The sequence below is a fragment of the Vreelandella sp. L-25 genome (assembly GCF_056857535.1).
Genome location: NZ_JBSXNH010000079.1, coordinates 57,672 through 113,578, shown reverse-complemented (window position 1 = coordinate 113,578; position 55,907 = coordinate 57,672). Strand labels below are relative to the sequence as shown.

The 55,907-nt window shown below is 57.3% G+C and carries 51 protein-coding genes and 2 tRNA genes (1 of these 53 only partly in view); 31 read left to right on the top strand and 22 right to left on the bottom strand.

Features of this window, described 5'->3' with window-relative positions:
• Window positions 1–49: 49 nt before the first annotated feature.
• Window positions 50–1,192, top strand: coding sequence for a TonB-dependent siderophore receptor (locus AC13CN_RS13555; RefSeq protein ID WP_483053211.1), 1,143 nt, complete (start codon window positions 50–52; stop codon window positions 1,190–1,192).
• A 76-nt stretch (window positions 1,193–1,268) separates the two neighbouring features.
• Here the strand turns inward: AC13CN_RS13555 and AC13CN_RS13550 are convergent, their stop codons facing one another.
• The 3 genes from AC13CN_RS13550 to AC13CN_RS13540 all read right to left on the bottom strand — a co-directional run bounded on the left by AC13CN_RS13550 (window position 1,269) and on the right by AC13CN_RS13540 (window position 3,133).
• Window positions 1,269–1,499 carry a DUF2798 domain-containing protein gene (locus AC13CN_RS13550; RefSeq protein ID WP_044627909.1) on the bottom strand — a complete coding sequence of 77 codons (231 nt, stop codon included), beginning with the start codon at window positions 1,497–1,499 and terminating at the stop codon, window positions 1,269–1,271.
• Window positions 1,500–1,522: 23 nt separating this feature from the next.
• Entirely contained in the window at window positions 1,523–2,383 is an 861-nt protein-coding gene (yghU, locus tag AC13CN_RS13545) for a glutathione-dependent disulfide-bond oxidoreductase (RefSeq protein ID WP_062359354.1), read from the bottom strand.
• A 300-nt stretch (window positions 2,384–2,683) separates the two neighbouring features.
• The gene (locus AC13CN_RS13540; protein WP_044627908.1) at window positions 2,684–3,133 is read right to left on the bottom strand and encodes a MarR family winged helix-turn-helix transcriptional regulator; all 450 of its coding nucleotides are present in this window, start codon (window positions 3,131–3,133) and stop codon (window positions 2,684–2,686) included.
• A 246-nt stretch (window positions 3,134–3,379) separates the two neighbouring features.
• Here AC13CN_RS13540 and AC13CN_RS13535 point away from each other — a divergent pair, with 246 nt between their 5' ends.
• From AC13CN_RS13535 to AC13CN_RS13510, 6 genes are all read left to right on the top strand, one after another.
• Window positions 3,380–4,453, top strand: coding sequence for a TRAP transporter substrate-binding protein (locus tag AC13CN_RS13535; RefSeq protein ID WP_044627907.1), 1,074 nt, complete (start codon window positions 3,380–3,382; stop codon window positions 4,451–4,453).
• Between the two features lie 71 nt (window positions 4,454–4,524).
• Window positions 4,525–5,151, top strand: coding sequence for a TRAP transporter small permease (locus AC13CN_RS13530; protein ID WP_483053210.1), 627 nt, complete (start codon window positions 4,525–4,527; stop codon window positions 5,149–5,151).
• Window positions 5,152–5,156: 5 nt separating this feature from the next.
• Entirely contained in the window at window positions 5,157–6,437 is a 1,281-nt protein-coding gene (locus tag AC13CN_RS13525; RefSeq protein ID WP_044627905.1) for a TRAP transporter large permease, read from the top strand.
• A 57-nt stretch (window positions 6,438–6,494) separates the two neighbouring features.
• A complete protein-coding gene (locus tag AC13CN_RS13520; RefSeq protein WP_062359353.1) occupies window positions 6,495–6,995 on the top strand; it encodes a gluconokinase in 501 nt (166 codons plus the stop codon).
• Between the two features lie 79 nt (window positions 6,996–7,074).
• Entirely contained in the window at window positions 7,075–8,070 is a 996-nt protein-coding gene (gene gntR / locus AC13CN_RS13515) for a gluconate operon transcriptional repressor GntR (RefSeq protein WP_062359352.1), read from the top strand.
• A gap of 87 nt (window positions 8,071–8,157) precedes the next feature.
• Window positions 8,158–8,994: an MOSC domain-containing protein gene (locus tag AC13CN_RS13510; RefSeq protein ID WP_062359328.1), complete on the top strand. Its 837-nt coding sequence runs from the start codon at window positions 8,158–8,160 to the stop codon at window positions 8,992–8,994.
• On the opposite strand, the gene AC13CN_RS13505 is transcribed toward AC13CN_RS13510, so the two are convergent.
• Window positions 8,954–9,166, bottom strand: a complete 213-nt coding sequence (locus AC13CN_RS13505) for an EamA family transporter (RefSeq protein ID WP_228168536.1) — start codon at window positions 9,164–9,166, stop codon at window positions 8,954–8,956. The two genes, AC13CN_RS13510 and AC13CN_RS13505, sit on opposite strands and share 41 nt — an antisense overlap.
• A gap of 183 nt (window positions 9,167–9,349) precedes the next feature.
• Here AC13CN_RS13505 and AC13CN_RS13500 point away from each other — a divergent pair, with 183 nt between their 5' ends.
• Together AC13CN_RS13500 and AC13CN_RS13495 are read left to right on the top strand one after the other, a co-directional pair.
• The gene (locus AC13CN_RS13500; protein WP_044627904.1) at window positions 9,350–9,772 is read left to right on the top strand and encodes an OsmC family protein; all 423 of its coding nucleotides are present in this window, start codon (window positions 9,350–9,352) and stop codon (window positions 9,770–9,772) included.
• Window positions 9,773–10,125: 353 nt separating this feature from the next.
• Entirely contained in the window at window positions 10,126–11,091 is a 966-nt protein-coding gene (locus AC13CN_RS13495) for a L,D-transpeptidase family protein (RefSeq protein ID WP_089675367.1), read from the top strand.
• Window positions 11,092–11,098: 7 nt separating this feature from the next.
• Here AC13CN_RS13495 and AC13CN_RS13490 read toward each other — a convergent pair whose 3' ends face one another.
• The 4 genes from AC13CN_RS13490 to AC13CN_RS13475 are packed head-to-tail and all read right to left on the bottom strand — an operon-like array spanning window position 11,099 to window position 14,633.
• Window positions 11,099–11,764, bottom strand: coding sequence for a response regulator transcription factor (locus AC13CN_RS13490; protein WP_058576940.1), 666 nt, complete (start codon window positions 11,762–11,764; stop codon window positions 11,099–11,101).
• Complete coding sequence (locus AC13CN_RS13485) at window positions 11,764–13,293, bottom strand: PAS domain-containing sensor histidine kinase (protein ID WP_058576939.1); 1,530 nt, start codon at window positions 13,291–13,293, stop codon at window positions 11,764–11,766. Before AC13CN_RS13485 ends, AC13CN_RS13490 begins: the two co-directional genes overlap by 1 nt.
• Before the next feature lie 3 nt (window positions 13,294–13,296).
• Window positions 13,297–13,965 (bottom strand): 2OG-Fe(II) oxygenase, encoded by a 669-nt coding sequence (locus tag AC13CN_RS13480; RefSeq protein WP_044627900.1) that lies wholly within the window; start codon window positions 13,963–13,965, stop codon window positions 13,297–13,299.
• Complete coding sequence (locus AC13CN_RS13475) at window positions 13,962–14,633, bottom strand: CoA pyrophosphatase (protein WP_058576938.1); 672 nt, start codon at window positions 14,631–14,633, stop codon at window positions 13,962–13,964. Before AC13CN_RS13475 ends, AC13CN_RS13480 begins: the two co-directional genes overlap by 4 nt.
• A 93-nt stretch (window positions 14,634–14,726) precedes the next feature.
• On the opposite strand from AC13CN_RS13475, the gene AC13CN_RS13470 reads away from it, so the two are divergent.
• Window positions 14,727–15,284: an NUDIX hydrolase gene (locus AC13CN_RS13470; protein WP_058576937.1), complete on the top strand. Its 558-nt coding sequence runs from the start codon at window positions 14,727–14,729 to the stop codon at window positions 15,282–15,284.
• Window positions 15,285–15,290: 6 nt separating this feature from the next.
• Here the strand turns inward: AC13CN_RS13470 and AC13CN_RS13465 are convergent, their stop codons facing one another.
• Window positions 15,291–15,602 (bottom strand): YqfO family protein, encoded by a 312-nt coding sequence (locus tag AC13CN_RS13465; RefSeq protein ID WP_044627897.1) that lies wholly within the window; start codon window positions 15,600–15,602, stop codon window positions 15,291–15,293.
• 124 nt (window positions 15,603–15,726) lie between these two features.
• Between AC13CN_RS13465 and AC13CN_RS13460 the strand changes: the two genes are divergently transcribed.
• Window positions 15,727–16,071, top strand: a complete 345-nt coding sequence (locus AC13CN_RS13460; RefSeq protein ID WP_058576936.1) for a sigma factor-like helix-turn-helix DNA-binding protein — start codon at window positions 15,727–15,729, stop codon at window positions 16,069–16,071.
• A gap of 206 nt (window positions 16,072–16,277) precedes the next feature.
• On the opposite strand, the gene cynS is transcribed toward AC13CN_RS13460, so the two are convergent.
• The 4 genes from cynS to AC13CN_RS13440 are packed head-to-tail and all read right to left on the bottom strand — an operon-like array spanning window position 16,278 to window position 19,962.
• Window positions 16,278–16,718 (bottom strand): cyanase, encoded by a 441-nt coding sequence (cynS, locus tag AC13CN_RS13455; RefSeq protein ID WP_044627896.1) that lies wholly within the window; start codon window positions 16,716–16,718, stop codon window positions 16,278–16,280.
• Window positions 16,711–17,667: an ABC transporter ATP-binding protein gene (locus AC13CN_RS13450; RefSeq protein ID WP_058576934.1), complete on the bottom strand. Its 957-nt coding sequence runs from the start codon at window positions 17,665–17,667 to the stop codon at window positions 16,711–16,713. The genes cynS and AC13CN_RS13450 overlap by 8 nt, the downstream gene beginning before the upstream one ends.
• Before the next feature lie 10 nt (window positions 17,668–17,677).
• Window positions 17,678–18,535, bottom strand: a complete 858-nt coding sequence (gene ntrB, locus AC13CN_RS13445) for a nitrate ABC transporter permease (protein ID WP_044627894.1) — start codon at window positions 18,533–18,535, stop codon at window positions 17,678–17,680.
• Window positions 18,536–18,537: 2 nt separating this feature from the next.
• Entirely contained in the window at window positions 18,538–19,962 is a 1,425-nt protein-coding gene (locus tag AC13CN_RS13440) for a CmpA/NrtA family ABC transporter substrate-binding protein (protein ID WP_044627893.1), read from the bottom strand.
• A 292-nt stretch (window positions 19,963–20,254) separates the two neighbouring features.
• Between AC13CN_RS13440 and AC13CN_RS13435 the strand changes: the two genes are divergently transcribed.
• From AC13CN_RS13435 to AC13CN_RS13415, 5 genes are all read left to right on the top strand, one after another.
• A complete protein-coding gene (locus AC13CN_RS13435) occupies window positions 20,255–22,210 on the top strand; it encodes a sigma-54 interaction domain-containing protein (RefSeq protein ID WP_483053209.1) in 1,956 nt (651 codons plus the stop codon).
• Between the two features lie 149 nt (window positions 22,211–22,359).
• Window positions 22,360–23,820, top strand: a complete 1,461-nt coding sequence (locus tag AC13CN_RS13430) for a TolC family outer membrane protein (RefSeq protein ID WP_483053208.1) — start codon at window positions 22,360–22,362, stop codon at window positions 23,818–23,820.
• A gap of 65 nt (window positions 23,821–23,885) precedes the next feature.
• On the top strand, window positions 23,886–25,163 hold the full coding sequence (locus tag AC13CN_RS13425) for an efflux RND transporter periplasmic adaptor subunit (RefSeq protein WP_483053207.1): 1,278 nt from the start codon (window positions 23,886–23,888) through the stop codon (window positions 25,161–25,163).
• A complete protein-coding gene (locus AC13CN_RS13420) occupies window positions 25,163–28,351 on the top strand; it encodes an efflux RND transporter permease subunit (RefSeq protein WP_483053206.1) in 3,189 nt (1,062 codons plus the stop codon). Before AC13CN_RS13425 ends, AC13CN_RS13420 begins: the two co-directional genes overlap by 1 nt.
• Before the next feature lie 215 nt (window positions 28,352–28,566).
• On the top strand, window positions 28,567–29,241 hold the full coding sequence (locus AC13CN_RS13415; protein ID WP_044627889.1) for a hypothetical protein: 675 nt from the start codon (window positions 28,567–28,569) through the stop codon (window positions 29,239–29,241).
• A gap of 9 nt (window positions 29,242–29,250) precedes the next feature.
• Here AC13CN_RS13415 and AC13CN_RS13410 read toward each other — a convergent pair whose 3' ends face one another.
• A complete protein-coding gene (locus tag AC13CN_RS13410; protein WP_483053205.1) occupies window positions 29,251–30,174 on the bottom strand; it encodes an alpha/beta fold hydrolase in 924 nt (307 codons plus the stop codon).
• Between the two features lie 71 nt (window positions 30,175–30,245).
• Window positions 30,246–30,857 (bottom strand): TetR family transcriptional regulator, encoded by a 612-nt coding sequence (locus tag AC13CN_RS13405; RefSeq protein ID WP_054640938.1) that lies wholly within the window; start codon window positions 30,855–30,857, stop codon window positions 30,246–30,248.
• 243 nt (window positions 30,858–31,100) lie between these two features.
• Between AC13CN_RS13405 and AC13CN_RS13400 the strand changes: the two genes are divergently transcribed.
• Window positions 31,101–32,132, top strand: coding sequence for a succinylglutamate desuccinylase/aspartoacylase family protein (locus AC13CN_RS13400; RefSeq protein ID WP_044627886.1), 1,032 nt, complete (start codon window positions 31,101–31,103; stop codon window positions 32,130–32,132).
• Between the two features lie 181 nt (window positions 32,133–32,313).
• The gene (locus AC13CN_RS13395) at window positions 32,314–33,768 is read left to right on the top strand and encodes a catalase (RefSeq protein WP_054640939.1); all 1,455 of its coding nucleotides are present in this window, start codon (window positions 32,314–32,316) and stop codon (window positions 33,766–33,768) included.
• Window positions 33,769–33,835: 67 nt separating this feature from the next.
• On the opposite strand, the gene dusA is transcribed toward AC13CN_RS13395, so the two are convergent.
• Window positions 33,836–34,879, bottom strand: a complete 1,044-nt coding sequence (dusA, locus tag AC13CN_RS13390) for a tRNA dihydrouridine(20/20a) synthase DusA (protein WP_062373670.1) — start codon at window positions 34,877–34,879, stop codon at window positions 33,836–33,838.
• Window positions 34,880–35,411: 532 nt separating this feature from the next.
• Here dusA and AC13CN_RS13385 point away from each other — a divergent pair.
• Window positions 35,412–35,990, top strand: coding sequence for a hypothetical protein (locus AC13CN_RS13385; protein WP_062359307.1), 579 nt, complete (start codon window positions 35,412–35,414; stop codon window positions 35,988–35,990).
• Between the two features lie 19 nt (window positions 35,991–36,009).
• Here the strand turns inward: AC13CN_RS13385 and AC13CN_RS13380 are convergent, their stop codons facing one another.
• Complete coding sequence (locus AC13CN_RS13380) at window positions 36,010–36,534, bottom strand: helix-turn-helix domain-containing protein (protein ID WP_044627838.1); 525 nt, start codon at window positions 36,532–36,534, stop codon at window positions 36,010–36,012.
• Between the two features lie 287 nt (window positions 36,535–36,821).
• Here AC13CN_RS13380 and gltX point away from each other — a divergent pair, with 287 nt between their 5' ends.
• From gltX to AC13CN_RS13365, 3 genes are all read left to right on the top strand, one after another.
• The gene (gltX, locus tag AC13CN_RS13375) at window positions 36,822–38,300 is read left to right on the top strand and encodes a glutamate--tRNA ligase (protein ID WP_062359306.1); all 1,479 of its coding nucleotides are present in this window, start codon (window positions 36,822–36,824) and stop codon (window positions 38,298–38,300) included.
• Between the two features lie 131 nt (window positions 38,301–38,431).
• Window positions 38,432–38,507 (top strand) — tRNA-Ala (locus AC13CN_RS13370).
• 50 nt (window positions 38,508–38,557) lie between these two features.
• Window positions 38,558–38,633: transfer RNA gene (locus AC13CN_RS13365), tRNA-Glu, on the top strand.
• Window positions 38,634–39,009: 376 nt separating this feature from the next.
• Here AC13CN_RS13365 and AC13CN_RS13360 read toward each other — a convergent pair.
• Window positions 39,010–39,891 (bottom strand): NAD(P)-dependent oxidoreductase, encoded by an 882-nt coding sequence (locus tag AC13CN_RS13360; RefSeq protein ID WP_054640940.1) that lies wholly within the window; start codon window positions 39,889–39,891, stop codon window positions 39,010–39,012.
• 92 nt (window positions 39,892–39,983) lie between these two features.
• Window positions 39,984–41,270, bottom strand: coding sequence for a citrate synthase (gene gltA / locus AC13CN_RS13355; RefSeq protein ID WP_213262281.1), 1,287 nt, complete (start codon window positions 41,268–41,270; stop codon window positions 39,984–39,986).
• 487 nt (window positions 41,271–41,757) lie between these two features.
• On the opposite strand from gltA, the gene sdhC reads away from it, so the two are divergent.
• The 9 genes from sdhC to sucD all read left to right on the top strand — a co-directional run bounded on the left by sdhC (window position 41,758) and on the right by sucD (window position 53,496).
• Window positions 41,758–42,135: a succinate dehydrogenase, cytochrome b556 subunit gene (gene sdhC, locus AC13CN_RS13350; RefSeq protein WP_196781579.1), complete on the top strand. Its 378-nt coding sequence runs from the start codon at window positions 41,758–41,760 to the stop codon at window positions 42,133–42,135.
• On the top strand, window positions 42,129–42,476 hold the full coding sequence (gene sdhD, locus AC13CN_RS13345) for a succinate dehydrogenase, hydrophobic membrane anchor protein (protein WP_044627833.1): 348 nt from the start codon (window positions 42,129–42,131) through the stop codon (window positions 42,474–42,476). The genes sdhC and sdhD overlap by 7 nt, the downstream gene beginning before the upstream one ends.
• A gap of 3 nt (window positions 42,477–42,479) precedes the next feature.
• Entirely contained in the window at window positions 42,480–44,255 is a 1,776-nt protein-coding gene (gene sdhA, locus AC13CN_RS13340; RefSeq protein ID WP_044627832.1) for a succinate dehydrogenase flavoprotein subunit, read from the top strand.
• Between the two features lie 27 nt (window positions 44,256–44,282).
• On the top strand, window positions 44,283–44,993 hold the full coding sequence (locus tag AC13CN_RS13335; protein ID WP_044627831.1) for a succinate dehydrogenase iron-sulfur subunit: 711 nt from the start codon (window positions 44,283–44,285) through the stop codon (window positions 44,991–44,993).
• 331 nt (window positions 44,994–45,324) lie between these two features.
• A complete protein-coding gene (locus AC13CN_RS13330; protein ID WP_483053204.1) occupies window positions 45,325–48,159 on the top strand; it encodes a 2-oxoglutarate dehydrogenase E1 component in 2,835 nt (944 codons plus the stop codon).
• Between the two features lie 38 nt (window positions 48,160–48,197).
• Window positions 48,198–49,742 carry a 2-oxoglutarate dehydrogenase complex dihydrolipoyllysine-residue succinyltransferase gene (gene odhB / locus AC13CN_RS13325; protein WP_044627830.1) on the top strand — a complete coding sequence of 515 codons (1,545 nt, stop codon included), beginning with the start codon at window positions 48,198–48,200 and terminating at the stop codon, window positions 49,740–49,742.
• Window positions 49,743–49,854: 112 nt separating this feature from the next.
• Window positions 49,855–51,294 carry a dihydrolipoyl dehydrogenase gene (gene lpdA, locus AC13CN_RS13320; protein WP_044627829.1) on the top strand — a complete coding sequence of 480 codons (1,440 nt, stop codon included), beginning with the start codon at window positions 49,855–49,857 and terminating at the stop codon, window positions 51,292–51,294.
• 163 nt (window positions 51,295–51,457) lie between these two features.
• Window positions 51,458–52,624 carry an ADP-forming succinate--CoA ligase subunit beta gene (sucC, locus tag AC13CN_RS13315; protein WP_016914526.1) on the top strand — a complete coding sequence of 389 codons (1,167 nt, stop codon included), beginning with the start codon at window positions 51,458–51,460 and terminating at the stop codon, window positions 52,622–52,624.
• On the top strand, window positions 52,624–53,496 hold the full coding sequence (gene sucD, locus AC13CN_RS13310; protein WP_044627828.1) for a succinate--CoA ligase subunit alpha: 873 nt from the start codon (window positions 52,624–52,626) through the stop codon (window positions 53,494–53,496). The genes sucC and sucD overlap by 1 nt, the downstream gene beginning before the upstream one ends.
• 85 nt (window positions 53,497–53,581) lie before the next feature.
• Here the strand turns inward: sucD and gpgF are convergent, their stop codons facing one another.
• From gpgF to AC13CN_RS13295, 3 genes are all read right to left on the bottom strand, one after another.
• A complete protein-coding gene (gene gpgF / locus AC13CN_RS13305) occupies window positions 53,582–54,598 on the bottom strand; it encodes a glucosaminyl phosphatidylglycerol flippase (RefSeq protein WP_483053203.1) in 1,017 nt (338 codons plus the stop codon).
• On the bottom strand, window positions 54,576–55,694 hold the full coding sequence (gene gpgS / locus AC13CN_RS13300; RefSeq protein WP_044627826.1) for an N-acetylglucosaminyl phosphatidylglycerol synthase: 1,119 nt from the start codon (window positions 55,692–55,694) through the stop codon (window positions 54,576–54,578). Before gpgS ends, gpgF begins: the two co-directional genes overlap by 23 nt.
• 134 nt (window positions 55,695–55,828) lie before the next feature.
• On the bottom strand, window positions 55,829–55,907 hold the end of the coding sequence (locus tag AC13CN_RS13295) for an exoribonuclease II (protein WP_137093241.1). It continues 1,862 nt past the right edge of the window; the window shows 79 of its 1,941 coding nt (coding positions 1,863–1,941); the start codon falls outside the window, past its right edge; it ends in the stop codon at window positions 55,829–55,831.

Genomic DNA, 55,907 nt, shown 5'->3' with positions numbered 1-55,907 from the left:
TGACACTCCCGTTACCGCGAGCGAGAATCGTGCACCGAGCGTCCTTCGTGTGAACCTGACGGTTGAGGAGCCGAGTGCGTCAATCGCGCACGCTCGGATCTGTGGGGGGCCGGAACGAGCAATCGTCCGGTCTACCCGACCTATAACTCATGCTCAAACGCGCATTCTCAATATGGATGCGCGCCTGGAAGGCGAGTTTGCGCTCGGCAATACCCAACATACGCTGGTGGCAGGTATTGACCGTCAGGACGCTCGCTGGTCTCAGGATAACTATAGTTCGGTGGCCAGTGGTGGCGGGCAGTTCAACGTCTATAACCCTCAGTATGGCAATCTTCAGCTGGATTCGCTGAACCCCACTGACCGCCCGGATAATGAGATTGAACAAGTCGGCGTGTATCTGGCGGATCATATCGAAGTAGGCCCTGTGGTCGTCTCAGCGGGCCTGCGCCGTGACTGGGCAGAGAACCGCACGCTGGCGCTATCTGGCCCAGATACGGTCAGTGATGAAGGTGAGACCACCGGCCGGCTGGGGCTGATGTACCGCTTTGATAACGGCTTCTCACCCTATGTCAGCTACTCCGAAGCGTTCGCCATGAACTTGGGTAACGACGGTACGGCCAACCCAAGCCCCTTGAAGCCCACCACCGGCGACCAGGAGGAGATTGGCTTTAAGTACGTATCTCCAGATCAATCCCTGGCCGTGAGCGCGGCGTACTTTGATATTACTCAGCAAAACCGCATTAGCGATGGCGTTACTCCGGGCGGCGTCGAGCAAGTGGGTGCCGTGGTCGATGGCTGGGAGCTACAGGTAAATAAGCGCTGGCAGCAGTTTGAAACCCAAGTGGCGTATACCAACTTAAACGCCACTAACGACGGCACCGGTATTCGCTTGCCGTATGTGGCCGAAGAGCAGGCTTCCTGGTGGAACCGCCTGTATGTGGGAAATAACTGGCGTGTTGGGGCGGGTGTTCGTTATGTCGGCGACAACGTTGGCTCTGGCGGCGCGCCGGTGGTGCCTTCCAGCACGCTGTATGATGCGATGGTGGGTTACACTATGGGCGAGTGGGATTTCTCGGTGGATCTGAAAAACGCCACCGACGAAGAGTATGTCTCCTGGTGCCGCTATGACGTCGGTGACTGTGGCTACGGCGACCGTCGCAGCGTCACGGCCAACGTGCGCTATCAGTTTTAACGCATCATGATATAACAAACGGGGCCTGCGATGAGCAGGCCCCGTTTGGTTAATGGGACTCAATGCGTGAGCGGCGTTAGTGCGGCTGCTTGACCAGTGGCTTCACCAAACGCCGCACGATTGGGGCGACCAAGTTGATCACCGGCAGCGCGACGGCAAAGGCAAACAGCCACGCCTTGAGCCAAATCACTACAATCCCTTCCACAAGTCCCACGTTATACAGCGTTATGACCAGCGACATAATGCATGACATAAACAGTGCCATCAGGCATGAAAATATCAGCTGGGCGTATTTCGGATCGAACATCGTACGTTTTCCTGATACGCGAATTAACGCTTATCTTCGGTTTTCTCGGTGAAGTCGCTGGCGTCGTGGCGCTCGTGAAGCTGCTCGTTGGGTTCGCCCCAGGTGCGGTTTACCATGCGGCCCCGCTGTACCGCAGGGCGGGCATCAATCTCTTCGGTCCAACGCAGCACATTCGTATAGGTGTGTGCCTCGAGGAACTCAGCGGCCTCATACACGCGGTTTTTCACCAGCGCGCCGTACCAGGGGTGAATCGCTATATCGGCAATGGTGTACTCATCGCCTGCCATAAAGCGGTTGTCGGCCAAGTGACGATCCAGTACGTCTAGCTGACGTTTGACTTCCATGGTGTAGCGGTCAATCGGGTACTGGTACTTCTCTGGCGCGTAGGCGTAGAAGTGACCAAAGCCGCCGCCCAGTATGGGAGCGCTGCCCATTTGCCAGAACAGCCAAGAGAGGCACTCGGTGCGTTTGGCCGGGTCTGTAGGCAGAAATTCACCGAATTTCTCGGCGAGATAGAGCAAAATAGCCCCTGACTCAAACACCCGTTGGGGCGGGTTCATACTGTGATCCACCAGCACCGGGATCTTGGAGTTAGGGTTAGCCTCAACGAAGCCGCTGCCAAACTGGTCGCCTTCGCCGATTTGAATCAGGTGCGCATCGTACTCGGCTGCCTCAATACCTTTTTCCAGCAGCTCTTCTAGCATTACCGTGACTTTCACACCGTTGGGCGTGGCGAGGGAGTAGAGCTGTAGCGGATGTTTGCCTACCGGCAGCGCTTTATCATGGGTGGCGCCCGCTACCGGACGATTGATGTTTGCAAACTTACCGCCGTTGCCCGGCTCCCATTTCCATACGCTCGGTGGTGTATAGGTCGTATCGGTCATCATAGCCTCGCTGTTCATCAGGTAAGAAAAAAAAAGTGCAATCGCCTAGCCTAGCTTACTGAGTTATCCCTACTTTATGGGGACGTAACCTTCACGGCCACCCGTGGCATGAGCATGTGCGCGGTAAGCAATCGTTTCAATCGACATTGAGTCTCTCCTGTTTATGGGGCTCAGTCGTTATGGTTGGATAGTGACTGGTACATCAGGTTAATTACGCATTCGCTATTAATTTAGTGCGGCTTTATTTTGTGCGCAAGCTAGATGATCAGAAAGTTTGTAGTGCCACGGACGAGAGTCGCACTACTTGGCTTTTTGCAGGCTATCGCGCAGTTGAACCAAATCCTCTTTCAACTGCGTTAAGGCCTCCATAGACTTCTCGCTGGCATTCACCATACAACTGGGAATATGACGCGCCTGCTCGCGCAGGGAACGGCCTTTATCGGTCAGAAATAGCTCCACCACGCGCTCATCTTGCACGCTACGCTGGCGGCGCAATAGCTGGTCGGCTTCTAAACGCTTTAGGAGAGGAGTCAGCGAGCCAGGGTCTGTCAGTAAGCGCTTACTGAGCGTCCCTACAGTAATGCCATCTTCTTGCCAAAGTACCAGCATGACTAGGTATTGCGGGTAAGTAAGCCCTAACTTTTTCAAAAGCGGTTTATAAACTTTTGTCATCATCAACGATGTTGAATAGAGGGCGAAGCAGAGCTGATGGTCTAGCTCTAGTTCGCTGCAAGTGTCTAACGCAGGCATGTGGACTCCAGGACAGGATGCATATCGGGTAATGTAGCGCGCTAGGCGGTGAGTGGCTATCCCTAGACGTTGGTCGTAAGTTGGCAGTTTTGCTTTGACACCCAGCCGAATGGTCACTAGCCTTCGCTTATTGGATGTTACCGGTAACACTACGGCGTAACAGGCGCGATAGCACGGCAGCGTTCATAACCGCTTAGCAATTAGCAGTTCAGCACTCAACAACAATGAATGTTTGGAGATAACGTCATGACAGCGATTTGGCGCAACACGCTTACCTTAGTTGGTGCAACCACCCTTACTTTTGGCATGGCGCATGCCCAAAGCCCCGAGCTTTCCGACCCGCCGGCCATTGAAGGGGATGTCGTGGCGGACCACGGTAGCCATACGCTTCGCATGGGCATTGGCCTTTCTGAAACCTCTCCGCAGTTTCTCTCTAGCCAATACTTTGGCGAGATTCTAGAGCAGCGTACCGAAGGCCGTATCACGGTCAACGTGTTCCCCAACAGCCAGTTGGGCGACGATGTTCAGATGATGGAAATGCTGCAGACCGGCACGCTGGATATGACGTACCCATCTAGCTCCGCAACCACAGGCTATGTGCAAGCGCTGTCGGCGTTCGACCTACCGTTCCTGCTGCCCAGCCGTGAAGCCGCCATTGCAGTGATGCAGAGCGACGTTGCCCAAGAGATGCTAGATGGCTTTGAAGGCACTGGCTTAAAGGCACTCACTTTCTCTGAAAACGGCTACCGCCAGCTCTCTAACAGCGCGCGCCCCGTTGAAACGCCAGAAGATGTCGCAGGCCAGGATGTTCGCGGTTTGAGCGTACGTACCATGCAGAACCCGGTGCACCTGGCGATTTGGGAAGCATTAGGTGCTAACCCCACGCCGATGGCGTTTGGTGAGCTGTTCTCTGCCCTAGAGCAGGGCGTGGTCGATGGCCAGGAAAACCCCTGGAGCACCATCCTGACCTCTAACTTCAACGAAGTTCAGGATTACGGCACCGAAACCCGCCACGTCTACACACCGTTCATCATGATGCTTTCCGAGCGTACCTGGGACCGTATGGCACCCGAGTACCAAGAGCTGGTGCTGGAAGCCGCGCGTCAATCCGCCGAGTACGAAATTCAACTCTCTGCTGAGTATGACGACTGGTCCCGTGAGCAGTTAGAAGCCCGCGGTATGCAGATCACTCGCTTGAGCGATGAGCAACTGGCCGCGTTCCAAGACGCCGTGCAGCCCGTTTATGAAGAGTGGGCGCCGCGCATTGGCGAAGATCTGATCGCTGAAATTCAACAGATCGTTGAAGATGCTAGCAACTAATACGCACCATTAAGCGCGCCATCGGGCAGGCCATTGTGCCTGCCCGACTTGTCAGTGCCCCTGGAGTTCTTATGACATCCTCCTCAACACCTCCCAACGCTGAATCCTCTTTGAGAGCGCCTACGATTGAAGATCCGTCGGTCTATTTAGACGACCCCAATCGCAAGCTGCTGGAAATTGATACTGAAACGCGTCAAGGCCCCGCGCTGTTTCGCTGGTTAACGCTTGGCATGGAGTATTTGATCGGCGCCATTTTAGTGGCGCTGATTGTGGCGGTGTCCAGCAATGTGGTGGGCCGTTCGCTATTTAACCACTCGCTGCCTTGGGTCGATGAGCTGGCGCGCATGCTGTTTATTTGGCTGGTGTTTATTGGCGCGGCCGCTGCGTTTGCCCGCTATGAGCACATTGCCGTGGATGCCTTGGTGCGGCGTTTGCCACTGCGCTTTGCGCATATGCTGTACTGCTTACAGCACCTAATTATTGCCGGTCTTATGCTGGTCATGGTGTTTGGCGGCTATCAAGTGCTGTCACGCTCCAGCGGGCGCTCTGCGATTATGGGCGTGCCCTTGAGCCTCGTGAGTCTTTCCCTAGTGCTGTGCGTCATCTTTATTGCCGCCGTCTCGCTTTGGCGGGTATGGATGAGCGTACGCGTGATTGTTCAACCACACGGCCAGTCGGCTGACGCGCAAGGGGAGTGATCACCATGCTGTGGATTTTCCTAGCCATTTTATTAGTGTCGATTGTGATCGGCTTGCCCATCGCGTTTGGTTTGGGAGTGGCGGCGCTGGTCATGGCGGTGCTCTCAGATATTCCGCTCTCGATTATGATTGAGCAGTCCATCCGTGGAGTGAACAGTTTTCCGCTGCTGGCCATTCCGTTCTTTATTCTGGTCGGTGAAGTAATGAGTAACGGCGGCATTGCGCGTCGTTTGATGGAGCTTGCGGGGGCGCTGGTCGGCTTTATGCGTGGCGGCCTGGGCCAAGTGGCCATTACCGGGTCTATGTTTTTCGGCGGTATCAGCGGCTCTGCCGTTGCCGATACGGCGGCCACCGGCTCGATGATGATTCCTTCCATGAAGCAGCAGGGCTATACCGCGGCCAACGCCACGGCCATCAATACGGTCTCATCGGTGATCGGGATTATTATTCCGCCTTCTATTCCGCTGATTCTGTACGGCATCGTCACCGAAACCTCCATCAGCCGCCTGTTCATTTCCGGCATTGTGCCTGGGCTACTGATTGGCGCTGCCCTGATGGTCACCACCTATATTCTGGCCAATAAGCAGGGCGGCGGCGTGCGCCAGTTCCGCTGGGACGTGCTGTGGAAAGCCTTTAAAGACGCCTGGCTGGCCCTGGTGTTACCGGTGATTGTCATTGGCGGTATTATTGGCGGCGTGTTCACCGCCACAGAAGCGGCGGTCGCGGCACTGCTTTACTCGCTGGCGATTTCACTGCTGGTTTACCGCGAGTTCAAGCTCAGCGAACTCATGGGTATGCTGATTCGTACCGCCAGGCTGACCGGGATGGTAATGATGCTGTTGGCCTTTGCCACCGTTATTGCGTGGTTCTTGACCATCAATATGGTTCCGCAAACGTTGGTACGTCAGGTACAGGCGATTACCCAGGAGCCGTTCCTTCTGCTGCTGATTGTGGCGGCACTGTTGCTGCTGGTGGGCTTTGTAATGGACCTCACGCCGGCCATGGTGATCATGGCACCCATGCTGGCCCCTATCGTCACATCGGTCGGCGTGGATGCCGCTTACTTTGGCGTGCTGATGGCCTTCATTCTGGGGATTGGGCTACTCACGCCGCCGGTGGGCACCTGTCTTTACGTGGGCTGTGGCGTGGGTAAAGTCTCCATGGAGTCTTTGGTCAAGGCCATGTTGCCTTATTATGCCGCGCTGCTTGTGGTGCTGGTGCTGCTCATCGCCTTCCCAAGCATCGTGACTTGGTTGCCCGACCTCACCGCCGTGCGCGGTAACTGATAGGAGCCGCGTGTGACGACTGATTCAAATCATAACGGCTCATATCGCATTCTCGTCATGGGGGTGTCAGGTTCGGGGAAGTCGCATATTGGTCAGCAGCTAGCGGCCAGTATGGAAGCCACCTTTATTGATGGCGATGACCACCACTCGCCAGCCAACGTAGCCAAGATGGCCAGCGGTACACCGCTGAACGACGATGACCGTCGCGACTGGCTAGCAACCCTGGCTGGGCTATTTGCCGAGTATAAGGCGCGGGGTGAGTCGGTGGTGATTGCCTGCTCTGGCCTGAAGCGGCGCTACCGCGACCGCCTGAGAGAGGGGGATAGCGCGCTGCGTATTCTTTACCTAGAAGGCACGCATGGGCTGCTGCGCGAGCGCTTAGAAACTCGTGCCGGGCACTTCTTTAAGGGCGACAGTATGTTAGCCAGCCAGCTAGCCGACCTAGAACCACCGGCAGCAGATGAGGCGGTGACGCTCTCCATCAGCCTAACACCGGCGGTGATCGTCGAGCGTTTTAGCGCCACGCTGGTGCCCGAACAGCGCCGCTCATTAGGCTAAAGGAAGGGATAGGCGGCGGGCTCTACTATTCGTTATGGTAGGGTTCGAGCGCCATCCATTGTACAAGGCAGCGACGCCATTGAAGAAAAAACGCCCTACATTACAAGATATTGCTGATCGCGTTGGTGCCACCAAGATGACCGTTAGCCGCTGTTTACGCGACCCGGAAACGGTATCGGAAGGGCTTCGAGAGCGCATCTTCGGCATCGCCGAGCAGCTTGGTTATATACCCAATCGCGCCCCGGATCTGCTCTCCCGCGCGACCAGTCACTCGATAGGCGTACTGGTCCCCTCGTTGACCAACCAAGTATTTGCCGACGTCATCGTGGGGATCGAAGCCCATACCGAACCGGCAGGCTATCACTTGATGCTCTCCCACTACGGCTATAGTCAGGAGCTCGAGGAGCGCAGCCTTGCCTCGCTACTGTCGTATAACGTAGATGGGGTGATTCTCTCTGACCATGATCACACGCCGCGCAGCCTGCGTATGTTAGAAACCGCTGGCATTCCCATTGTGGAGATTATGGATACCCACCGCCCGCCGCTGCAGCAGGCAGTGGGCTACGATAACGTCCGTGCCGCCTATGATATGGTGAGTGAGATGATGCGCCGTGGTCGCCGCCAAGTTATCTACTTGGCCGTGCGTTTGGATGAACGTACCCGCCAGCGTGAGCTGGGCTATCGTCAAGCCATGGAAGAGCATGGGCTACCCCCCGTAACGCTGCAGAGTAGCCAGCGCTCCTCCTATACCGTGGGGGCTGCGTTGATGCAGGAAATTCAGCGTAACTACCCCGAAACAGACGCTATTTTTTGTACCAATGACGACGTGGCCGTGGGCGCTTACTTCGAGTGTCTACGCCAAGGCATCGGTGTGCCCGAACACATAGCGATTGCCGGGTTTCACGGCCACGATGTTGGTCAGGCAATGACGCCCCGCCTTGCCAGCGTTGTCACGCCCCGTAAGGCGATTGGCGAAGCCGCCGCAAAGGCCCTGCTGGCGCGGATCCGTGGCGAAGCGCTGGAGCAGAAAGTGGTGGATTTGGGGTATCGTATCGAAGCGGGTAAAACGCTATAGCGTCCATCCTAAAAACTGTTTGGCTGCTTACGATAACCTCGTTAGGTTAGCGTTTTATCCTGTTACGCCCGAGCGTGCGAGGCCGCTGTGAAGATTACCCAATTAACGGTTTATCCGGTGAAATCCCTGCAGGGGATTGATGTGTCCCAAAGCGAGATCCATGCCCATGGCCTCGCTTGGGATCGCCGTTGGATGCTGGTGGATGCCCAGCAACGCTTCGTCACCCAGCGCCAGCTACCTGCGCTGGCCACGATCTCCGTGGCGTTGACCTCCGATGCTCTGGTGCTCTCTCACCCCACCGTCGAGCCAATTTCCATTTCACTGGAAGAGCCCAAGGGCAACTTGCGGCTGGTATCGGTGTGGAGTGATCACTGCAAAGCGCTGCCGGAGAGCGAGGCAGTGTCCGAGTGGCTAGAGGCGGCATTGGGTGAACCGGCCAAGGGTGTGAGTCTGGTGCGTTTCGCCACTACCTTTACACGGGCGGTGGAGGACGATTTTCTGGCCGGTGGCGAGGCGCACACCTACTTTGCCGATGGTTATCCCTTTTTGATCACCACTACCGGTTCGCTGGATGCGTTGAACAACGCGCTGGTGGCGGGCGGCAATACACCGGTGCCCATGAATCGGTTTCGGCCCAATATCGTGGTGGATTGCGACGAGGCTTGGCAAGAGGATGGTTGGGCGACGATCGAGAGCGGCAGCTATCAGCTCACCCTGCGCAAACCCTGCCAGCGCTGCAAAATCACCACCGTCGACCAGCAGACCGGCACGATTCCTACTCAAGCCGAGCCACTGAAAACGCTGCTGGCACTGAATACCCAACCCCACTTGAAGGGCGCGCACTTTGGCCAAAACGCCACGTTGACGGCGGGGGAAGGTGGCGTCATTCGTGTGGGGGAAGTGGTCTCCGTAACGCCCCGCTAGGCCTAAAGCGTAGCATTTTCGTGGCAATGGCAGTGCCCAGTAGGGTAATCACCATGCCAGCAATGACCTGTAGGCTCAGCGTTTCCTCCAGCAGCACATAGCCCCACAGCAGGGCGCTAACGGGGACGAGAAACGTCACCGTCGAGGCCGCCGTTGCGCCCGCGCTTGCCAGTAAGCCAAGCCAGCGAATCCTTTTTATTGTCCGCAGTGAGCGCCAGCAGTTTTATCGTCGGGGTTTAGAGGTTTCGACAGCCACATAGAATCACTGCTCAGAATCAGCTACGCTGAATGAGCACCGAACGTAACCCTGCGTTCATCCTGCGAGAAGCACACTACCCTAGGAAAGGAGAACAGAATGGATAGTAAAGCAAGCGCACATTGGGAAGGTGGTTTGAAAGATGGCCAAGGCAAAGTCGCCACGGAAAGCGGCGTACTGGATGCAGGTTACTCCTTCAAGCAGCGTTTCGAAGGCGAGCCCGGCACCAACCCAGAAGAGTTGATCGGCGCCGCACACGCCAGCTGTTTCTCGATGGCCCTATCGATGATCCTTGGTGAGAAAGGCTACACCGCCGACGCCATCGATACCCAGGCAAAAGTCACGCTGTCGCAAAGCGATGCCGGTTTTGATATCTCCAGCATTCACCTGGACGTGGAAGCCAGCGTGAGCGGTGCCGACGACGCTGCTTTTCAGGAAGCCGCCGAAACCGCCAAGGCCAACTGTCCAGTATCTAAAGTCCTCAAGGCCGATATCACGATGTCTGCCAAGTTGAAAGGCTAATATCTGGCACTGCCTTAGGGCAGCGCTTGGCAGCGTGTTGTATACCGTTGTCGCCACTCACATACGAGAAGGTCCTTGCCGAATGGCAAGGCCCTTTTTGCGAGCAATGGCTGCTATGTACTCGTTAAAGTACTGCTTAGCTCTGTGTCGCGCATCTCGTTAGCGTTGTCTTCGCTATTGTTCATCTCGGTGTCGAGCTCGGTGCGAAGATCATCGTTATCAAGAAAATGCTAGATAAAGGTTAAACGGCTGCGACAGTCTGGCGAATTGACCCGCTGCCTATGGCTGTGCATATTCATTTTCATCGTCATCAAGATCGCCGTAGAGCGATAGCGACATAGAGAGATTTTCCAATGACCCTGACAGACCCTTCATGGCTGTTTCAGCCATTGAAACAGCGCTTGGCTGGCGGTGTTGTGGCATTAGGCGCTTGGCTGATGACAGCCAGCGCGATCGCCAACGATACTGAGCTGCCGAAAGGCCATTTTTTACTGCCCGAGTCGGGCAATATGGTGGGCGAAGTGTATACCGTCACTGCGAGTGAAGAGGACACGCTACTGGATATTGCCCGAGCGCATAACGTGGGCTACGAAGAGATCCGCATGGCTAACCCGGACGTGAGTCTGTGGGTGCCTGGCGAAGGCACCGAGGTCACCATTCCGGGGCAGTTCATCCTTCCTGACGAGCCTCGCACTGGTATCGTGATCAACGTTGCCGAGCTGCGCATGTATTACTACCCCGAGGCCGAAGATGGCCATGCTCCCCGTGTCGAAACCTATCCCATCGGCATTGGCCGCGATGCCTACAATACGCCGTTGGGTATCACCGAAACCACCATGCGCTTGGAAAATCCGGCATGGTACCCGCCTGAGTCGATCCGCCGCGAGGCCGCCGAGCGTGGTGACCCGCCGCCTGCGGTCGTACCGCCTGGACCGGATAACCCGCTGGGTCAATATGCCATTTTGTTGGATATTCCCGGTTATCTGATTCATGGCACCAATCAACCTGACGGGATTGGTATGCGCGCCAGTCGCGGCTGTATTCGCATGTACCCCGAGGATATCGAGTCAGTCTTCTGGCGTGTGCCAGTGGGCACACAGGTGAACATCATCGATGCGCCGATCAAGCTGGGGTGGGGAGCCGACGGCGAGGCCTACATTCAGGCGTTCACGGCGACCGATGAGCAGGCCTTTGGCATGGAAACGCTGTTGAACGTGGTGAGCCTGATCGAAGAGCATAAAGGGGAAGGTCGTGCCAACTACGAGCAGGTGAGCCGCGTGTTGGAAGAAGCCAGCGGCCAGATCGTGCCACTTAGCTAACCAATGTTCACTCGGCATCAGGCGGCAACGCGGGGACCAGCGAGAGCGCTACCGCCTGACGCACTAAGGCGGCCACATTGGCCGCTCCCATCGCCTTCATCGCCCGCAGTCGATACACCTCGACGGTTTTGGCGCTGATGCCCATGTGATCGGCGATTTCACGGCTGGTCATGCCCTCTGCAACATGCTGCACGATGCGCTGCTCTTTGGGGCGCAGGGCGTCGAACTCTGTTTGTAATCGTGCCAGTGCCTGGGTCTGTTGATGCTGCTGTTCGGTATGGCTGAGTGCTTGCTGCACTACATCGATGAGCTGCTGATGATTGAAGGGCTTCTCGATAAAGTCGAATGCGCCGTTCTTCAATGCTGCCACCGCCATGGGAACGTCGCCGTGACCGGTCATCATGATGAGGGGCAGGCGGCTGCCCTGGTCAACGAGCTGTTGTTGCACCTGAAGACCACTCATACCCGGCATGCGAACGTCCAGCAGTAGCGCGCCAAAGGTTTCGTGCTCCGTGGTTAAAAAGGCGTCACCGCTGGCGAAAGCGCGGGAGGTGAGCCCTACCGATTCCAATAGCCACACCAGCGATTCCCGAAGCGCGTCGTCGTCATCGACCACCGCGATGGCGCTAGTCTTGGGCGAAGAGGCAGTCGTAGGCGCATTAGCCGAGGGCATCAAACGTCGGTCTCCGTGCGTAGAAATACGTCAAAACAGGCACCTTTAGCGCTGTCGGTGCGCAGGGAGAGGGCGCCTCCCATACTTTCCACCAGTGTGCGGCTAATGGCTAGCCCCATGCCAAGCCCTTCATCACGGGTGGTAAAAAAAGCGTCAAAAATCATGGGCTGATACCTCGGGTCGACCCCCGGCCCTTCGTCCTCCACGCTTAGCGTGATTTGTCGCTGGCCGCTTCGCCGTGCGCTGACGCGCACTGTTTTGGCATCAACCACTCGACGGCTGGCAGTCAGCGCATTCAGCAATAAATTAACGATGACCTGTTCCAAGGCAATCGCGTCGCCGTAGATCCGCGGCAGCCCAGCGGGAAGCTCTACCGTTAGACCCACCGCTGCCTGTTGGTACTGCCAGTCGCAGAGCCCGCAGGCGGCCGTCACTACGTCAGCCAACACCAGTGGGCGTACTTGATGGCTACGCTTTCGGACGAAGCTGCGCAGATGCCGCAGACGCTGGGCGAGGCGCTGTACCTGCTCGTCGATGCGCTCTAGAGGTAGTTGAAGCTCGCTGGCGAGGGGCGTGGGTTGCTGCTGGCACTTTAGCAACGCGCCGCTGGTGTAGTTGGCAATGGCGCCTAAGGGTTGATTCAGCTCGTGGGCGATATTGGAGGCAAGTTCGCCTGCGGCAGCTAGCCGGTTAGCGTGGGCAATCTGCTCTTGGTGGCGACGCGCCTGGGCTTCTGCGGCTTTGCGGGCGCTAATATCGCGATTCACCAAGGCAAAGTGACCAGGCTCTGCCCCCCTGCTGCGGTGGGCCAGTACCACACTGAGCACCGGCACGCTGCCGCTTGCGGTGCGCATCTCCAGCTCACCGCTCCATGAGCCGTAACGCTCCACGGCGGGAAATACCACCTCATTTAATAAGCGCAGCGAGTCGGCTTGGTATAGCTCACTGAGTGCAGTAGACGCTTCGTTGGGCAAGGCAAAGCAGCGGCGAGCGGCTTCGTTAGCGCTGAATACCTGCTGGTTTGGCCCTAAAAACAGCACGTAGTCGGTGGTGGATTCGACCACCTGCGCCAAACGCTCGCGAGTGGCTTCAGCCTCAATACGACGTCCAACGTCTCGGGAGACGCACAGGATATCGATCAATTCGCCGGTCTCTGTATCCCGCCGGGTGCGGCTGGTGGTTTCAAACCATACGTAATGGCCCGCTTTGGCGCGGAAACGGTAGGTTTGCTGATAGAAACCGTCGTGGTAGTAAACCCGCGGTGACTTGTTGAGCAGGTCGTTCAAATCCGCTGGGTGAAAAAGCTGATACGCGGAGACGCCGATGAGTTCGTCGGGTTCATAGCCCAGCAGCTCCCGCGCGGCCTGAGAGGCATACAAAAACGTGCCGTCTCGGGCGTGGCGGGAGATCAGGTCGGTGGTGCTCTCGGCCAGCCACTGATAGTGGCGCTTTTCCTCCTCGAGTGCGGCGTTGCGCGCTTCTAAGGTGGCCAATTTTGCTGCTAGGGTTGCCTCTCTCTTATTGCTCATAAATTAGCGGGCAGGATCTAATACGCCGCCCATGGATGCGTTGCGGCGGAACCAGCCCGCAATGCTAGCGCGAGGCTGGCGGGTGGGTAGCACTTCGTGGGGAATGGTTTCCGATAAAAAGCAGGCAAACGTACCGGCTTCGGGCACCACGCGGGCCACTTCCAGGGTTGGGTCGTCCGGGTGATAAATCACCATTTCACCGCCGCCGTCGCTCGGCCAGTCGGGGTTCAAATAGCCGACGGTGGAAATCACGCGGTTGGCCCGCCCGCGAAAGCTGTCCAAGTGGCGCTGGTAGAAGGCTCCGGCAGGGTAGTGAGCAAAGTGGGCTTCGTACTCAAACAGGCCAAGAAATAGCGCTTGGTTGAGAGACTGCTGTAGCTCTGCCATAGCATCCAGGTATCGGCGCTGAGCGTCGCTCTCTCGGTCTAGCCAATGGATAGCATCACCCCGGATATCTTTACGTAAGTGGTGCTGCTGGCCTCGGCCAATGCCAGCCTCATCCAGCGCGTCGTGTTCGGCGAGGTGGTGGATCTCGCGGTGCAGCGCTTGACACAGAGCCGAGTCGATCACCCCTTTCCCCACATACCAACCTTGTTCCACCAGCGCGTCGACCAGCTCCAAATGGGCTTGCGGGTCAAGGGCGGGAGAGTCCAGTTCAGATAAAGCGATCATTTCGTGATTCTCGTAACGGGCGCGCGTTCGGCTTTGGCCGAGCGACTGCTTGTGGGGGTGCGTCGTTCGGGGTAGTGGCGTAGGGCGCCGGGCGGGCGCTGATAAAGGTCAATCTCCATTCCAAAACCCTCGGCCAACAGCTCCACCAACATCATGGCAGATAATCCCCAAATCACGTGACCATCGACGTGATAGCTGGGCACATAGTGGGCGACGCCATCGACGGTAATCACATCGGTATGGGTGCGCTGGTCGTCTAAAAAGTGGCTGAGCGGGACTTCAAAAATAGCGTCCAGCTCCGCTGGGTCTGCCACCAGCGGTAGATCCGGTGGAATAATACCCACCCAGGGCGTCACGCGAATGCCGTGAAGCGAAATGACGTCCGACAGCCGCCCCAGGGGCTGTACCAGGCCAGGGGCTAACGCAATCTCTTCTTCTGCTTCCCGCAACGCCGTGGCGTATAGATCAGCGTCACCCGGTTCACGTTTACCGCCAGGAAAAGCGACTTGGCCACGGTGGGTATTCAAGTGGCTGGCTCGGCGAGTAAACAGTAGGGTGGGGGCAGGGCGCTCAACAATCGGCATGAGCACGGCAGCTTCCGGCAGTGCTACATGGTCTAGCCGTTGAGGGGTATGCTGTTGCAGCCGTTTGCGCAGTTTCTCTAACATAGGAGTCTCTTTACTTTGCTCTCTTTTACCCAGCCACGGTGATCATCGTCAAGCACGTTGATGCCTCGACCCACCAGCCGTAGAGAAAACGCGATGAACTTTTGTAGTCAGTGTGGTGAGAAAGTCCGGTTTGCCGTTCCCGAGGGAGACGATCGCCCCCGCTACCTGTGCGATGCCTGCGGTACCATTCACTACCAGAATCCGCGCATTGTGGCGGGTACGCTGCCGGTGAGCGGCTCCAAAGTGCTGCTCTGCAAGCGAGCGATCTCCCCTCGAAAAGGGTACTGGACGCTACCGGCGGGGTACATGGAGAACGCCGAGACCACCCAGCAGGCCGCCACGCGGGAAACCTGGGAGGAAGCCTTCGCTGAGGTCACGCTGGGCGACTTGTACACGCTGATCGATCTTCCGCATATCAACCAAGTCTATATGATCTTTCGCGCGGATTTGGTGGGCGGCTTTGGTGCCGGGCCAGAGAGCCTGGAGGTGGCGCTATTCGAGGAACACGAGATTCCTTGGGACGCGCTGGCCTTCCCCACCATCGAGCGCACGCTGCGCCACTACTTTGCCGACCGCGAAAACGCCGTGTTTCCGCTGCATATCAGCAAAATCACGCCTGAAGATCGCGAGCGCTATGTGGGTAGCGCCTAGCTTGTTCTATAGGTCGGCAAGCTGCCATACGTCGTAGGCGACTTCTTCATAGGGATGCGCCAGTTTGAGCGCGGCAATAGCGGCCTGAATATGCTCGTCGGCGCAGACCAGCTCGACCTTGAACTCCTCAACGGTTTCCAGCTTACCGATCTGACCAATATGTGGCTCTGCACCATCGAGGGGACGAAACTGGCCAGTACCACGCGTTTGAAAGCAGGTGTGTTCGTAATCGCCAATCCGCCCCGCGCCGGTTTCGAATACGGCGTTTTTAACGCTTTCAGCACTTTCAATGGGAACAAAAAACGCGAGCTTATACATAATCAGAGGCCTCCCTTGGGTAATGACGTAACGCTGTACTGCCAATGTTAGCGGATAGCACACTACTGGTCTTGGCGCAGGCTTTGTATGATGGCGTTTTTCAATATAAGCGGCGAACCAACCCATGGATAAGTTTGAAGTAAAGCTCGACCAAGCAGCCAGGGCCGCCTGGATGTCCTATGTGGGCGGCATGACCCAGGATGAGATTGCCACTCAGCTTGGCGTCTCACGCCCTGGCGTCCAACGCTTACTAGCCCTGGCGCGCCAAGAGGGGTTGGTGAAAGTGCATATCGATCACCCCATTTCCACCTGTATGGCGCTGGGCAGCGCGCTGCGGGAGCGTTTTTTATTGCCTGCCCCCGTGGTGGCGGAGTCGCTGGCGGAAAAAGAGGCCATGCTCTCGCAGCGTTTGTTCAAAGCGATTGCCGACGTGGCGAGGTGGTGGACTGCTCGATCACCCGGCGCGTGACTAGCCTGCCGCTTGAACGCTTTGGCAAACATCTGATGCGTACCATGAGGCGTATCAGCGCTACATGGCGCTGTTGGCGCAGCGTCACTCGCTTTAATACTAATACCCATTGCTGCAAATGCCGCCCACTCTATGCACCATAACGCCAGCGCCTGTCTCATCGACAGGCGCTGGCGTGGCAGCAGGGCGGGGTGTGCCCAGGCGGCTTACCAGGATTTATAAGGCAGGAACTTGCCGTTCAAGGTGAGCAGCACGCGGTCGCCCTTGGGGTCTTCGATTTTGTCCACTTCCATGGTGAAGTCGATGGCGCTCATGATGCCGTCTCCAAATTTTTCTTGCACCACATCTTTCAGTGTCTCGCCGTATACGCCGACCACTTCGTACAGGCGGTAGATGAAGGGGTCTTGGGGGATGGCTTCATCCCACGCCTTTGTTGGGAAGGCCGTGAGCGCGGTGGCCACATCGCTCTCTACTTCTAGAACGTCGCAAAGCTTATGGGCGACATCTGCACTGGCGCTATTCATGCCGTAACACGCAGAGGCAACCCACACCGGTGACATGCCCACAGCGCTGGCAATGTCGTCCCAACTCATTTTTTTACGGGCTTTGGCAGCCAGCAGGGTATGACGCATTTCGAGCTTATCCATGACGGATCTCCTTGGGAGTGAACTTCACTAGGTTTTCTTGGGGTTCGGTGGCAGGGGATGCCGGGGTTGAATCAGTGGTGGCCTCGGCATCCTCGAGTTGCACCGGGTTGACCGGCGTGGGATAGCGCAGGCCTTGTTCGTCGAACTCCTGGGTGCGTAGCTCGCTGGAGCGGTTCACCAGGAAATCGACCAGGTAGTTACGAATCGTGTAGAAGTGCGGATGCTTGACGATCTCTGCCCGCTGGCGGGGCCTTGGCAGGTCAATCTCCACCGCTTCGGCGATACGCGCTTGGGGGCCGTTGGTCATTAAGAAGATGCGGTCGGCCAGTAAGATCGCTTCGTCCACATCGTGAGTGATCATGAACACGGTTTGCTGATCCTGGCTCCAAATTTTGATCAGCTCGTCTTGAATGACGCCCCGGGTCAGCGCATCCAGCGCGCCGAACGGCTCATCCAACAGCAGCAGTTTGGGTTTGGTGGCAAACGCCCGGGCGATGCTCACCCGCTGGCGCATACCGCCAGAGAGCTGGGAGGGCTTGCGGTCTACCACCTCTTTCAAGCCGACCATTTCCAGGTACTTCATGCTGTGGTCGGTGACTTCACGATCGCTCCACGCTTTCCAGCGGGCGCGTACGCCGAAACGAACATTTTCCAACGCGGTGAGCCAGGGCAGCAGACTGTAGTTTTGGAACACCACGCCGCGCTCAAGGCCAGGGCCGCTGATCTCTTTGTTCTCCATTACCATGGAGCCTTCGGAGAACTGATCCAGCCCGGCGAGCGCGTTCATAATGGTGGATTTACCGCAGCCAGAGTGGCCGATGATACACACGAATTCGCCTTTCTCGAGCTGAAAACTGATGTTCTCGAACACCGTCAGCGGTTCCGCCTCTTTACTGGCGCCGGGGAAGCGCTTGGCGGCTTTTTGTACCTCTACAAAAGCATGACTCATGGTCGGCTCCTTATTCGGCGTAAGTGACAAAGCGGGCAATATAGGCAAGCGACATATCCAGCAGCATGCCCACCACGCCGATCATCAGGATGGAGAAGATCACGCTGGTTAAATCGAGGTTGTTCCACTCGTTCCAGACGTAGTAGCCAATGCCGGTGCCGCCCACCAGCATCTCGGCGGCCACAATAACCAGCCAGGCGATGCCAATGGAGATCCGCATGCCGGTCAGAATGGTGGGTGCGGCCGCAGGCAGAATCACCTTGAAGGCCGTTTGCAGCGATGAAAGCTCGTGGGTGCGGGCCACGTTCACCCAGTCGTTGCGTACGCCTGCCACGCCAAAGGCCGTGTTGAGCAGCATGGGCCAAATAGAGCAGATAAAGATCACGAAGATGGCAGAGGCTTCAGAGTCGCGAATGATGAACAGCGCCAGCGGCATCCAGGCCAGCGGGGAGATGGGCCGCAACACCTGAATGAACGGGTTGAGCGCTCTGTACGCCAGCGGCGACATGCCAATCAAAAAGCCAATGGGAATCGCCACCAGCGCGGCCAGCAAATAGCCGCTGAGCACGCGATACAGCGAATAGCCCAGCTGAATGCCAATGCCTTTGTCGTTGGGACCTGCATCGTAAAAGGGGTTAGAGAGCTCCTGCCACGCTTTCACGGCGATTTCCGAGGGCGGCGGTACTTTAGCGCTCTCATCGGCCCCGGCCAGCAGCTGCTCATACTCGCTCAGCTCGGCGCCTCCTCCCATGAGAGGCGATTGATTTAGTCCTTCCCAAACGCCCAGGCCCACGACTAGCAGCATAACGGCGAGAATGGTGGCACGAACGTTTAGGCTTAATTTCCACTCGGTAGTGGTGCGGTCCATGGTTAACCCCTCCGAATCGCGAAGCTGTCGACGTACGCTTCAGGCTGGGTGTAATCAAAGGTTTTACCCATGATTTGGTAGTTGCGGGCGGTCTCTTCCGGCGCCTCGTAGCCAAGCTCACGCATCACGGTTTGAGCGTCGGTGGCCAGGTACACATCCCGAGCAATCTGCTGATAATCCACGTCGCCTTCGATATAGCCCCAGCGCTTCATCTGCGTCAGGATCCACACCGCCATGGAGTGCCAGGGGAAGGGGTCGAAATCGATGCGGTCGGGCACGTTCTGTACGCCGCCTAAACCGTCGGCAAAGCGCCCGGTGAGCACCTGCTCAATCACGGTGACAGGCTGGTTGAGATAGTTCGTGGGTGCGATGGCTTCGGCGATTTCTGAACGATTCGCGGGGTCGGAGGAGTACTGGGTGGCATCGATAATCGCCCGCAGCAGCGCGCCGTAGGTGTTCGGGTTTTCGCGAGCAAAGCGGGCGCTGGTGGCAAAGGCGCAGCAGGGGTGGCCGTCCCAAATCTCTTTGGTCAGCAGGTGAATAAAGCCGATGCGCTCAAACACCGCGCGCTGGTTGAACGGGTCGGGGGATAAGAAGCCGTCGATATTGCCTGCCCGAAGGTTGGCGACCATTTCGGGGGGCGGAATCACGCGAATCTGAATGTCCTGATCCGGGTCCAGGCCGTGCTCGGCCACGTAGTAGCGCAGTAGGAAGTTGTGCATGGAGTACTCAAACGGCACGCCAAAGATGAAGCCTTTCCACTGCTGCGGGTCGCGCTTATCCAGATGGTCGTTATGCAGCACAATGGCTTGGCCGTTGATATTTTCTACCGCAGGCATAATGAACGGCTCAGGGGTCGAGCCTGCACCGAGGGTCATGGCCAGCGGCATGGGCGTTAGCATGTGCGCCGCGTCGTATTCGCGGTTGAGAGATTTATCCCGCGCCACCGCCCAGCCAGCAGTTTTGATGACCGAGACATCCAGGCCGTAGCGCTCATAAAAGCCCATGGGGTGGGCCATGATAATGGGCGTGGCGCAGGTAATGGGAACGAAGCCGACATTAAGCTGGGTTTTCTCAAGCGGCCCTAAACTCTCTTTGACGGCGGCTTTGATCGAATCTAGGGGAAATAGGCTCGCTAACGCCGCGGCGGCGGTGCCGCCGCCCACCAGCTTCATAAACTGACGACGGTGCATGTCGCTATGGCCAAACATGCCGCGCACTAAGGCGCTTTCGACCACTCGATCCATGACGTCATCGGCGTTGCTTGGCGTTAACGATGGTGCCACTGCGTTTGGCTGATGCGGGGACCTAGCACTGTTGGGTTGGGAGGGGGAGCACTGATGGCAATCGCACTGCCGTCCGTGAATCAGTGATTGGCGATGATCGAATGGGTTGCCAAGACTGCTGGGGTCGTTGTTCTCTTTCATGGACGTTCACCTCACAGGAGCAAAAGGGCTTTAGACTGCGCCGTCTTGGTGCGAAACGTTTCCCTGCGGCGCTACTTAGTAGATAGCGACTTACGTGCCATAACGTCTTGTTTTGGATTTAATTGCATAAAATCAAATGTTTACTATTTTGGTTGGCGGCATTTTTTGAATAGCAAAAACTCACGAAATTTCGTTAATAACGATATTTCGTTGTTTAAATAACGAAAGTTCGTGATTGGCCCGTTGTTTGTATGGAGTAAGCGACATCCTGCTGGCAAATGAGGAGCCTGCGATGCACGCTGCCACCCTGAAAGATGATGCTCACCCGACCTTAACGCTGATGGCGCACCACACGCCGCTGGCCATGGTGATTATTGACCCGCTCAGCGACCGGTTAATTGACGCTAATACAGCGGCGTGCCAACTGCTGCTGATTCATGAGCAGCCGCTTACGACCCCTTTTAGCCACCGTTTAAGCGCTTCATTGCCGCTATGGGTCAGCTTTACCGATGAGGTGCTGACCACCGGCCAAGGATGGTCGGATGATTTGGTGCTGCTGGATAGCGTGCGCCAGCCTCGCCATGTTGAGGTCTATGGGAAACGCTTACACGACTCCTCAAAGCTGTTGCTGACGGTGATTGATCGCAATAAAGCCGAGCAGCGCCGCGCTAAGGCGGAGCTTAGCCGCCAGCACCGCCAGGGGGAGGTGGGTTGGCAGCGAGTCGAGCAGGTGTTCGAGCGAATCGAAAAGCAGAACCAGCTGATTCTAAGCGCCGCCGGGGAGGGTATTTACGGCTTGGATGCGGAGGGTAAAACGACCTTCGTTAATCCAGCCGCTGAGCGCATTCTCGGCTGGAGCACCGAGGATATGGTGGGTCATGATGCGCATTTAATGTTTCACCACACCCACGCCGATGGTAGCCACTTTCCGGTACAGCAGTGCCCTATTCACGCCTCGTTTAGCGATGGCCAGGTGCACCATGTGGATGACGAAGTGTTCTGGCATAAAAATGGCGAGGCCATTCCCGTGGAGTACACCAGCACACCGATTTTTGAAATGGGCCGATTAGTGGGAGCGGTGGTCCTGTTTCGCGATATTCGCGAGCGTAAGCGCGCCGAACAGCAGCTGCGCGATGCGCTGGAAGAGGTGGAGTCGCTCAAACGCCGGTTGGAACTTGAGAACCAGTACCTGCAAGAAGAGATTAAGGCCGAAGTGAACCACCGCAATATCGTCGGCAACAGCCCGGCGGTGGCCAAATTGATCCAGCAGATTGCCATGGTGGCGCCGACCGGGGCCAACGTCTTGATCAGCGGTGAGTCCGGCACGGGCAAGGAGCTGATTGCCAGGGCCATTCATGCCGGAAGTGGGCGCAGCGACCGGCCGCTGATTCGGGTCAACTGTGCCGCCATACCGCGAGATCTGTTCGAAAGCGAGTTCTTTGGCCATGTCAAAGGGGCCTTTACCGGAGCGATGCAGGATCGTCCGGGGCGTTTCGAGCTGGCCCACGGCGGCACGCTGTTTCTTGACGAGGTAGGAGAAATTCCGCTGGAGCTGCAGAGCAAGCTGCTGCGCGTATTGCAGGATCAGCAGTTCGAGCGAGTGGGGGACAACCGCACCCGCGAGGTGGACGTGCGCGTGATTGCGGCCACCAACCGTGATTTGAAAGAGATGATCGACGCCGGGCATTTCCGAGAGGATCTCTATTTCCGGCTCAACGTGTTTCCCATCGATTCAGTGCCGCTGCGCAAGCGCATCGAGGATGTGCCCTTGCTGGCACGACATTTTCTGCACCGCGCCTGCTTGAAGTTCAACAAGCCGGGCGTGCGTATTCCTCCGGCTCAGTTGGAGCTGCTGACCCTCTACCCATGGCCTGGCAATATCCGCGAGCTCGAAAACGTCATCGAACGACAGGTGATCGTGACCCAGGACCGCCGGCTCTGCTTCGACGACCTGTTGCCGCCGGAGCCCAGTGTGCCGGGGCAGGTCATGGCGGAGCGTGACAAGGGCGCCGAGCCTCTTGCCGAGACACCGATGACCGAACAGGCGCTACAGCAGCACCAGCGGGACAACGTGCTGAAGGCGTTGGCATCGACACAGGGCAAGATCTCTGGCGCGGGTGGGGCGGCGGAGCTATTGGGCGTCAAACCGACGACGCTGGCCTCCCGGTTGCAAAAGTGGGGCATCGACCCGCGTCGATTCAGGCGTCGTGAATGTAAAAAGCCCCCTGCCAACGGTGCATTGGACTAAGGTAAAAGGTGCTGGGCTGGGCAGGCACTTTGTACACACAAATTCGCCAAGTTCAAGGCTAGCATACATACATGAATGTAACTATAATGCCACTCTTTCATAATGGTGCCGTGCTGCGCCGTCTTACGTTGACACCTAGAGGCAATCCCATGCGACTAGCACACTGGGCAGTCAATGCCCCCTTTCGCCCCCTGTTGTTAGCAGTGCTCACGTCTTCTTTTATCCTGCCAGCTCAAGCGGCGGATCTTGTGACCATCGCCCGCGATGCGCTGCAAAACGATGCCACTCTGGCCGCGGCGCGTGCCCAGCTGCTGGCCGCCGAGGCCGGCACTGACGTCGAGCGTGGCGCCCTGCTGCCCCAGGTCAACACCGACGCCAGCGTCAGCAATACTCGCATCTATTCCCGTCAGCTTTTCAACTTTGGTGGTAATAGCATCGGTGCTAGCAGCTTCGGCACCGACAATAATTACAGTAGCACCAGGCTGAATCTCGATGCCTCGCAGGCGTTGTTCGATGCCACCAGCAGCGCGCGGCTCAACCGCGCCCGGCGTCAGCTCGATCAGCAGACACTGTCGCTGGAGGTGACCCGCCAGCAACTGCTGTTCGACGTGTCCGAGGCCTACTTCGAGATTCTGCGGGCCTACGATATCCTGGAGGCACGGCGTGCCCAGGAGGCTGCCATCGGTCGCCAGTTCGAGCAGGCGCGCGAGCGCTTCAATGTAGGCCTGATCGCCATCACCGAGGTTCACGAGGCGGAGGCCTCGTTTGATCTGGCCCGCGCCCAGCGTATCGCCGCCGAGAGTGCCATGCAGGTCAACTTCGAGGCCCTGGAGCAGCTCACCGGGCGCCGCTACGCAAGCATCGAGGGCCTGGCCGGGGAGTTGCTCATCGATGTGCCCAAGCCCAGGGAGCGCGGCGCCTGGGTCGCGCTGGCCATGGACAATAGCCCTCAGGTATTGTTGGCCGACGCCGGGGTCGAGGTGGCGCATAGCGAGGTTGAGCTGTCGCGTGCCGAGCGTCTGCCGCTGCTGGAAGCCTTCGCTAACTACCAGTATTTCGAAAGTGATCAGGACCAACTGATCGGCAATGACTCCAATAGCCAATTGGGGCTGCGTGCTTCCATGCCGCTCTACACCGGGGGTACCATCTCCGCGCAGATCCGCCAAAGCACCTATAGCCTGGAGGCCAGTCAGTACGACTTCGAGTCTCAGCGCCGCACTACGATTCAACAGGTTCGCTCGCTCTATACCCAGGTCAGCAACAACGTCGAAACGGTCGAAGCGCGCCAGCAGGCCATCGTGTCCAACCGCAGCGCGCTGGAAGCGACCCGCGCGGGTTACGAAGTGGGTACGCGCAATATCGTCGACGTGCTCAATGCCGAGCAAAGTCTCTATAACGCCATCGCCAATTATGCCGAGGCGCGTTACGACTATGTCGTGAATCTGCTGTCGCTGCGTCAGCAGGCAGGGCTGCTCGATGTCGAGGCCATCGAAGAAGTGAACGCGTGGCTCACGGGCGAGGACATCCACTTTATCCTACCGGAAAGCAATGAGCCCGACGCGTATCAGCGTGCAATGGATATTGGTGCACCGCCCACTCCAGGTGCCTGACGTACGCTGTGCATGCCTTCTTGGCGATCGGTCAATGTTTAGAAAAATGAATGGGAATTCGACGCATGAAAAGAGTGATTCACTTAGGTAGAGCGAGTCTAGTGACGCTGATCGCCGCGTTAGCGCTCACGGCGTGTGGCCAGGAGCAGCCACAGGAGCAGCAAAGCCAGCAGCAGGAAGCGCCGCCCCACCCGGTGGAGGTCACTGAGATAGCGCGTCGGGACATACCGCTGGATAAATCCTACCCCTCGCTGTTGCGCAGCGATATTGAAGTGACGCTCGTGGCACGCGTCAGCGGCTTTTTGGAAGAGCGCCACTTCGAACCCGGGCAAATGGTCGAGGAGGGAGATCGCCTCTACACCATCGAGCCGGACTTGTACCAGGCCACGGTGAACCAGCGTGAAGCAGACCTGCAGAGCGCCCGGGCAGAGCTGGCACGCGCCCAGCGGGATGCGCAGCGTTTCGAGCAGCTGCTGAGCCAGAACTCGGTCAGCCGCCAGCAGTACGACCAGGCGCTGGCAGAGCAGCGGGTTGCGCAGGCCAGCGTGGCACAGGCGGAAGCCGCACTCACCAGTGCCAATCTGGATCTGGGATACTCCAACGTCACCGCGCCCGTGTCGGGCATGATCAGCTTGAGCCAGATCAACGTGGGCAACTTGGTGGCGTCGGGCACCGAGCTTGCCACGATCACGCCTCTGGATCCGCTGGAAGTGCGCTTTCAGCTACCCCAGCGTGATGCCTTCGAGCTGCGTCGTCAGCTGGCCGACAGCGCCGGTGACATGTCCTCCATTACCGCCCATCTCAGCGTGCCCGGGTTAGCGGGTAGCGCCGGTGGTGAGCTGGCGGGCCGCCTGAATTTCCTCGGTTCCCGCGTGGATGCCGGCACCAGTACGGTGCAAGCATCGGCCACGTTCGACAACCCTGACGGGGAAGTACTGCCGGGCCAGTTCGTGCGCGTACGCCTTGAAGGCCTGAAGCGCTTCGACGTCATGGCGGTGCCTGAAATTGCCGTTACCCAAGGGTTGATGGGCCCTCGTGTCTTCGTGCTGGACGACGAAAGCAAGGCGCGTGAGCGGACGGTTCAACTGGGCGATGTGGCTGGTCCCTGGCAGATCATCCTGGATGGCCTGGAGCCTGGCGAGCGCGTTGTGGTAGGTGACCCGGCGGGTATCGAGCCGGGCATGGAGATCGACCCGGTGCGTTTCGATGGCGATGCAGAACAGCTGGTCGATGACGTGGAAGAAGCCGAAGCGCAGGAGCAGCAGGAGCAGGCCGAAGCGGCTGCCGAGATGTCCGAAGGCGCCGGTGATGCGCCCGCGGAAGGGGAAGAGGGTGCCCAATAATGAATTTCTCTAACTTCTTTATCAGTCGTCCGATATTCGCCACGGTGCTGGCGATTATCCTGACGCTGGTAGGCGCGATGGCGATGCGGATATTGCCCATCGAGCAGTATCCCAGCGTGGTGCCGCCTACGGTCTCGGTACAAGCGCAGTTCCCCGGTGCCGATGCGGAGACCGTGGCACAAACCGTGGCCGCGCCCCTGGCGGAAGCCATCAACGGCGTCGAGGACATGCTCTACATGACCTCCAACAGCGCCGATAATGGCACCATGAGCCTGAGCGTGGCGTTCAACATCGGCACGGACGGCGACATCAATACGATCAACGTCAATAACCGTGTTCAGGGGGCGCTGTCGCAGCTGCCCGAAGCCGTCCAGTCTCAGGGGGTGACCGTCGAGCTGCGGTCAGACTCGATCCTGATGCTGGTGGCCTTGACCTCCCAGAGCGGTGATTATGACAAGATCTACATGCAGAACTACGCCACGCTCAATATTCTCGATGAGCTGCGCCAAGTACCTGGGGTGGGTAACGCCGAGGTACTTGGCGGTGGCGAGTTTGCCATGCGGATCTGGATGGATCCCGACAAACTGGCCCAGTACGACCTGACCCCGAGCGAAGTGGCCAGTGCCATTCGCGCTCAGAACACCGAAATTCCGGCCGGTAATCTTGCCGCGACGCCCCAGAGCGAGCCGCGTGCCTATACCTACACCATTACCGCTGGCGGGCGTCTTTCCAGCCCGGATGATTTCCGTAACATCTTCCTGCGCACCAATGCCGATGGCTCTTCACTGCGCCTGGAAGACGTGGCGCGGATCGAGCTGGGCGCCTCTTTCTACGGCGTGGATGCGCGGTTGAACGGCGCGACCATGACGCCCATCATCATCAACCAGCAGCCGGGCGCCAACGCGCTGGAGACGGCCAACTCGGTTCGGGCGACCATGGAAGATCTGGCTGAACGCTTCCCGCCGGGGCTTGAGTACGTAACCCCTTACGACACCACGCTGTTTATCGACGCGTCGGTGGAAACGGTCATCAAGACGTTTATTGAAGCGTTCCTGATCGTTATCGTGATTCTGTTTATCTTCCTGCAGAACTGGCGCTTTACCGTCATCGCGATGTCGGTGGTGCCGGTGTCGGTGATTGGTACCTTTGCGGGCTTCTATCTGTTCGATTTCTCGATCAACCTGCTGACGCTATTTGCCCTGGTGCTGTCGATAGGCATCGTGGTGGATGACGCGATACTGGTGGTGGAAAACGTTGAGCGGGTACTTAGCGAAGAGGACGATATTAGCGTTCGGGATGCGACTATTCGCGCTATGAAAGAGGTCGGTGGGCCGGTTATTGCTACCTCGCTGATTATGGCGGCGGTCTTTGTGCCGGTAGCCTTCCTGGGTGGCTTTACTGGGCAAATCTATCAGCAGTTCGCGATCACCGTGGCCATTTCGGTGGCGCTGTCGGCGCTGATGGCGTTGACCTTTACCCCGGCGCTATCGGCGATCTTTATCAAACACAATTTGCACCATTCCAAGCAGTCGGCCTTTAGGCGTGCCATCAGCACGCCACTGCGTCTGTTCGACCGCTTCTTTGCCGGTTTTACCGCCGTGTACATGTGGTTCGTCAAGAAGCTGGTGCGCTTCTGGGTGCTGGCGTTGGCGCTCACCGTGGCAGTGGGCGCGGGCTCCTATTGGCTCTACGCCAACACGCCCTCGACACTGGTGCCCGAGACCGACCAGGGGATCGTGCTGGCGAGTATCTCCTTGCCGGATGCTGCCTCGCTGAGCCGTACCCAGGCATACATGGCGGAGCTGAGCGAGCAGATCGAAGCGATTCCAGGGGTCGAGTACTCTTCTGCGGTGGCGGGCTATGACATTCTGTCCAGCGCGGTGAATACCGCACGCGGCATCATGTTCATCAACATGAAGCCATGGGCGGAGCGTGAGCTCACTGCCAACGAGCTGGTGGGCCGTATCATGCAGCTGGGTGCCAGCATCGACGGTGGTTCGGCCATGGCCTTCAACGTGCCGCCGATCATGGGGCTATCCACCACGGGTGGTTTCACCGGTTACCTGCAGTCGTTCGATGGTGCCTCCACCCGTGAGCTGTATGAAGCTTCGCTGAAAATCATGCAGGCCGCGAATCAGCACCCTGTGCTTAACCGAGTGTTCAGTACGTTTAACGTGAACGTGCCCTCTTACCGGGCGGAGATCGACCAGCAAAAAGCGCTCAGCTACGGCGTCGCGCTTGAGAATATCAATTCGGCGCTGGCGAACACCTTTGGTAACGGGTTCGTGAACTACTTCAGCTACCAAAACCGTAACTTCCAGGTGTACTTGCAGAACGAAGACGAGTTCCGTAAAACGCCGGAAGACGTCAACAACGTCTACGTGCGCGGCGGTAATGGCGAGCGTATCCCGCTCTCTGAGTTCGTGACCCTTGAGCGCCAAACGGGGCCTGCGGTGGTGTCACGGTTTGGGGTCTACGCGGGGGCCCAGTTCCAGGGTAACCCGGCACCGGGCTACAGCTCGGCCCAAGCCATCGAGGCTATGGAAGAAGTGGTTCAAGAGACGCTGGGCGATAACTGGGGCATGGGCTGGACCGGTACGGCGTATCAGGAGTCCAACCTGGGTAATACCGCAACACTTGCGATTGTGTTCGGTATTCTGATGGTGTTCTTGATTCTAGCGGCGCAGTACGAGAGCTGGTCGCTGCCGCTGGCGGTACTTACCGCAACGCCCTTTGCTTTCCTTGGCGGTATCGGTGGCATTGTGTTGCGCGGTTTGGATACCAGTGTCTACGTTCAGATCGGCATGCTGGTGGTCGTCGGTTTGGCGGCGAAGAATGCCATCCTGATCGTCGAGTTTGCCGAGCTGCAGCGTAAAGAGCTGGGTAAATCGATTCGCGAAGCGGCGATTACCGCCGCTGAGCTGCGCTTCCGGCCTATCGTCATGACCTCGCTGGCGTTTATCTTTGGCACTTTGCCGTTGGCCCTGGCGACCGGCGCAAGTGACGTGAGTAGCCACCATATCGGTACCACAGTGGCGATGGGTATGGCGTCAGTGGCGATTCTGGGCAGCCTGTTTATTCCCAGCTTCTACGCCATGATTGCCTCGGTATCGGATTGGCTCTACCGCAAGCGTCATCCTGAACGCAAGGAGGATGAGCAGGCGGCGCTGGGTCACGATAACGCTTAAGCGTTCTTGCTAGGCCTACGACGGGCGCCCTTTAACCGGGCGCCCGTTTTTTGTGTGGGGGCCTGACACGAGTCAAATGAAGGACTTCATCAGCCGATAAGATGAGCTACGCTAGTAGAGATCACCGTTTTCAGCTTGTGCTAATAAACGCTAATAAATAAAGCTTAGGTCAGGCGAAAACAACACTGGGCAATATGCCTGGAGGAGAACACGCCATGCAAACTCTCATATCGGCTGCTCTGCAGTTTCCTACCATCGTATTTACCTTCCTGTTGGCGCTGATCGCGCTCTATTGGCTGCTGGTGCTCATTCGGCTAGCCCCTCTAGAGCTTTTCGAGCGTGACAGCTTGCGCGATGATCATATGGCCAGCACCTTGGTATCGCTTGGGTTTGCCGGGGTTCCCGCGACGCTGGCGCTCAGCTTCTTGATGCTCATTGCCGGTGCGTTATCACTAGCCGTCGAGCTGCTCGCTCTGCGATGGATGCCGCTTGGATTGCTCAGGGTGCCGGTCGGGGTGTTGGTCGTGTGGGCTGCGCTCGCGGTAGCTTCCCCCATCGCTGCCGCTTTATGCCATGCGCTGCAGCGTGCGTTGCACCGTTATCAACCCTTCAAACGTCGCTGTCTGCTGGGCGCTACCGTCGTGGTGGCAGAGCGCCAAAACGACGAATCTGCCAGCGCTACGCTGCTCAATGAGCCCAGCAGTACGGTCACATTGCACTGTAAAGCCGGGGACTGCCCGCAGCCGGGTGAGCGCCGTGTGTTGGTGAAGTATCTAGCTAAGGAAGGGGCATACCGCAGCGTGCTAGAGCAGCACTATCTGGATACACGGGTGCGTATCAATAAGCTTCGTTTGCAGCACAAGCAGCATCCTAACGGATACTCCACCTAACGGCTGCCTTCAGCGATGAAACCAGCGCTGCCACTGTCTCGTCAGCCAGGTCAATAGGGTGGGCGCAGCGGTGGCGGCCCGTTCGCGATGTGTGCGTGCAGGCGCGTCGAGGAAGTGGCGTATGGGCGTGACCTGTTCGGGCGTGTTGAGCATCGGAGCGTGGCCGCATCCTGTGACGGTCAAGGTCGTCAAGGTAGGCTGGACCTCGGCCATCTTGGGTAGCGTCTCGGCATCCAATAGGGTCGATGTCTCTCCGCGAATCACCATCAGCGGGCAGCGAATGTTGGCCCAGTCGGCCCAGGTGTCTCTGGGTGTGTCGTGGATAAACTGTTCGCCGATACGCGGGTCGAAGTGGTAGGTCCAATTACCGTCGGGTAGGCGGCGAGCGCTGTTCAAGGCCAGCTCTCGCCACTCCTCCTCGCAGGTGATACCAAAACTGGCGTAATGCTGGGTAAGTTCTGCTTTTAAGTCGGCAAAGTTGTTGAACCGATGTGTCACGCCAAAGTAGCTCGATAAGGCGATCAGCCCCTCTTTATTCAGCTCGGGCCCCACGTCGTTGAGTATCAGCCGTGAAATGCGCGAGCGGTGCTGTGTGTCTGCTGCGATCAACATGCCCAGCAGGCCGCCCATGGACGTCCCCAGCCAGTCCACCTGGTCGAGCTCGTAATGATCCAGCAACGCAACGGCAATGGTGATGTAGTGACTGTAGAGATAGTCATGGGCGGGAAACAGCGACCAGCTGGAGAGTCCGCGACCCGGAGTGTCTGGGGCGATGATGCGCCACTCGCTGCCCAGCTCTCTCGCCAGCGCGGCGAAATCACCGCCGTGGCGGGCAAGCCCGTGCCAAGCGATCAGAGTGCGCGTTGCTTTTGGGTTCCAAATGCGTACGGCCACGTCCAACTCGCGCACGCGGATAAATTCCAAAGCATCCATACTGGGCTCCTTTCATGAGATAGCTCCAGTATAGGCGATTTGTTGCAGTGCAACAGAGAAGGAAAGTCATCTCAGCGGTGGAGCATGGCCATTAAAGCGTCAATCAACACTCCGCCGCGCTCGCGTAGGGAAAACGCATCGGGATTACGTAGCCAGTCGTGAAACAGGCCGCCAAGAGTAGACTGCATGAGCCTCGTGGCAATCTCCGGTGTTATATCATCGCGTAATAGCTGCTGCTGTTGGGCGAGCTGAAACACCAGAAGCATCTCGTCGAAGCATTCTTCGGCAATTTCATCCTGCATTTCGATGGGATTGATATCGCTAAAGAACTCACAGCGATGCAGCAGAATCGATAGGATGCGCTGGTGAGAGGGCTGCTCCAAACGGTTCAGGCCCGCATGGCAGGCAAGACGGATGGCATCGAGTGGTGATACCGTGGGGTCGGCGTTATTGACCTCTTCCATCAACGACTGAAATGGCATGCGCACCCGCTGTACCAGCGCCATGAAGAGGTCACCCTTGTTTTTGAAGTGCCAATAAACGGCACCTCGGGTAAGGCCAGCATGGCGAGCAATTTGCTCCAATGACGTGCGCGCAACGCCTTTTGCGAAAAACACCTCTTCAGCAGCATCCAACAGCGCTTCGCGAGTTGCCGCAGCCTCCGCTTTGGTTTTTCTTGCCATGAAACCATTACCTCACTCTCGATACACAATGGCGTTATTTTATCTGATGTGGTGCCTTTTTACATTCAAAACTGTATGGATAATGGGTCTAAGTTGATAATCTAGGTTATCAAGCACGTTACTTAATGGTTGGAAACGGATATGATTTCATTTTGAAACGCTGTTTTAAAACCTTTCAAAGCCCTGGCGCCACTTAGAAATGGCGTATCAGGCTATGTCTCCCTGCATGTATAAGGAATGGCCATGGCGCGAGCTCCTTTCTCCCTCGCTGGGCATACCGTGATGCCTGGGCAACGTTTACAGATCGACGTGCCGGTGGCGCGCCTGTATACCCATACGCCGCTGCATATTCCGGTCGAAGTGGTTCATGGCCGCAAAGAGGGGCCGGTAATGTTAGTGTGTGGAGGGATTCATGGCGATGAGATCAATGGTGTGGAGATCGTCCGCCGTTTGCTGCGCTCGAAGACGATCAATAGCCTACGTGGTACGCTGATTGCGGTGCCGGTGGTCAATGTTTTCGGCTTTCTCCAACAGACGCGTTACCTGCCTGACCGTCGCGACTTGAACCGCTGTTTTCCTGGTAGCGAAAAAGGTTCGCTGGGCGGCCGAATCGCGGCGCTGTTTCGCGATGAGATCGTTGATCACGCCACCCATATCATTGACCTGCATACCGGCGCCCTTCACCGCACGAACTTGCCGCAAATCCGTGCACAGCTAAGTACGGGCAGCGAAACCGAGCGCATGGCAGACGCCTTTGGTGCGCCGGTTATTTTGAATGCGGAACTACGTGAGGGCAGCCTGCGTCATTACGCCCAAAGCCGCGGTATTCCGGTGCTCACCTATGAGGCGGGTGAAGCGCTGCGCTTCGATGAATGGGCCATTGTCCCAGGGGTGCAAGGCGTGCTGCGCGTCATGCGCCGCTTGGGCATGCTCACAGGCGAGCAGCGTCGCCGTGCCCCGGCTCCGGCCGAACTGGCCAATGGCTCAAGCTGGGCGCGCGCACCCATCGACGGTATCTTGCGCCCCAAGGTGCGCTTGGGGGCGCGAGTGGCCAAAGGCGAGGTGCTTGGCAAAGTGGCAGATCCATTCGGCAACGATGAAGACGAAGTGCGCGCCATGGCGGACGGCATTGTCATCGGCATGAGCCGCTTACCGCTTGCCAACGAAGGAGAGGCGCTTTACCACATTGCCCGTTTCGACGAGATCGAAGAAGCCGAGACAGCCATCGAAAGCTTCCAGTCCAGCCTGACGCCTCCACCAGACGCGCTGTATTGACGTTACTTCTATAGCTATCAACTATTAAAGCAATATCCCTATAACCAGCGCCATGGATGGCGCGACGCTGGCTTGTTGACTATACCTGTATGGGGCCGTCTTAGCTTACGTTAAAAAGCAGTAGCGGTGATTTCCAGTGGTACAGACCGTACCATGTCGAGTGTGACAAGGAGGAAGAGCAATGAGCAGTGGTAGCCAGCATCCCACCACCAACGAAGCAGGTATTCCGGTAGCGAGCGATGAGCATTCGCTGTCGGTAGGCGCGGATGGTCCGATCGTGATGCACGATCACTACCTGATGGAGCAAATGGCGGCGTTTAACCGGGAAATGATTCCCGACCGGCAGCCCCATGCGAAAGGCAGTGGCGCTTTTGGTCACTTTGAAATCACTCAAGACGTTAGCCAATACACCAAAGCAAAATTTCTGCAGCCAGGCGCGAAGACCGATGTCCTCATTCGCTTTTCCACTGTAGCAGGGGAGAGCGGTAGCCCGGATACATGGCGCGATCCGCGCGGCTTCTCGATCAAGTTCTACACCGAAGAAGGTAACTTCGACATGGTGGGTAACAACACCCCCGTGTTCTTTGTTCGCGACCCAATGAAGTTCCAGCACTTTATCCATTCCCAAAAGCGTCGCGCCGATAATGGCTTGCGCGACCACGACATGCAGTGGGATTTTTGGACGCTGGTGCCTGAATCTGCTCACCAAGTGGCTTGGCTTATGGGCGACCGCGGCGTTCCCGCCACCTGGCGGCACATGAACGGCTACTCCAGCCATACCTATATGTGGGTAAACGCAGAAGGCGAGCGGTTTTGGGTGAAGTATCACTTTAAAACCGATCAAGGTATCAAGTGCATGACCCAGGAACAGGCTGACCAGATGGCCGGCAGCGATGCGGATTACCACCGCCGCGACCTATTTGAGGCGATCAAGCGCGGGGATTACCCCACCTGGACGCTGCACATGCAGATCATGCCGTTTGAGGATGCCAAGACCTACCGCGTTAATCCCTTCGATCTGACCAAGGTGTGGTCACACAAAGATTACCCCTTGATCGAAGTGGGTAAACTGACGCTCGACCGTAACCCTACCGATTTCCATAGCGAAATCGAGCAGGCCGCGTTCGAACCCAACAACATGGTGCCCGGCACCGGGCTGTCGCCGGATAAAATGCTCTTGGCTCGTTCTATTTCCTACGCCGATGCCCACCGTGCGCGGTTAGGGGTGAACTACAAGCATATTCCGGTTAATACGCCCAAGAGCCCCGTGCATAGCTATACCCAGGGCGGCGCGATGCGCATTCGTCACTCTACCGACCCGGTGTACACGCCCAATAGCAAAGGCGGCCCCAAGGCAGATGGGCAGCGCTACCCGGAAGATGCGGTGTGGTCGACGGATGGGCAATTCGTACGCACCGCGTACACGCTGCGCAAAGATGACGACGACTGGAGCCAAGCGCACACCCTGGTGCGTGAGGTGATGGACGATGCCCAGCGTGACCGGTTGGTTTCCAACGTGGTGGGGCACCTTTCCGGTGGCGTCACCGAGCCGGTGTTGGAGCGCGCGTTTGAGTATTGGCGCAACATCGATCAAGAAGTAGGCGAGCGTATTGAGCAAGGCGTTCGCGCGCAGTAGCCTCCCAAAAGAAAACGCCCAACGATAAAATCGCTGGGCGTTCGTTAAACCGCCAGCCTGTTGGTCGTTAGGTCACGGGCTGGCGGTTTGTTTGCTCGTCGAGAGGCTCCGCTTCGAACTCAGGCTCACGAACCAAGCCGAGCGCGTCATCAAACAAGCGTAAGCCTGCACCCTCTTTATGTGCGTGCTCCGAGAGATGACGACGGAACCGACGCCCGCCAGGGCAGCCCTGAAAAAGCCCCAGCAAGTGGCGAGTGATATGGTTCAGCTTGGCACCTTCATCCAACCGCTGCTGAATGTATGGGCGAAACGCCGTGGCCGCTTCCAAGCGTGTACGCACCGGGCCCGGCTCGCCAAAGAGCTGCTCATCCACGCCTGCCAATAACCACGGATTTTGGTACGCCTCACGACCCACCATCACGCTATCCACCTGCTCAAGTTGCGCTTGGCACTCCGCCAGGGTTTTAATCCCGCCGTTGATACCAATATGCAGCTCAGGATGGCTCTGCTTTAGCCGGTGCACTCTTGGGTAATTCAGCGGCGGAATATCGCGATTCTCTTTCGGCGATAGCCCCTGAAGCCACGCCTTTCGGGCGTGCACGGTAAATACTTCACAGCCTGCTGAGGCCACAATATCAATAAACCGCGCTAAATCCGCGTCTTCATCCTGGTCATCAATACCAATACGGCACTTCACCGTGACCGGAATCGACACCGCCGCCTGCATGGCCTTCACCGCCGCCGCCACTTTTTCGGGATGGCCCATCAGGCACGCGCCAATCATATTGTTCTGCACCCGGTCGCTGGGGCAGCCAACGTTTAAGTTGACCTCATCATAGCCCCACGCCTGCGCAATCGCTGCGCACTCCGCCAGCTCACCCGCATCGCTGCCCCCCAACTGCAAAGCAATCGGATGCTCCACCTCGCTATAGCCCAAAAAGCGCTCACGCGGGGAGCCGTGCAGCACCGCACCGGTGGTCACCATCTCGGTATACAGCAGCGCCCGCTTGGTGAGCGTGCGGGCGAAGGCGCGGTAGTCTCGGGTAGTCCAATCCATCATCGGAGCTACAGAAAATCGGCGGGCCGCTTCTGCTGGGTTTTGTTTCGTCATATTAATCACTTGCATACTTGGTATGCGATGTAAGTACACACATCTATTGCCCTCTGATCGCGGCTATTCGCTAAACGAACAGCAACACCATGGTCTACATGGTGACCTATCAGAAGTGGTGGGCGCGTTGGCGGGCAATTGTACGCAAGAAAGGGTAGGCAGCACAAAATAAGTCGCTGCGCCTTGATGCAGTGTGTTGACGGGGAAGGGGAGGCTCAAAAATTCCTTCCGACATCGCTGGTGTTCATCATCCTTGCTAGGTGTTTTCGAAGGTGTCGCCTGCTGAATGGCAGCCGGACACCACTAAACCATAGGTGTGGCACTCGTCGCCTCGCTCAATGGCATTAGGAAATAAAATTGCTCATCTTTATATCAGTGGGGGCAGCAGTGGCTAGCTTAATTCGAGGCCAGCGTAAGCTGATTTGATATTGCACAACCCCTGCATCACATTGCGTATTTTGCGGTCAAAAGCGGTATGGTGAGAGCCCGAGAGAGGCAGCATTACGCCTATTACAGAAGATGAGGAGTCGTTATGGGGAAAACGCTAGGTTATGTTGGCGTGGCGCTAGTGGGTACCCTGCTGCTGTCCGGCTGTAGTGGGCCTGAGGAAGAGGTCGCACAGCACCAGCCACACTCAGTGGCCGAAGAGCGTGCTTCTGAACCTGAGCCGTCTGCACAACAGGTTGAGCCGCTCAATGTAATGATTTCAACCGCTGCTTTTTTACGTCCAGACCGGCGTTTGATGGTGGAAGGCGAAACCAATCTGCCAAATGATGCCCAGCTACAAGTAGTGGTAGAGCGAGAAATTAGCCGCGTACGCTGGCAAGAGCGTACACGTGTGGTGAATGGTAAATTTGAAGCTGGCCCACTAGGCTCTGGCAGTGGCTTACCGGATGGCAATTATCTTGTCACCGTGCAGTTAGGTGAGGCTGCCGTTCAGCCAGAAAGCGTGCAGGCGCGCATTGGTACCCAGGGTGAATACTTGGCGGGAGAGCTCATCAGCCAGTCCCGCCATGGGTTAGGGCAGGTAGCCACCTACTCGCGCCGTTTCTTGGTAGGCAGTGAACCAAGACGGACCCGCGACCAGGTGGACGTTATTGAGGACAAGTAGGGATGGGGAGGTAGATGCTTTAGGCAGGACACCAGTGTGCTAACAACACCGCATGAATCGAGGTGTCAGTGGGCGCTTTGGAGAAGTGCTCAATGACAAATCGGCCATCACGCTGGATGAGATAGTGGCCTGCTTTATGAAACACATGCGTTGGGCCAAGCAACAGCAAATCACCAGAGGCTACTGGTGAAAAATCCGTTTCTTTGCCAGGGGTGGCCATCACGCAAGGTGCTTTCCAGTCAATCTTCAACGGCAGATGATGCGGTACGGTAATGGTCGTTGCCTGAACCTGTTCCCAGGGGAGGGGACCAGTATGGGTCAGGGTCAACAGTTGAGGCGCACTGTCACCTTCCAAAAGGGTCGCCAGCGAGCAATCAAGGGCATCGGCGAGCGCTACTAAGCGTTCATGACCGATCTGCTTGATCGCCCCGGACTCCCAATAAGAAATGGTGACATCTGACACGCCAACTTTACGTGCAAGGGCAGCTTTGTTGAGCTTGGCCCGAAGTCGCAGTTGCTTGATACGTGAGCCTAGCGATTCCATTTCATTTTCCTGTCGATGAGCTAAATCAGCTCGTTGAATGTACTTCCACCTTGATAGGTGGTGCTCTGAACATGCTGAAGATAGTGAGATTCATTCTCATGCATGAACACGAATCATAGGTACTACAACATACTAAGCGATTGTGCTTTAACGCGCATCTTCCTATCTATGTTCTGAGAGCTTTCGATCAGACGCTTTTAAGTCAAACTCGTTCCCTTTCCAATGCTGTTGGTTGTTCTTAGGGTGCGTATAATGGCGCCACGCTTAACTGCTAAAGGGAACTGTTGATGACCGTACGTACTCGTATCGCGCCTTCTCCTACTGGAGACCCTCATGTAGGCACGGCCTATATTGCACTGTTTAATCTCTGCTTTGCTCGCCAGCACGGCGGTCAGTTCATTTTGCGTATTGAAGACACCGATCAAGTACGCTCCACTCCTGAGTCAGAACAGATGATTCTCGACTCATTGCGTTGGTTGGGGCTTGAGTGGGATGAAGGCCCGGATGTAGGTGGTCCCCACGGGCCGTATCGGCAAAGCGAGCGGGGCGATATTTATGCGAAGTATGCCCAGCAGTTGCTAGACGCCGGGCATGCCTTTAAGTGTTACCGCACCAGCGAAGAGCTTGATGAGCTACGCGAGTCACGCAAAGAGGCAGGCCTGCATTTGGCATTGAAGCCAACTGACTTAGCCCTGGACGCAGAAGAGCAATCACGTCGTGAGCAGGAAAGCTGGCCCTATGTGATTCGTATGAACGTGCCCAGCGAAGGCGTGTGCGTGGTTAGCGATATGCTGCGCGGTACGATTGAAGTGGATTGGGCGCAGGTTGATGCTCAGATTCTGATGAAATCAGACGGTATGCCTACGTACCACTTAGCTAACGTGGTGGACGATCATTTAATGGGCATTACCCACGTGCTGCGTGGTGAAGAGTGGATCAATTCCGCGCCGAAGCATCAACTGCTGTATGAGTACTTTGGTTGGGAAATGCCGCAGCTTTGTCATATGCCGCTGCTGCGTAACCCGGATAAGTCCAAGCTCTCCAAGCGTAAAAACCCAACGTCGATCAATTACTATCGCCGCATGGGCTTTTTACCCCAGGCCGTGACCAACTACCTGGGCCGTATGGGTTGGTCGATGCCTGATGAGCGTGAAAAATTCAGCTTGTCAGAGATGATGGCAGAATTTGATATTCAGCGTGTCTCACTCGGCGGGCCCGTGTTCGACCTAGAGAAATTGACGTGGTTGAACGGTGTCTATATCCGTGAAGACTTGGACGACGACGCACTGCTGCAAGCGCTGCGTGAGTGGGCGTTCAATGATGCCTACGTGAAGCAGATTTTGCCGCAAGTCCGCCCTCGGGTAGAAACGCTCTCCCAGGTTGTTCCGCTGGCGGGCCACTTTTTCTCTGGCTTGCCCACAATCACTAAAGATGATTTTGACAGCGTGAAGCTGGACAACGAAGAGCTAGTGAAGCTGCTGCAGTTCCTGGTATGGCGCTTTGAAGGCGTCTCTGCTTGGCATAAAGAAGCGTTGCTGGAGGAAGTCAAAAGTCTGGCAGAGCACTTTGAGCTAAAAATGAAGGCCTTCCTGGCACCAGTGTTTATTGCCATTACAGGCAGTACCTCAAGCACCTCGGTGATGGATGCGATGGCTATTCTTGGCTCTGACGTGACGCGTGCACGGCTTCGCCATGCGATTGCCGTATTGGGTGGCGTGTCCAAAAAGCAGGCGAAGCGGTTTGAAAAAGAGTACCGCGACCTGTAAATAATCATCGTCACTGGTGATTGAGAAGAGCGCCGCGCGATCTTAGCGTGAGAGCGCGGCGTTTTCTTCGATAAACAGGCTTGACGAAGATCAGGCGAATCAGTAGTATACGCTCCGTCTTCAAGACATGTGGGGCCTTAGCTCAGCTGGGAGAGCGCAACACTGGCAGTGTTGAGGTCAGCGGTTCGATCCCGCTAGGCTCCACCAATATCAGTTAAGCTGATAGTGCACTGTCGAAGGCTTTTCAGGTCAGATACGTCCCATTCGTCTAGTGGTCTAGGACACCGCCCTTTCACGGCGGTAACAAGGGTTCGAACCCCTTATGGGACGCCACCTCGTTTTGTCTGCTTCCTCAAAATATTCTGATTAGCAAATAGCAATGAGTTTCCTCACTTGCTCTTTTTGCATTCCCGCCATTTAGAACTTGCGTCTATTTCACGCGTTTTTTGTCAATATTGTGCTTGACTTGTCCACTTTTGCATCTTTGTGAAAGGGGTTGTGCACAACCACATAAATATGACGCAAAAAATCAGCTATTTAGCTTAATTTGTTTAAAATCAATGTCTTACGTTAGGTTAAAAAATGATCAATTTAAGGCTGGGTCACTGTTCATGGCGATTGTGGGGCGTTTTCTAGTGGTTGTGAACAGGGTTATCCACAGATAGTGTGGAAAACCCTGTCCAGGCTGGCAGTGCTAAAAAGTCAAGCGTTATTCAGGCTTGCGCAGCCGTTTCAATAGCGATGAAGTATCCCAGCGGCCACCTTCCATGCGCTGTACATCCGCATAAAACTGGTCGACTAGGGCGGTAACGGGGAGGGTGGCATTTAGCCTACGTGCTTGCTCTAGGCAAATGCCCAAATCCTTGCGCATCCAGTCCACCGCGAAGCCGTGGTTATACTCATTGGCGATCATTGTTTTGTGGCGGTTCTCCATTTGCCAGGAGCCAGCCGCTCCTTTGGAGATGACGTCAATCACTTGATGCTGGTCTAGTCCTGCCTGTTCCGCAAAATGCAGTCCTTCCGCTAGCCCTTGCACTAAACCGGCAATACAGATTTGGTTCACCATCTTGGTGAGCTGACCGCTGCTGGCAGTTCCCATCAGTGTGACGGCGCGGGCGTAGTGGTTGAGAAAGGGCGCCACAGTGTCGAAGTGGTTTTGCTCGCCGCCGCACATAATCGTTAGCGCGCCGTTCTCGGCCCCCTGTTGGCCGCCAGACACCGGTGCATCAATAAATGCAACGCCTTTCTCTCGGCAAGCTGCGTCCAGCTCCAAGGCCAGATCGGCCGACGCGGTGGTGTGGTCTACTAGGTAGCTGCCGCTCATCATGGTGCTGAGAGCGCCGTCTGGCCCGGTGGTTACTTGGCGAACATCGTTGTCATTTCCCACGCATACCAACACTAAATCAGCGCCCTCAGCCGCTTCGGCGGGTGTTGAATGAGCCGTGCCGCCAAACGCCTTGGCCCATGCCTCTGCCTTGCTGGCAGTACGGTTGTAAACGCGAGTGGTAAGGCCTTGTTTGGCAAGGTGGCCGGCCATAGGGTAGCCCATTACGCCTAGGCCAATAAAAGCAACGGTGGTAATAGATCGCATAAAACACCTTTGTTGTTGGTAGGAAGCAAACAAAAGGCCACCCGGGGGTGGCCTTTGTCATCCTATGCGTGCATTAGCGCGTTAGCCGCCAATCACTTGGTAGGATAGTCACGTTTTTCGTGACCGATATACAGCTGGCGCGGGCGGCCGATTTTGTAGCTTTCGCTGAGCATTTCGTGCCAGTGAGAGATCCAGCCAATGGTGCGCGATACTGCAAAGATCACAGTGAACATATTGGTCGGAATACCCATGGCTTTCAGGATGATGCCTGAATAGAAGTCAACGTTCGGGTACAGTTTACGCTCGATGAAGTATTCATCTTCCAGGGCGATCTGCTCCAGGCGCTTGGCAATCTTCAGCTGCGGGTCATCTGCCAGGCCCAGCTCGGCCAGTACTTCGTCGCAAGTCTCTTTCATGACCTTGGCGCGCGGGTCGAAGTTACGGTAAACGCGGTGACCGAAGCCCATCAGCTTGAACGGGTCGTTCTTGTCTTTTGCCTTGTCCACGAAGCGCTGAATGTTCTCTTCGGAATCGTCGCCGATTTCGTCGAGCATGTTCAGCACGGCTTCGTTGGCGCCGCCGTGTGCCGGGCCCCAGAGTGCCGCGATGCCCGCACTGATACAGGCAAACGGGTTGGCGCCGGTAGAGCCTGCCAGGCGTACGGTGGAGGTGGAGGCGTTCTGCTCGTGGTCCGCATGCAGCATGAAGATGCGGTCCATGGCTTTGGCGTACACCGGATTGATCTTGTACTCCTCGCAAGGGTTGCTGAACATCATGTAGAGGAAGTTCTCTGCATAGCTCAGGTCGTTGCGCGGGTAGTTGAAGGGTTGGCCAACGTTGTACTTGTGCGACATGGCGGCCAGGGTAGGCATTTTGGCAATCAGGCGAATCGCGCTGATCACCCGATCTTCTTCCTGAGTAATGTCCATGTGATCATGGTAGAAAGCGGCAAGGCCGCCTACCACACCACACAGAATCGACATCGGGTGCGCATCGCGGCGGAACCCTTTGAAGAAGTTGTTGATCTGGTCATGCACCATGGTGTGATTGCGAATGCGAGATTCGAAATCAGCATACTGCTCATCATTGGGAAGCTCGCCAAACAGCAGGGTGTAACAAACTTCTACAAAGTTCGACTCTTTCGCCAGTTGTTCAATGGGGTAGCCGCGGTGCAGCAGTACGCCCTTGCCGCCATCGATATAGGTGATTGCGGACTGGCAGGAAGAGGTGGCCATGAAGCCGGGATCGTAGGTAAACAGGCCTTCAGCACCTAGGCCGCGCACGTCGATGACGTCGGGGCCAAGTGTGCCGGAATACATGGGTAGTTCGATCGTCTTGTCGAGACCGTCTACCGTCAATGTCGCTTTCCTGTCAGCCATGATGGCCTCCTTTCGAGTTCGGTTTGGGACGTAAAGTCGTTGTTTCGCATGCCGCGCCGGCGAAAAGGCTTGCCCACTATAGAAGCGTGCGACATTTTGTCAATTAGCCGTAATGCTAGACATGCTTGTACGGGATGTGCGGTTTTGGATAATAATTGTATATGATTAACTAGGATCTATAGTACCGAAGTGACAGAGGGTTGACGATACGTTAACAGGCTTATCAAGCCGTCCATCTAATGTCACTATAACCATGCTGCATCGCAAAATCGACTCAGACCATTGGCTATTTTCTTGCACCATGGTCGAGTTCAGTCTGAGTTCGGTTTGTCAGCAGGGGCTAAGGTTCTTATAATCCACGGCGCGCGACCGGCAGGTAGGTGGTCGTGCCCGACTTGGCAACGGCCGAGCCCCTTCCAGCAACCACTGCCCGCTCGGGCTATGCCCGACCTGTCGCTGAGCGGGCCAAGAGAGTGTGTATAACGCCGTGAATAGCAAACGACCCGTAAACCTAGATCTAACGACGATACATTTCCCACTACCGGCGCTAACGTCGATTACACACCGTATCACGGGTGTGATCCTGTTCGTTGGCCTGATTTTCGCTTTTTGGGCGTTGGGTAAATCCCTGTCATCTCCGGCTGGCTTCGATGCTGTCAGCAGTGCCTTAGCCAACAACTTCTTTGCCAAGCTCGTTGCGTGGGGGCTGCTGTCTGCCTTGGCATTCCACTTTGTGGCAGGCATCAAGCACCTGCTGATGGACGCCAATATTGGGGTGACCTTAGAAGGTGGCGTTAAAAAAGCACAGGCTACTGTGGTAGTGAGTGCAGTTCTGATTATTCTGGCAGGAGTTTGGGTATGGTAACCAATATCACAAGTTTTGGCCGTAGCGGGCTGTCCGACTGGCTGATGCAGCGCGTTTCTGCGGTCATCCTGGCCCTTTACACGGTTTTCGTTGTTGCCTACTTGCTGTTTAATCCAAACCTGGACTACTACGCCTGGAGCGGGCTGTTCGAGCAAACGTGGATGCGCATTTTCTCGCTGCTGGCGTTTGTCTCTATCGCTGCGCACGCCTGGATCGGTTTGTGGACCGTCACCACCGATTACCTCAAGTCCACTCGCCTGCGCGTGGGTGCCCAGACGCTGATCATTCTGGCCATCTTCGTGTACCTGGTGTGGGGCATTCAAATTCTGTGGGGAGCTTGATACATGTCTAACCTTCGTAGCCTGACATTCGACGCCATTATCATCGGTGGTGGTGGCTCTGGCCTGCGTGCTGCGCTTGAACTGGCAAAATCTGGTAAGAAGACAGCCGTGCTGTCCAAAGTGTTCCCGACACGCTCTCACACGGTTTCTGCTCAGGGCGGTATTACCTGTGCGATTGCCTCCGCCGACCCGAACGACGACTGGCGCTGGCACATGTATGACACCGTCAAGGGCGGCGACTATATCGCTGACCAAGACGCTGCCGAGTACATGTGTTCGGAAGGCCCCAAGGCCGTCTTCGAACTCGAGCACATGGGCCTACCGTTCTCGCGTTTCGACAATGGCCGCATCTATCAGCGTCCGTTCGGTGGTCAGTCCAAGAACTTTGGTGAAGGTGGTCAGGCCGCACGTACCTGCGCCGCCGCCGACCGTACCGGTCACGCGCTGCTGCACACCCTTTACCAGAACAACCTGAAGAACAACACCACGTTCCTGAACGAGTGGTACGCGGTGGATCTGGTCAAGAACGCCAACGGTGACGTGGTGGGCTGTATCGCCATGTGTATCGAAACCGGTGAAGTAGTGCACGTCAAGTCGAAAGCCACCGTGCTGGCGACCGGCGGTGCCGGACGCATCTACGCGTCGACCACTAACGCCCTGATCAACACCGGTGACGGTATCGGCATGGCGCTGCGCGCCGGCTTCCCGATGCAGGACATGGAAATGTGGCAGTTCCACCCGACCGGTATTTACGGTGCGGGCACGCTGGTCACCGAAGGTTGCCGTGGTGAAGGTGGCTACCTGGTCAACAAGGATGGCGAGCGTTTCATGGAGCGCTATGCGCCCAACGCCAAAGACCTGGCGGGCCGTGATGTCGTGGCGCGTTCCATGGTCATGGAAATCCTCGAAGGCCGCGGCTGTGGCGAGAAGGGCGACCACGTGTTCCTGAAGTTGGATCACCTGGGCGAAGAAGTGCTTGGTAAGCGTCTGCCGGGTATCGTAGAGCTGTCTAAAACCTTCGCTCACGTTGACCCGGCGAAAGACCCGATTCCGGTCGTCCCGACCTGCCACTACATGATGGGCGGTATCCCGACCAATATTCATGGTCAGGCGATCACCCAGGACGAGAGCGGTAACGACAAGATCGTCAACGGTCTGTTCGCGTGTGGCGAAGCTGCCTGTGTATCGGTACACGGTGCTAACCGCTTGGGCGGTAACTCGCTGCTGGATCTGGTGGTCTTCGGTCGCGCTGCGGGCATGTTCATCGAAGGCGCGCTGAACGAAGGTATCGAGTATCTGGACGCTTCCGAGTCAGACATCGAATTCGCCATGAAGCGTATTACGCGCTGGAACGAGTCTGAAGAGGGCGGCGAAAGCATTCCTGAGCTGAAAGCCGAGCTTCAAGACATCATGCAGAACTCTTTCGGTGTATTCCGTGAAGAGAAAAACATGCAGGAAGGTGTCAAAAAGCTAGCGGAACTGCGTGGCCGTATTGCTAATGCGCACCTGCCGGACAAATCCAATGTATTCAACACTGCTCGTGTTGAGGCGCTGGAGCTGGACAACCTGATGGAAGTGGCAGAAGCGACGGCGATTGCTGCCCTTGAGCGTAAAGAGAGCCGTGGTGCCCACTCGCGCTACGACTACCCAGACCGTGATGATGTCAACTGGCTGAAACACTCGCTCTACTTCCCAGCAACTAAAGAGCTGAAGAAGCGCGACGTCAACTTCAAGCCGAAAACTGTTGATATGTTCGAGCCTAAGGTTCGCACCTACTAATCTCCGCACTGACGAGAGGGAGTCACCATGTCCAATCTTCAGGTATCCGTATACCGCTACAATCCGGAAACCGACTCCGCGCCTTATATGCAGGAGTTTCAGGTCGATACCAAAGGCCGTGATCTGATGGTGCTGGATGTTTTGCACCTGATGAAAGAGCAAGACAGCGGTTTAGCCTATCGCCGTAGCTGCCGTGAAGGTGTATGCGGTTCCGATGGCATGAACATGAACGGCACAAACGGCTTGGCATGCATCACGCCGCTGTCCGATGTTGTGAAAAACAACAAACTGACGCTGCGCCCGCTGCCTGGCCTCCCGGTCATCCGTGATATGGTGGTTGACATGGGTCTGTTCTATAAGCAGTACGAGCGTATTCAGCCGTACCTGCAGAACGATACGCCAGCGCCAGCCATTGAGCGTCTGCAGTCGCCGGAAGAGCGCGACAAACTGGATGGTCTGTACGAGTGTATTCTGTGTGCGTGCTGCTCGACTTCATGCCCGTCGTTCTGGTGGAACCCGGACAAGTTCGTGGGCCCGGCGGGTCTGCTGCAGTCATACCGCTTCCTGGCCGACAGTCGCGATACCGCCACGCGTGAGCGTCTGACCAGCCTGGAAGACCCGTTCTCGGTGTTCCGTTGCCGCGGCATCATGAACTGCGTGGCGGTATGCCCGAAAGGTCTGAATCCGACCCGTGCAATTGGTAAAATTCGTGAAATGTTGCTCGCAGATGCGACGTAACTCATTAATCCTGTGAAAAAAAGCGACTACCACGTAAGTTGCATCACAAAGCTACTTAAATCGTGGCGCTTCGCTTGTTATCATAGGGGCTGTCATGGTGCGGCGACGCGCCGCACCATGGATCAGCCAAGTTTAAAAGCCGGTGCGACGAGTACCGGCTTTTGAGCATGAACTGGTAATGAAACGCGTCATCATACGTGTATGAAAAGGGCTACCGGCCTCAGGTCGGCGCCGCCGGCAAACGTCCCGCCCCGCCGGCAGGGCAATAGCGATGTCGTTGCACGCATGCAGCGATGCCGATACCACCCCATCAGTGCAGGGTGACCGAGAGATGCAACAAGGCATAATGGAGTTGATGTGGCGTTCCTCTCACGTTAGTGGTGGCAATGTCCACTACGTGGAAGCGCTTTACGAGCAGTACCTCGCCGATCCTGATTCTGTCTCAGACGAGTGGCGCAGCTATTTCGATCAGTTGCCGCGTGCTGAAGGCAGTGCCTCCCACGATGTTCCACTAAGCCCCATTCGTGATCAGTTCTACCAGCTTGGCCGTGAAAGGCGCCCAGGCCGGGTAGTCGCCGCGTCCGACAGCGGTGAAAACAAAAAGCAGGTCAAAGTTCTGCAGCTGATCAACGCGTATCGCTTCCGTGGCCATCAAAAGGCCAATATCGACCCGCTTGGTCTGCGTAATCCCACCCCCGTCCCCGACCTCGACCTGTCATTCCATCAGCTGTCCCAAGCTGATCTTGATACCGAGTTCCAGACAGGTTCTTTCTTCCTGGGTATTGATAAAGCACCGCTGCGCGAGATCGTCGACGCGCTGGAGCAGACCTACTGCCGCTCCATCGGCTGCGAAATCATGCACATCGTGGATACCGAAGAGAAGCGCTGGCTGCAGCGTCGTTTCGAATCGGTACGCAGCGCGCCCAAGTTCAGCGATGACGTGCGCAAGCACGTACTGGAACGCCTGACGGCTGCGGAAGGTCTGGAAAATTACCTGGCCTCCAAGTACCCGGGTACCAAGCGTTTCGGCCTGGAAGGTGGCGAGTCGTTCGTACCGATGATGGACGAACTGATTCAGCGCGCCGGCGGCTATGGCACCAAGGAAGTCGTGATCGGCATGGCCCACCGTGGCCGCTTGAATCTGCTGGTCAACATCCTGGGCAAGAACCCTGCGGATCTGATCGACGAGTTCGATGGCAAGAAAGTCATCGAGCGTGGTTCTGGTGACGTGAAATACCACCAGGGCTTCAGCTCCAACGTCATGTCGCCTGGTGGCGAAGTCCACCTGGCCATGTCGTTTAACCCGTCGCATCTCGAAATCGTCGCGCCGGTGGTGGAAGGCTCGGTACGTGCCCGCCAGGATCGCCGCAATGACGCTGACGGAAGCAAAGTGCTGCCGATCAATGTTCATGGCGATGCCGCCTTCGCGGGGCAGGGTGTGGTCATGGAGACATTCCAGATGTCTCAGACCCGCGCCTACAAGACCGGTGGCACGGTACACATCGTCATCAACAACCAGGTGGGGTTCACGACCTCCAACCCGGCCGATGCACGCTCCACCGAATACTGTACTGACATTGCCAAGATGGTTCAGGCGCCGATCTTCCACGTCAACGGCGATGATCCGGACGCGGTCATTCACGCCACCCAAGTGGCCCTGGATTACCGTCAGCAGTTCAAGAAAGACGTCGTCATCGACCTGGTGTGCTACCGCCGTCGCGGCCATAACGAGGCCGACGAGCCATCGGGCACCCAGCCGCTGATGTACGCCAAGATCAAGGACCACCCCTCCTCACGCACGCTGTATGCGCAGCGCCTGATCGAGCAGGGCGTGCTGTCCGAAGACGACGCCAAAGCCATGGTGGAAACCTACCGCGATGATCTCGTGGCAGGCAATCACGTGGCCAACGCGCTGGTTCAGGAACCCAACAAGTCGCTGTTCGTCGACTGGGCTCCCTACCTGGGCCATGAGTGGACCGGCAATGCCGACACCACCTTCGACATGAAACGCCTGCAACAGCTGGCGGCGAAGATGTGTGAAATACCGGACGGTGTCGATGTTCAGCGTCAGGTCGCCAAAATCTACGAAGACCGGCGTAAAATGCAGGCGGGTGGCATGGGGCTCAACTGGGGCTTTGCCGAAACGCTGGCCTACGCCACGTTGCTCGACCAAGGTCATCCTATCCGCATCACCGGGCAGGATGTGGGGCGTGGGACGTTCTCCCACCGTCACGCGGTCGTGCACAATCAGAAAGACGGGTCGACCTATGTACCGCTGCAGAATATGGCCGACGGTCAGCCGCGCTTTACCATTCACGACTCCTTCCTATCAGAAGAAGCCGTGCTGGCATTCGAATACGGCTACTCGACCACCGCCCCGAATGACTTGGTTATTTGGGAAGCGCAGTTTGGTGACTTCGTCAACGGCGCTCAGGTGGTAGTGGATCAGTTCATCTCTTCCGGTGAGACCAAGTGGGGTCGCCTATGCGGCTTGACCATGCTGCTGCCTCATGGCTATGAAGGCCAAGGGCCCGAGCACTCTTCTGCCCGTCTAGAGCGCTTCTTGCAGCTGTGCGCCGAGCACAACATGCAGGTGTGCGTACCGACGACGCCAGCGCAGATTTTCCACCTGCTGCGCCGCCAAGTGATTCGTCCGCTGCGTAAACCGCTAGTGGTCATGTCGCCTAAGTCGCTGCTGCGCCACAAAGAAGCCGTGTCGAGCTTGGAAGATCTCGCCTACGGCAAGTTCCACATGGTACTGCCGGATCAAGCGAATCTCGACGCCGACAACGTCACCCGCGTCATTATGTGCGCAGGCAAGGTCTACTACGATCTGGTTAACTGGCGCGCTGAAAACGAGCGTGACGACACGGCGATCATTCGTCTAGAGCAGCTCTATCCCTTCCCGAAAGAAGAGCTTCTGGAAGTGCTCCAGGCGTATGCTAATGTGGAAGACATCGTATGGTGTCAGGAAGAGCCGCTGAACCAAGGCGCCTGGTACTCCAGTCAGCACCACATGCGTACCGTGGCCGATATGTTGAAAGATGGCCTTGGACGTGAGTTGAAATTCGCAGGGCGTCCTGCCTCGGCTGCTCCGGCAGCGGGCTACATGTCCGTCCACACTGAACAGCAGCGCCAGCTGGTGGAAGACGCTTTTAACCTATAAGCGCCCACCGGGTTTAGAGAACACATAAGGGAAACGACATGGCTACTGAGATCAAAGCGCCAACCTTTCCGGAATCCGTTGCCGAAGGCACCGTGGCCGCGTGGCACAAAAAGCCGGGTGACAGCGTCGAACGCGACGAGCTGATCGTTGAAATCGAGACCGATAAAGTGGTGCTTGAAGTCGTCGCACCGGAAGCGGGAACCCTGACCGACGTGATGGCCGAAGAAGGCGATACCGTCGAGTCCGAGCAGGTATTGGGCAAGATCGGCGAAGCGAGCGGTGCTGGCAGCAAGAAAGAGAGTGCCGCCAGCGATGACAGCGCCGAGAAGGCCGAGTCCAAAGAAGCCGCCAAGCCAGCCGGAGGCAAGCAGCACGACGTGAAGGCGCCTAGCTTCCCCGAGTCCATTCAGGAAGGCACCGTGGCGACCTGGCACAAGAAAGTAGGCGAAGCGGTCAAGCGTGACGAAGTGCTAGCCGACATCGAAACCGACAAGGTCGTGCTGGAAGTCGTAGCGCCTGCCGATGGTGCCCTGGCGGAAATCAAGGCAGAAGAAGGCAGCCAGGTTGAGTCCGAAGCGATTCTGGCAACCTTCGTAGAGGGCGGTGGCAGTGACCAGGCCAGCGCTTCTTCTTCCAGCAGCGCTTCCAGCGACGCTGACGATGAAGGCGCCGATGAGAAGGTGGGTGGCAAAGTGTTGGCACCGGCTGCTCGCAAGATGGTTGCCGAGCACGATCTGGACGTTTCCAAGATCGAAGGTACCGGCAAAGGCGGTCGCATTCTGAAAGAAGACGTTCAGAAAGCCGTCAAGGATGGTTCGGCCAAGAAAGCGGCCAAGTCCTCTGCACCCGCCAAAGCCGCTGCTGCGCCAGCGGTCGAGGGTGAGCGTGCCGAGAAGCGCGTACCGATGAGCCGTCTGCGTCAAACCATCGCCAAGCGTTTGGTTCAGGCACAGCAGACCGCTGCCATGCTGACCACGTACAACGAAGTGGACATGGGTGCGGTGATGTCGCTGCGTGCCCAGTACAAAGATACCTTCCTGAAGGCCCACGACACCAAGCTTGGTTTCATGGGCTTCTTCGTGAAAGCCGCCTCCGAAGCTCTCAAGCGTTTCCCGGATGTCAACGCCTCCATCGATGGCACCGATATCGTTTACCATGGTTACCAGGACATCGGTGTTGCCGTGTCGACGGATCGTGGTCTCGTGGTGCCGGTTCTGCGTGACACTGACAACATGAAAATTGCCGACGTCGAGAAGACGATTGTCGACTTTGGCAAGCGTGCGCGTGACGGTAAGCTCGGCATCGACGAAATGCAGGGCGGCACCTTTACCATCACCAATGGTGGTATCTTTGGCTCGCTGATGTCGACCCCGATCATCAACCCGCCGCAAACCGCTATCCTGGGGATGCACAAGATCCAGGAACGCCCGATGGCGGTGAACGGTAAGGTCGAAATTCGCCCGATGATGTATCTGGCACTCTCTTACGACCACCGCATGATCGACGGCAAAGACGCGGTACAATTCCTGGTTACGATTAAAGAGCTGCTGGAAGACCCGGCCCGTCTGCTGCTAGACGTATAACGAAGCGCGCTGAACCGCCTTCGCTAGTGCTGAGCACGCTGAGTTAATCGCACACAGCCTCCTACCCGCTGTCATCCACCCGGGAGGAGGCCACCAAGCTAAAGGAGCCAACATGGCTGACAAGTTTGACGTGATCGTTATTGGTGCAGGCCCTGGTGGCTACGTAGCGGCTATCCGCGCTGCGCAGCTGGGTTTGAAAGCCGCCTGTGTTGAAAAATGGATCGGTAAAGAAGGTAACGTCGTTCACGGCGGTACCTGCTTGAACGTAGGCTGTATCCCGTCCAAAGCGCTGCTTGAAGCCTCGCACAAGTTCGTCGAAGCCAAGCACGATTTCGACGACATGGGTATCGAAGCCGGCGACGTGACCATGGACGTCAAGAAGATGATGGCGCGCAAGGACAAGATCGTTAAGAACTTGACCGGCGGCATCTCTGGCCTGTTCAAGGCCAACGGCGTGACCGCCATCGAAGGTACCGGTAAAGTGGTGTCTGGCAAGCAGGTTGAGGTGACCGACCTCGACGGCAACACCACCACTTACGACGCCGACAACATCGTCATCGCGGCAGGCTCCGTGCCGGTGGAAATTCCGCCCACGCCGCTGACCGAAGGCCTAATCGTCGATTCCACCGGCGCACTGGAATTCCAGGAAACGCCGAAGCGTCTTGGCGTCATTGGCGCGGGCGTCATCGGCCTGGAGCTGGGCAGCGTATGGAACCGTCTGGGTTCTGAAGTCACCGTGCTGGAAGCGATGGACTCCTTCCTGCCGATGGTCGACACCGCGATTGCCAAAGAGACCCAGAAACTGCTCAAGAAGCAGGGGCTGGACATCAAATTGGGTGCCCGTGTGACCGGTTCGGAAGCGAACGGTGACGAAGTCGTCGTCAAGTACACCGATGCCAACGGCGATCAAGAGATGACCTTCGACAAGCTGATCGTATGTGTCGGCCGTCGTCCTTATACCAAAGGCGTTGTGGCCGATGGCGTGGGCGTCGAGCTGGACGAGCGTGGCTTCATCTTCGTGGACGACCAGTGCCGCACCAACGTGCCGGGCGTCTACGCCATCGGTGACTGTGTACGCGGTCCGATGCTGGCGCACAAAGCGTCTGAAGAAGGCATCATGGTGGCGGACATCATCGCCGGTCACAAGGCCGAGATGAACTACGACACTATCCCCAGCGTCATCTATACCTTCCCGGAAGTGGCCTGGGTCGGCATGACCGAGCAGGACGCCAAGGCCAAGGGTATCGAAGTCAAGACCGGTAGCTTCCCCTTCGCAGCCAGCGGCCGTGCCATGGCCAACAACGCCACCGAAGGCAGCGCTAAGATCATTGCCGATGCGGAAACCGACCGTATTCTCGGTATGCACATCGTGGGTCAGCACGCCGGTGAGATGATCGCCCAGGGCGTGATCGCCATGGAGTTCGGCTCCAGCGCCGAAGACCTGGCATTGACCTGCTACGCGCACCCGACCATGTCGGAAGCCGTGCACGAAGCTGCTCTGGCGGTAGAAGGTCATGCCATTCACATGGCCAACCGCAAGAAGCGCAAGTAATTCGCTAAGCAACAACCAAGCGCCACCGTCAGGTGGCGCAACACTTTCATGGCGGCGTGGGCAACTCGCCGTCATGAAAGCACGGGGATGACCAGCACCTGCAAGATGTTCTTCAGGGCGACTGATCATCGTTCGAGTCACATGCAACCAATGGCATGAATCGATGAACCTTCACGAGTATCAAGGCAAACAGCTGTTTGCTGATTATGGTCTGCCAGTGTCCAAAGGCTTTGCCGTGGACACTCCCGAAGAAGCAGTAGAAGCGTGCAAAAAAATCGGCGGCGACATGTGGGTCGTCAAAGCCCAGGTTCACGCTGGCGGCCGCGGTAAAGCGGGCGGCGTCAAGCTGATCAAGGACCCGGCAGAAGCCAAAACCTTCGCCGAGCAGTGGCTGGGCAAGAACCTGGTCACTTACCAGACTGACGAAAAAGGTCAGCCGGTTGCCAAGATTCTGGTAGAGACCTGCACCAACATCGCCGACGAGCTCTACCTGGGCGCGGTCGTTGACCGTACTACCCGCCGTGTGGTCTTCATGGCCTCTACCGAAGGCGGTGTTGAGATTGAAACCGTCGCCGAAGAGACGCCGGAAAAGATTCTCAAAGCTGAAATCGATCCGCTGGTCGGCGCACAGCCCTACCAGGCGCGTGAGCTGGCGTTCGCGCTGGGTCTGGAAGGCGATCAGGTGAAGCAGTTCACCAAGATCTTCCTGGGTCTCTCCAAGCTGTTCCACGACAAGGATTTGGCACTTCTTGAGATCAACCCGCTGGTCATCACTGACGAAGGCAACCTGCACTGCTTGGATGCCAAACTGGGCCTCGACAGCAACGCCCTGTACCGTCACCCGGACCTGCAGGCCATGCGCGATCCTTCCCAGGAAGATCAGCGTGAAGCCGACGCGGCGAAGTGGGAACTTAACTACGTCGCCCTCGACGGTAACATCGGTTGCATGGTCAACGGCGCAGGCCTGGCTATGGGCACCATGGATATCGTCAACCTGAGTGGCGGCAAACCCGCTAACTTCCTGGACGTTGGCGGCGGCGCGACCAAAGAGCGCGTCGCAGAAGCGTTCAAGATCATCCTGTCTGACGACAACGTGAAAGCTGTTCTGGTGAACATCTTCGGCGGCATCGTTCGTTGCGACATGATTGCTGAAGGCATCATCGGTGCCGTTGAGCAAGTGGGCGTTAACGTCCCGGTGGTCGTTCGCCTGGAAGGTAACAACGCTGAATTGGGCGCTGAAAAACTGGCGTCTAGCGGTCTGAACATCATCGCTGCTACCAGTCTGACCGACGCGGCTCAGCAGGTTGTAAAAGCAGCGGAGGGCAAGTAATGAGCATCCTGATCGATAAGAACACCAAGGTCATCTGCCAAGGTTTCACCGGTGGCCAGGGCACGTTCCACTCCGAGCAGGCGATTGCCTATGGCACGCAAATGGTCGGTGGTGTTACGCCGGGCAAAGGCGGCCAGACGCACCTGGGCCTGCCTGTTTTCAACACCGTGAAAGAAGCGGTCGAGAAAACCGGCGCAGAAGCCAGCGTGATCTACGTACCGGCACCGTTCTGCAAAGACTCGATCCTTGAAGCTGCGAACGCTGGCATCAAGCTGATCGTGTGCATCACCGAAGGCATCGCGACCCTCGATATGCTCGACGCAAAAGTAAAATGCGACGAGCTGGGCGTACGCCTGATCGGCCCGAACTGCCCGGGCGTGATCACTCCCGGTGAGTGCAAAATCGGTATCATGCCGGGTCACATCCACCAGCCGGGCCGCGTTGGTATCGTTTCCCGCTCTGGTACCCTGACTTACGAAGCCGTTAAGCAGACCACTGACCACGGTTTCGGTCAGTCTACCTGTGTCGGTATCGGCGGCGACCCGATTCCGGGTTCTAACTTCATCGACATCCTGGAGATGTTCGAGAAGGACCCGAAAACCGAAGCGATCGTGATGATCGGCGAAATCGGCGGCACTGCCGAAGAAGAAGCCGCGGCTTACATCAAGGCCAACGTTTCCAAGCCGGTGGTTTCCTACATTGCCGGTGTGACAGCACCTCCTGGCAAGCGTATGGGCCACGCTGGCGCCATCATCTCTGGCGGTAAAGGTACTGCCGATGAGAAATTTGCGGCTCTTGAAGACGCCGGTGTGAAAACCGTTCGTTCTTTGGCGCAAATTGGCGACGCGCTGAAAGAAGTAACCGGCTGGTAAGCCGCGCACTTTCTTCGTGACGCTGAAAAGGGCACCTTGGGTGCCCTTTTTGCGTTTGAGGAGGTTAAGTAAAGCGGTGAGGCGGCTAGCGCTGACGCAGCATGCGCGCGCTGTAGAACAGTAGCAGCGGCGCGCCAGCGGCAAGATACAAGTGGTAGCTAATCAGCCGCCAGACCAGCACGGCGGCTGCGGCCTGCTCCCGGCCCATCAAGGGCAGCAACAGGCTTCCCACCCCCACTTCAGCCGCCCCTGCGCCGCCAGGGAGGAAGCTGAATTGGCTGGCGGCCATAGCTAGCATCTGAGTTAAAAACGTCCAGAGCCAGTCGGCATGCCCCCCGATGCCAATCACCGCTAGGTACAGCAAGCTGTAGCGCAGCAGCCAGTGTAGGGTCGTGAGTGCCAGCATCGCTGCCAACGTGGCTTTGGGTAGTGCCAGCGTCATACGCAGCGCATGGCGACAGCGTAACAGTCGCCTAACCAGCCAGCGCCTGCGGCTAGGGCGTATCCAGGCTAGCCACTGGCGTTGAGTACGCAGCAGCTTGGGTAAGTACCCCATCATCAGCGAGACGCCCACCGCTAACAGCGCCAATCCCAGTAACGAGAGCTGTACCAGCCCCTGGTGTGGCCACTGGGCATCCCCGAAAACCGACATCGCCACCAAACCGCTCAGCATCAGCAGAAAGAACAGCAGGTCGCACCCCTGGTCGATGAGAAACACGGCGGTGCCTTTTGAGGGCGAAAATCCCCGCTGGGCAAGTAATAACAGCAGAGTGGCCGGGCCGCCGCTACCGCCTGGCGTTGCGCAGAGCGCGCACTTCGCCGCCAGCTCGATGCCCAGCGCGCCGCGCTGCCCAAGCTGGCCAGCTCGGCCGTTGAGCATCAGGCGCAGCCGGGCGGCGTTCAAGTTCCAGCATAGCGCCGCCATGGCGATCATCAGAACCAGTAGGCTAATGGGAAACTGCGCCACATGCTCAAACGCTTTGCTGCCCCCTGCAAGCGATGTGAGCACCAGTGGCGCTACCAGAGCAGCCAGCAGTAGAACGGCGTGTAGCGGACGAAAGCGCAGCAGCCGTTGAGGTTTAGCGACGGACGACACGGGCATCGGGCTGTTCGAGTCCACAGAGGTCGACATAGTGCGTCAGCAGCGAGCCAATGACGCTATCCCAGCTAAACTGGCGCTCAACAAAATGGCGCGCGTAGCGTCCGCTGGCGGCAATATCGTTGCTAAACAGCGCGGAGCAGGCGTCCGCCATCGCGTCAGGGTCAAGCGGCTGGCAGAGCACGCCCGCGCCCAGCGGTACGTTCTCGATCAGCGCGCCTGCCCGCGCGCCAATCACCGGCAGGCCGCTGGCCATCGCTTCCTGGGCCACCAGCCCAAAGGTTTCGCGGGTGCCCGCATGCAGCAGCGCATCGCTACTGGCAAGCGCTCGGGCCACTTCATGGCTACCGCAGCAGCGGTTTACCACCGTGACATTGCTAGGTACTTGAGTCGGCATGCCCGGCCCCATCAGCAGCAGGTGGTAGTTGCTGCCAAGCGCCCGCATGGTGGCGAGTAGTACGTCGATATTCTTTTCTCGGGAAAAGCGGCCAACAAAGATCAGCAGCTTTTTATCCGCAGGAATACCCATGGCCGTACGGAAGCCGGGGTCGCGTCGTGAAGGGTGAAACTGCTCTAAATCAACCCCTAACGACTGCACGCGCACGTTGGGCACGCCCCACTCGGTGAGTCGGTTGGCCATCGCATGGCAGGGAGCAAGCACGCTATCAAAGCGCTGGTACAGGTCCACCACGTAGCGAATTAGCCGTTGGCGAACATGGCGGCCAAAACGGTCCCCCATTAAGTTAGGTAAGTCGGAGTGGTAGAACCCCACCACTGGCACACCTAGCCGCTGGCCAGCCTCCAGCGCGGCCCAGGCGGTCACATACGGATCACCTGCTTCGATCAACGTGGGGGAGAGGTCTACCAAAGCATCACGCCAAGGGCGGCGGCGCAGCGGGAATCGATAGCCTTGTCCAAGAGGCAGATGCAGCGCTGGTAGCGTGTGGTGGTCGCCCAAACTATCACGCTCAGCCCCTGGCACCAGCAGGCTGGTACGGAGGTTGGGTGTGCGCGAGAGGACGCGGTGCTTGGCCTGTAAATAGGTGCGAACGCCGCCACTTGCCGGGGCGTGGAACATGGTCACATCGGCGATGTGCAAGGTAACCTCCGAGCCACATGAGTGTCATCGAATTACCTTAGGGTAGAAATAAGTCAGTTCTGCGACAACGTCACCTTGGAGCAGAAATAAAAACGCCACGGCAAAGCCGTGGCGCGAACACGTGTTGGCTGCGTTTAGTCAGCAGGTTTGGCGACCAGCGAGCGTGTCTCTTCACGGGCTTCCGTGAGTGATACGCGCAGGCTATCGCCCAGC

What these genes read in the sequence shown, in the direction of transcription:
- sdhD (WP_044627833.1), top strand. Translation starts at nt 42,129, where the DNA reads ATGGTAACCAATATCACAAGTTTTGGCCGTAGCGGGCTGTCCGACTGG.
- dusA (WP_062373670.1), bottom strand. Translation starts at nt 34,879, where the DNA reads ATGACGAAACAAAACCCAGCAGAAGCGGCCCGCCGATTTTCTGTAGCT.
- AC13CN_RS13435 (WP_483053209.1), top strand. Translation starts at nt 20,255, where the DNA reads ATGCACGCTGCCACCCTGAAAGATGATGCTCACCCGACCTTAACGCTG.
- AC13CN_RS13335 (WP_044627831.1), top strand. Translation starts at nt 44,283, where the DNA reads ATGTCCAATCTTCAGGTATCCGTATACCGCTACAATCCGGAAACCGAC.
- AC13CN_RS13400 (WP_044627886.1), top strand. Translation starts at nt 31,101, where the DNA reads ATGGCGCGAGCTCCTTTCTCCCTCGCTGGGCATACCGTGATGCCTGGG.
- ntrB (WP_044627894.1), bottom strand. Translation starts at nt 18,535, where the DNA reads ATGGACCGCACCACTACCGAGTGGAAATTAAGCCTAAACGTTCGTGCC.
- cynS (WP_044627896.1), bottom strand. Translation starts at nt 16,718, where the DNA reads ATGGATAAGCTCGAAATGCGTCATACCCTGCTGGCTGCCAAAGCCCGT.
- yghU (WP_062359354.1), bottom strand. Translation starts at nt 2,383, where the DNA reads ATGACCGATACGACCTATACACCACCGAGCGTATGGAAATGGGAGCCG.
- lpdA (WP_044627829.1), top strand. Translation starts at nt 49,855, where the DNA reads ATGGCTGACAAGTTTGACGTGATCGTTATTGGTGCAGGCCCTGGTGGC.
- AC13CN_RS13495 (WP_089675367.1), top strand. Translation starts at nt 10,126, where the DNA reads ATGACCCTGACAGACCCTTCATGGCTGTTTCAGCCATTGAAACAGCGC.
- AC13CN_RS13425 (WP_483053207.1), top strand. Translation starts at nt 23,886, where the DNA reads ATGAAAAGAGTGATTCACTTAGGTAGAGCGAGTCTAGTGACGCTGATC.
- AC13CN_RS13460 (WP_058576936.1), top strand. Translation starts at nt 15,727, where the DNA reads ATGGATAAGTTTGAAGTAAAGCTCGACCAAGCAGCCAGGGCCGCCTGG.
- sdhA (WP_044627832.1), top strand. Translation starts at nt 42,480, where the DNA reads ATGTCTAACCTTCGTAGCCTGACATTCGACGCCATTATCATCGGTGGT.
- AC13CN_RS13520 (WP_062359353.1), top strand. Translation starts at nt 6,495, where the DNA reads ATGGGGGTGTCAGGTTCGGGGAAGTCGCATATTGGTCAGCAGCTAGCG.
- odhB (WP_044627830.1), top strand. Translation starts at nt 48,198, where the DNA reads ATGGCTACTGAGATCAAAGCGCCAACCTTTCCGGAATCCGTTGCCGAA.
- AC13CN_RS13380 (WP_044627838.1), bottom strand. Translation starts at nt 36,534, where the DNA reads ATGGAATCGCTAGGCTCACGTATCAAGCAACTGCGACTTCGGGCCAAG.
- gltX (WP_062359306.1), top strand. Translation starts at nt 36,822, where the DNA reads ATGACCGTACGTACTCGTATCGCGCCTTCTCCTACTGGAGACCCTCAT.
- AC13CN_RS13450 (WP_058576934.1), bottom strand. Translation starts at nt 17,667, where the DNA reads ATGAGTCATGCTTTTGTAGAGGTACAAAAAGCCGCCAAGCGCTTCCCC.
- AC13CN_RS13405 (WP_054640938.1), bottom strand. Translation starts at nt 30,857, where the DNA reads ATGGCAAGAAAAACCAAAGCGGAGGCTGCGGCAACTCGCGAAGCGCTG.
- AC13CN_RS13360 (WP_054640940.1), bottom strand. Translation starts at nt 39,891, where the DNA reads ATGCGATCTATTACCACCGTTGCTTTTATTGGCCTAGGCGTAATGGGC.
- gpgF (WP_483053203.1), bottom strand. Translation starts at nt 54,598, where the DNA reads ATGCCCGTGTCGTCCGTCGCTAAACCTCAACGGCTGCTGCGCTTTCGT.
- AC13CN_RS13540 (WP_044627908.1), bottom strand. Translation starts at nt 3,133, where the DNA reads ATGCCTGCGTTAGACACTTGCAGCGAACTAGAGCTAGACCATCAGCTC.
- AC13CN_RS13395 (WP_054640939.1), top strand. Translation starts at nt 32,314, where the DNA reads ATGAGCAGTGGTAGCCAGCATCCCACCACCAACGAAGCAGGTATTCCG.
- gltA (WP_213262281.1), bottom strand. Translation starts at nt 41,270, where the DNA reads ATGGCTGACAGGAAAGCGACATTGACGGTAGACGGTCTCGACAAGACG.
- sucC (WP_016914526.1), top strand. Translation starts at nt 51,458, where the DNA reads ATGAACCTTCACGAGTATCAAGGCAAACAGCTGTTTGCTGATTATGGT.
- AC13CN_RS13500 (WP_044627904.1), top strand. Translation starts at nt 9,350, where the DNA reads ATGGATAGTAAAGCAAGCGCACATTGGGAAGGTGGTTTGAAAGATGGC.
- AC13CN_RS13385 (WP_062359307.1), top strand. Translation starts at nt 35,412, where the DNA reads ATGGGGAAAACGCTAGGTTATGTTGGCGTGGCGCTAGTGGGTACCCTG.
- AC13CN_RS13535 (WP_044627907.1), top strand. Translation starts at nt 3,380, where the DNA reads ATGACAGCGATTTGGCGCAACACGCTTACCTTAGTTGGTGCAACCACC.
- sucD (WP_044627828.1), top strand. Translation starts at nt 52,624, where the DNA reads ATGAGCATCCTGATCGATAAGAACACCAAGGTCATCTGCCAAGGTTTC.
- AC13CN_RS13330 (WP_483053204.1), top strand. Translation starts at nt 45,325, where the DNA reads ATGCAACAAGGCATAATGGAGTTGATGTGGCGTTCCTCTCACGTTAGT.
- AC13CN_RS13525 (WP_044627905.1), top strand. Translation starts at nt 5,157, where the DNA reads ATGCTGTGGATTTTCCTAGCCATTTTATTAGTGTCGATTGTGATCGGC.
- AC13CN_RS13530 (WP_483053210.1), top strand. Translation starts at nt 4,525, where the DNA reads ATGACATCCTCCTCAACACCTCCCAACGCTGAATCCTCTTTGAGAGCG.
- AC13CN_RS13420 (WP_483053206.1), top strand. Translation starts at nt 25,163, where the DNA reads ATGAATTTCTCTAACTTCTTTATCAGTCGTCCGATATTCGCCACGGTG.
- AC13CN_RS13465 (WP_044627897.1), bottom strand. Translation starts at nt 15,602, where the DNA reads ATGTATAAGCTCGCGTTTTTTGTTCCCATTGAAAGTGCTGAAAGCGTT.
- AC13CN_RS13490 (WP_058576940.1), bottom strand. Translation starts at nt 11,764, where the DNA reads ATGCCCTCGGCTAATGCGCCTACGACTGCCTCTTCGCCCAAGACTAGC.
- AC13CN_RS13550 (WP_044627909.1), bottom strand. Translation starts at nt 1,499, where the DNA reads ATGTTCGATCCGAAATACGCCCAGCTGATATTTTCATGCCTGATGGCA.
- AC13CN_RS13470 (WP_058576937.1), top strand. Translation starts at nt 14,727, where the DNA reads ATGAACTTTTGTAGTCAGTGTGGTGAGAAAGTCCGGTTTGCCGTTCCC.
- AC13CN_RS13410 (WP_483053205.1), bottom strand. Translation starts at nt 30,174, where the DNA reads ATGGATGCTTTGGAATTTATCCGCGTGCGCGAGTTGGACGTGGCCGTA.
- AC13CN_RS13480 (WP_044627900.1), bottom strand. Translation starts at nt 13,965, where the DNA reads ATGATCGCTTTATCTGAACTGGACTCTCCCGCCCTTGACCCGCAAGCC.
- AC13CN_RS13430 (WP_483053208.1), top strand. Translation starts at nt 22,360, where the DNA reads ATGCGACTAGCACACTGGGCAGTCAATGCCCCCTTTCGCCCCCTGTTG.
- AC13CN_RS13415 (WP_044627889.1), top strand. Translation starts at nt 28,567, where the DNA reads ATGCAAACTCTCATATCGGCTGCTCTGCAGTTTCCTACCATCGTATTT.
- AC13CN_RS13440 (WP_044627893.1), bottom strand. Translation starts at nt 19,962, where the DNA reads ATGAAAGAGAACAACGACCCCAGCAGTCTTGGCAACCCATTCGATCAT.
- AC13CN_RS13475 (WP_058576938.1), bottom strand. Translation starts at nt 14,633, where the DNA reads ATGTTAGAGAAACTGCGCAAACGGCTGCAACAGCATACCCCTCAACGG.
- AC13CN_RS13485 (WP_058576939.1), bottom strand. Translation starts at nt 13,293, where the DNA reads ATGAGCAATAAGAGAGAGGCAACCCTAGCAGCAAAATTGGCCACCTTA.